The sequence below is a fragment of the Dehalococcoidia bacterium genome, assembly GCA_035310145.1.
Lineage (GTDB): Bacteria > Chloroflexota > Dehalococcoidia > CAUJGQ01 > CAUJGQ01 > CALFMN01.
In genome coordinates this window covers 1-56324 of the sequence record DATGEL010000120.1, presented here as the reverse complement: position 1 = coordinate 56324, position 56324 = coordinate 1, and the positions used below count along the sequence as shown (strand labels likewise).

57 protein-coding genes and 1 tRNA gene (1 of these 58 running past the window's edge) are annotated in these 56324 nt (G+C 68.5%); 22 read left to right on the top strand and 36 right to left on the bottom strand.

What is annotated here, in order from left to right; all coding sequences use genetic code 11:
- Nucleotides 1–326 carry the 5' portion of an FAD-binding oxidoreductase gene (locus VKV26_22295; protein ID HLZ72647.1) on the bottom strand. 1216 nt of this gene lie to the left of the window's left edge, so the window shows 326 of its 1542 coding nt (coding positions 1–326); it begins with the start codon at nt 324–326; its stop codon lies beyond the left edge, outside the window.
- Between the two features lie 246 nt (nt 327–572).
- On the opposite strand from VKV26_22295, the gene VKV26_22290 reads away from it, so the two are divergent.
- The 4 genes from VKV26_22290 to VKV26_22275 all read left to right on the top strand — a co-directional run bounded on the left by VKV26_22290 (nt 573) and on the right by VKV26_22275 (nt 4608).
- Entirely contained in the window at nt 573–1586 is a 1014-nt protein-coding gene (locus VKV26_22290; GenBank protein HLZ72646.1) for a hypothetical protein, read from the top strand.
- Nucleotides 1587–1718: 132 nt separating this feature from the next.
- Nucleotides 1719–2264: a hypothetical protein gene (locus tag VKV26_22285; GenBank protein HLZ72645.1), complete on the top strand. Its 546-nt coding sequence runs from the start codon at nt 1719–1721 to the stop codon at nt 2262–2264.
- Nucleotides 2261–3076 carry a glycosyltransferase family A protein gene (locus tag VKV26_22280; protein HLZ72644.1) on the top strand — a complete coding sequence of 272 codons (816 nt, stop codon included), beginning with the start codon at nt 2261–2263 and terminating at the stop codon, nt 3074–3076. Before VKV26_22285 ends, VKV26_22280 begins: the two co-directional genes overlap by 4 nt.
- Nucleotides 3077–3189: 113 nt before the next feature.
- Complete coding sequence (locus tag VKV26_22275; protein HLZ72643.1) at nt 3190–4608, top strand: heterodisulfide reductase-related iron-sulfur binding cluster; 1419 nt, start codon at nt 3190–3192, stop codon at nt 4606–4608.
- 6 nt (nt 4609–4614) lie between these two features.
- Here the strand turns inward: VKV26_22275 and VKV26_22270 are convergent, their stop codons facing one another.
- Nucleotides 4615–5382: a phosphatase PAP2 family protein gene (locus VKV26_22270; protein ID HLZ72642.1), complete on the bottom strand. Its 768-nt coding sequence runs from the start codon at nt 5380–5382 to the stop codon at nt 4615–4617.
- Between the two features lie 374 nt (nt 5383–5756).
- Here VKV26_22270 and VKV26_22265 point away from each other — a divergent pair, with 374 nt between their 5' ends.
- Entirely contained in the window at nt 5757–7205 is a 1449-nt protein-coding gene (locus VKV26_22265; protein HLZ72641.1) for an FAD-linked oxidase C-terminal domain-containing protein, read from the top strand.
- Nucleotides 7206–7302: 97 nt separating this feature from the next.
- The gene (locus tag VKV26_22260) at nt 7303–8067 is read left to right on the top strand and encodes a glucose 1-dehydrogenase (GenBank protein ID HLZ72640.1); all 765 of its coding nucleotides are present in this window, start codon (nt 7303–7305) and stop codon (nt 8065–8067) included.
- 9 nt (nt 8068–8076) lie between these two features.
- On the opposite strand, the gene VKV26_22255 is transcribed toward VKV26_22260, so the two are convergent.
- A complete protein-coding gene (locus tag VKV26_22255; protein HLZ72639.1) occupies nt 8077–8874 on the bottom strand; it encodes an enoyl-CoA hydratase-related protein in 798 nt (265 codons plus the stop codon).
- Nucleotides 8875–9042: 168 nt separating this feature from the next.
- Here VKV26_22255 and VKV26_22250 point away from each other — a divergent pair, with 168 nt between their 5' ends.
- Entirely contained in the window at nt 9043–9705 is a 663-nt protein-coding gene (locus VKV26_22250; GenBank protein ID HLZ72638.1) for a thioredoxin family protein, read from the top strand.
- Here the strand turns inward: VKV26_22250 and VKV26_22245 are convergent.
- Entirely contained in the window at nt 9671–10384 is a 714-nt protein-coding gene (locus tag VKV26_22245; GenBank protein ID HLZ72637.1) for a TetR/AcrR family transcriptional regulator, read from the bottom strand. The two genes, VKV26_22250 and VKV26_22245, sit on opposite strands and share 35 nt — an antisense overlap.
- A gap of 155 nt (nt 10385–10539) precedes the next feature.
- On the opposite strand from VKV26_22245, the gene VKV26_22240 reads away from it, so the two are divergent.
- Complete coding sequence (locus tag VKV26_22240; GenBank protein HLZ72636.1) at nt 10540–10977, top strand: nuclear transport factor 2 family protein; 438 nt, start codon at nt 10540–10542, stop codon at nt 10975–10977.
- Nucleotides 10978–10985: 8 nt separating this feature from the next.
- Here VKV26_22240 and VKV26_22235 read toward each other — a convergent pair whose 3' ends face one another.
- Together VKV26_22235 and VKV26_22230 are read right to left on the bottom strand one after the other, a co-directional pair.
- Nucleotides 10986–12059, bottom strand: coding sequence for an ABC transporter permease (locus VKV26_22235; protein ID HLZ72635.1), 1074 nt, complete (start codon nt 12057–12059; stop codon nt 10986–10988).
- A 12-nt stretch (nt 12060–12071) separates the two neighbouring features.
- Complete coding sequence (locus tag VKV26_22230) at nt 12072–13052, bottom strand: ABC transporter ATP-binding protein (protein ID HLZ72634.1); 981 nt, start codon at nt 13050–13052, stop codon at nt 12072–12074.
- 264 nt (nt 13053–13316) lie between these two features.
- Here VKV26_22230 and VKV26_22225 point away from each other — a divergent pair, with 264 nt between their 5' ends.
- Together VKV26_22225 and VKV26_22220 are read left to right on the top strand one after the other, a co-directional pair.
- Nucleotides 13317–14312, top strand: a complete 996-nt coding sequence (locus VKV26_22225) for a COX15/CtaA family protein (GenBank protein HLZ72633.1) — start codon at nt 13317–13319, stop codon at nt 14310–14312.
- Nucleotides 14309–15307 (top strand): heme o synthase, encoded by a 999-nt coding sequence (locus VKV26_22220; GenBank protein HLZ72632.1) that lies wholly within the window; start codon nt 14309–14311, stop codon nt 15305–15307. Before VKV26_22225 ends, VKV26_22220 begins: the two co-directional genes overlap by 4 nt.
- Nucleotides 15308–15479: 172 nt before the next feature.
- Here the strand turns inward: VKV26_22220 and rplT are convergent, their stop codons facing one another.
- From rplT to VKV26_22155, 13 genes are all read right to left on the bottom strand, one after another.
- Nucleotides 15480–15839 (bottom strand): 50S ribosomal protein L20, encoded by a 360-nt coding sequence (gene rplT, locus VKV26_22215; protein HLZ72631.1) that lies wholly within the window; start codon nt 15837–15839, stop codon nt 15480–15482.
- Between the two features lie 76 nt (nt 15840–15915).
- A complete protein-coding gene (rpmI, locus tag VKV26_22210; GenBank protein HLZ72630.1) occupies nt 15916–16119 on the bottom strand; it encodes a 50S ribosomal protein L35 in 204 nt (67 codons plus the stop codon).
- A gap of 59 nt (nt 16120–16178) precedes the next feature.
- Nucleotides 16179–16820 (bottom strand): translation initiation factor IF-3, encoded by a 642-nt coding sequence (infC, locus tag VKV26_22205; protein ID HLZ72629.1) that lies wholly within the window; start codon nt 16818–16820, stop codon nt 16179–16181.
- 57 nt (nt 16821–16877) lie between these two features.
- On the bottom strand, nt 16878–17453 hold the full coding sequence (locus tag VKV26_22200; protein HLZ72628.1) for a hypothetical protein: 576 nt from the start codon (nt 17451–17453) through the stop codon (nt 16878–16880).
- A complete protein-coding gene (gene thrS / locus VKV26_22195; GenBank protein ID HLZ72627.1) occupies nt 17450–19213 on the bottom strand; it encodes a threonine--tRNA ligase in 1764 nt (587 codons plus the stop codon). Before thrS ends, VKV26_22200 begins: the two co-directional genes overlap by 4 nt.
- A 350-nt stretch (nt 19214–19563) precedes the next feature.
- Nucleotides 19564–19637 (bottom strand) — tRNA-Val (locus tag VKV26_22190).
- Nucleotides 19638–19716: 79 nt separating this feature from the next.
- Nucleotides 19717–20373 carry an undecaprenyl-diphosphatase gene (locus VKV26_22185; GenBank protein HLZ72626.1) on the bottom strand — a complete coding sequence of 219 codons (657 nt, stop codon included), beginning with the start codon at nt 20371–20373 and terminating at the stop codon, nt 19717–19719.
- Nucleotides 20374–20877: 504 nt separating this feature from the next.
- On the bottom strand, nt 20878–21783 hold the full coding sequence (locus VKV26_22180; protein HLZ72625.1) for an ABC transporter permease: 906 nt from the start codon (nt 21781–21783) through the stop codon (nt 20878–20880).
- 9 nt (nt 21784–21792) lie between these two features.
- Nucleotides 21793–22740, bottom strand: coding sequence for an ABC transporter permease (locus tag VKV26_22175; protein ID HLZ72624.1), 948 nt, complete (start codon nt 22738–22740; stop codon nt 21793–21795).
- Nucleotides 22741–22791: 51 nt separating this feature from the next.
- The gene (locus tag VKV26_22170) at nt 22792–24531 is read right to left on the bottom strand and encodes an ABC transporter substrate-binding protein (GenBank protein HLZ72623.1); all 1740 of its coding nucleotides are present in this window, start codon (nt 24529–24531) and stop codon (nt 22792–22794) included.
- A gap of 191 nt (nt 24532–24722) precedes the next feature.
- Nucleotides 24723–25166, bottom strand: a complete 444-nt coding sequence (gene dut, locus VKV26_22165; protein HLZ72622.1) for a dUTP diphosphatase — start codon at nt 25164–25166, stop codon at nt 24723–24725.
- Nucleotides 25163–26056, bottom strand: a complete 894-nt coding sequence (locus tag VKV26_22160; GenBank protein ID HLZ72621.1) for an alpha/beta hydrolase — start codon at nt 26054–26056, stop codon at nt 25163–25165. Before VKV26_22160 ends, dut begins: the two co-directional genes overlap by 4 nt.
- A gap of 58 nt (nt 26057–26114) precedes the next feature.
- A complete protein-coding gene (locus tag VKV26_22155; protein ID HLZ72620.1) occupies nt 26115–26498 on the bottom strand; it encodes a DUF309 domain-containing protein in 384 nt (127 codons plus the stop codon).
- A 186-nt stretch (nt 26499–26684) separates the two neighbouring features.
- Here VKV26_22155 and VKV26_22150 point away from each other — a divergent pair, with 186 nt between their 5' ends.
- Together VKV26_22150 and cax are read left to right on the top strand one after the other, a co-directional pair.
- Complete coding sequence (locus tag VKV26_22150; GenBank protein ID HLZ72619.1) at nt 26685–28157, top strand: CoA-binding protein; 1473 nt, start codon at nt 26685–26687, stop codon at nt 28155–28157.
- Nucleotides 28158–28160: 3 nt separating this feature from the next.
- Nucleotides 28161–29240 (top strand): calcium/proton exchanger, encoded by a 1080-nt coding sequence (cax, locus tag VKV26_22145; GenBank protein HLZ72618.1) that lies wholly within the window; start codon nt 28161–28163, stop codon nt 29238–29240.
- Between the two features lie 10 nt (nt 29241–29250).
- On the opposite strand, the gene VKV26_22140 is transcribed toward cax, so the two are convergent.
- The 4 genes from VKV26_22140 to VKV26_22125 form a co-directional block, all read right to left on the bottom strand.
- Nucleotides 29251–29676, bottom strand: a complete 426-nt coding sequence (locus tag VKV26_22140) for a PPOX class F420-dependent oxidoreductase (GenBank protein HLZ72617.1) — start codon at nt 29674–29676, stop codon at nt 29251–29253.
- A gap of 34 nt (nt 29677–29710) precedes the next feature.
- The gene (locus VKV26_22135; protein ID HLZ72616.1) at nt 29711–32221 is read right to left on the bottom strand and encodes a pyruvate, phosphate dikinase; all 2511 of its coding nucleotides are present in this window, start codon (nt 32219–32221) and stop codon (nt 29711–29713) included.
- Nucleotides 32222–32570: 349 nt separating this feature from the next.
- A complete protein-coding gene (locus VKV26_22130) occupies nt 32571–32831 on the bottom strand; it encodes a hypothetical protein (protein ID HLZ72615.1) in 261 nt (86 codons plus the stop codon).
- 30 nt (nt 32832–32861) lie between these two features.
- Nucleotides 32862–33263, bottom strand: coding sequence for an FtrB family double-selenoprotein (locus tag VKV26_22125; GenBank protein HLZ72614.1), 402 nt, complete (start codon nt 33261–33263; stop codon nt 32862–32864).
- A 264-nt stretch (nt 33264–33527) separates the two neighbouring features.
- Here VKV26_22125 and VKV26_22120 point away from each other — a divergent pair, with 264 nt between their 5' ends.
- Nucleotides 33528–33971 carry a ferredoxin-thioredoxin reductase catalytic domain-containing protein gene (locus VKV26_22120; GenBank protein ID HLZ72613.1) on the top strand — a complete coding sequence of 148 codons (444 nt, stop codon included), beginning with the start codon at nt 33528–33530 and terminating at the stop codon, nt 33969–33971.
- A 15-nt stretch (nt 33972–33986) separates the two neighbouring features.
- On the opposite strand, the gene VKV26_22115 is transcribed toward VKV26_22120, so the two are convergent.
- Nucleotides 33987–34934 carry an NAD(P)-dependent oxidoreductase gene (locus tag VKV26_22115; protein ID HLZ72612.1) on the bottom strand — a complete coding sequence of 316 codons (948 nt, stop codon included), beginning with the start codon at nt 34932–34934 and terminating at the stop codon, nt 33987–33989.
- A 196-nt stretch (nt 34935–35130) separates the two neighbouring features.
- On the opposite strand from VKV26_22115, the gene VKV26_22110 reads away from it, so the two are divergent.
- Complete coding sequence (locus VKV26_22110) at nt 35131–36633, top strand: 4-hydroxyphenylacetate 3-hydroxylase N-terminal domain-containing protein (GenBank protein ID HLZ72611.1); 1503 nt, start codon at nt 35131–35133, stop codon at nt 36631–36633.
- Between the two features lie 86 nt (nt 36634–36719).
- On the opposite strand, the gene VKV26_22105 is transcribed toward VKV26_22110, so the two are convergent.
- The 10 genes from VKV26_22105 to VKV26_22060 form a co-directional block, all read right to left on the bottom strand.
- Complete coding sequence (locus tag VKV26_22105) at nt 36720–37112, bottom strand: cupredoxin domain-containing protein (protein ID HLZ72610.1); 393 nt, start codon at nt 37110–37112, stop codon at nt 36720–36722.
- Between the two features lie 94 nt (nt 37113–37206).
- On the bottom strand, nt 37207–38139 hold the full coding sequence (locus VKV26_22100) for a hypothetical protein (GenBank protein ID HLZ72609.1): 933 nt from the start codon (nt 38137–38139) through the stop codon (nt 37207–37209).
- Between the two features lie 320 nt (nt 38140–38459).
- Nucleotides 38460–38825, bottom strand: a complete 366-nt coding sequence (locus VKV26_22095; GenBank protein ID HLZ72608.1) for a VOC family protein — start codon at nt 38823–38825, stop codon at nt 38460–38462.
- A gap of 317 nt (nt 38826–39142) precedes the next feature.
- Nucleotides 39143–39508 carry a nitroreductase family deazaflavin-dependent oxidoreductase gene (locus VKV26_22090; GenBank protein HLZ72607.1) on the bottom strand — a complete coding sequence of 122 codons (366 nt, stop codon included), beginning with the start codon at nt 39506–39508 and terminating at the stop codon, nt 39143–39145.
- A 168-nt stretch (nt 39509–39676) separates the two neighbouring features.
- Entirely contained in the window at nt 39677–40126 is a 450-nt protein-coding gene (locus tag VKV26_22085; protein ID HLZ72606.1) for a hypothetical protein, read from the bottom strand.
- Between the two features lie 21 nt (nt 40127–40147).
- The gene (locus VKV26_22080) at nt 40148–40609 is read right to left on the bottom strand and encodes a twin-arginine translocation signal domain-containing protein (protein ID HLZ72605.1); all 462 of its coding nucleotides are present in this window, start codon (nt 40607–40609) and stop codon (nt 40148–40150) included.
- 313 nt (nt 40610–40922) lie between these two features.
- Nucleotides 40923–41501, bottom strand: coding sequence for a hypothetical protein (locus tag VKV26_22075; GenBank protein ID HLZ72604.1), 579 nt, complete (start codon nt 41499–41501; stop codon nt 40923–40925).
- 226 nt (nt 41502–41727) lie between these two features.
- Entirely contained in the window at nt 41728–44190 is a 2463-nt protein-coding gene (locus VKV26_22070; protein ID HLZ72603.1) for an AAA family ATPase, read from the bottom strand.
- Between the two features lie 99 nt (nt 44191–44289).
- Nucleotides 44290–44649 (bottom strand): helix-turn-helix transcriptional regulator, encoded by a 360-nt coding sequence (locus VKV26_22065; GenBank protein ID HLZ72602.1) that lies wholly within the window; start codon nt 44647–44649, stop codon nt 44290–44292.
- 120 nt (nt 44650–44769) lie between these two features.
- Nucleotides 44770–45780, bottom strand: coding sequence for a J domain-containing protein (locus VKV26_22060; protein ID HLZ72601.1), 1011 nt, complete (start codon nt 45778–45780; stop codon nt 44770–44772).
- 338 nt (nt 45781–46118) lie between these two features.
- On the opposite strand from VKV26_22060, the gene VKV26_22055 reads away from it, so the two are divergent.
- Nucleotides 46119–46712: an Hsp20/alpha crystallin family protein gene (locus VKV26_22055; GenBank protein HLZ72600.1), complete on the top strand. Its 594-nt coding sequence runs from the start codon at nt 46119–46121 to the stop codon at nt 46710–46712.
- Nucleotides 46713–46793: 81 nt separating this feature from the next.
- Here the strand turns inward: VKV26_22055 and VKV26_22050 are convergent, their stop codons facing one another.
- Nucleotides 46794–47417, bottom strand: a complete 624-nt coding sequence (locus tag VKV26_22050; protein ID HLZ72599.1) for a cyclase family protein — start codon at nt 47415–47417, stop codon at nt 46794–46796.
- A 238-nt stretch (nt 47418–47655) separates the two neighbouring features.
- On the opposite strand from VKV26_22050, the gene VKV26_22045 reads away from it, so the two are divergent.
- The 7 genes from VKV26_22045 to VKV26_22015 all read left to right on the top strand — a co-directional run bounded on the left by VKV26_22045 (nt 47656) and on the right by VKV26_22015 (nt 55198).
- A complete protein-coding gene (locus tag VKV26_22045; GenBank protein ID HLZ72598.1) occupies nt 47656–48663 on the top strand; it encodes a MoxR family ATPase in 1008 nt (335 codons plus the stop codon).
- 84 nt (nt 48664–48747) lie between these two features.
- Complete coding sequence (locus VKV26_22040) at nt 48748–49677, top strand: DUF58 domain-containing protein (GenBank protein ID HLZ72597.1); 930 nt, start codon at nt 48748–48750, stop codon at nt 49675–49677.
- Nucleotides 49674–50645: a hypothetical protein gene (locus VKV26_22035; protein HLZ72596.1), complete on the top strand. Its 972-nt coding sequence runs from the start codon at nt 49674–49676 to the stop codon at nt 50643–50645. The genes VKV26_22040 and VKV26_22035 overlap by 4 nt, the downstream gene beginning before the upstream one ends.
- Nucleotides 50646–50666: 21 nt before the next feature.
- On the top strand, nt 50667–51626 hold the full coding sequence (locus VKV26_22030) for a VWA domain-containing protein (GenBank protein ID HLZ72595.1): 960 nt from the start codon (nt 50667–50669) through the stop codon (nt 51624–51626).
- Nucleotides 51627–51640: 14 nt separating this feature from the next.
- A complete protein-coding gene (locus VKV26_22025) occupies nt 51641–52744 on the top strand; it encodes a VWA domain-containing protein (GenBank protein HLZ72594.1) in 1104 nt (367 codons plus the stop codon).
- A complete protein-coding gene (locus VKV26_22020; protein HLZ72593.1) occupies nt 52744–53751 on the top strand; it encodes a tetratricopeptide repeat protein in 1008 nt (335 codons plus the stop codon). The genes VKV26_22025 and VKV26_22020 overlap by 1 nt, the downstream gene beginning before the upstream one ends.
- Before the next feature lie 10 nt (nt 53752–53761).
- Nucleotides 53762–55198 (top strand): Mur ligase family protein, encoded by a 1437-nt coding sequence (locus VKV26_22015; GenBank protein ID HLZ72592.1) that lies wholly within the window; start codon nt 53762–53764, stop codon nt 55196–55198.
- Between the two features lie 83 nt (nt 55199–55281).
- Here VKV26_22015 and VKV26_22010 read toward each other — a convergent pair whose 3' ends face one another.
- Complete coding sequence (locus VKV26_22010; protein ID HLZ72591.1) at nt 55282–55917, bottom strand: hypothetical protein; 636 nt, start codon at nt 55915–55917, stop codon at nt 55282–55284.
- Nucleotides 55918–56324 lie beyond the last annotated feature (407 nt).

Here is a 56324-nt window from a genome sequence, read left to right as displayed (position 1 = left end):
GCAAGCACGCGCATGATCGCCGCCACCTGCTGCGTGCTTTGCGGCCGCACAACGGCCAGCGGCGCCTCGCCGTCCGGCACGGACGCCGGCACGCCGCGCGTGCGCTGCAAGAAGTCGCGCGCAAAAGCGGCGAGAGCTTCCGGCTGCGTGAGCACGCGCTCACCGCCGATCGCCGCGCGCAGCGCCGCCAGCAGCCGCTCGCGATCCTCGACTGTTGCGGCGCCTGCGACTCGAGCCGGCGAGGACGGTACGGCGGGCGTCTGGTCGCCGGCGAGCAGGTTGTCGCGGCCGTCGCGTACGGGCATGGCGTTAGTATAGTGGGACAAGCGACGGTTCCACCGACTTCCGATGGAGATCCATCCGCCCGACGCCAATCCGGTGATCGCCGCTTGCTTGCGTGGTCCGCCGGACAATCGGCATGGTCGCCGACCGCGCTCGGACAAGATATGCGCAGTGCCGACGAGCAAGGCCCCGGACGAGCGTCTGCCCGTACCCCCCGGCCCGCAGCCGTCCCTGCGGCGCGCCTCACCTCACAGGCAGCCAGCCGGGCGGCGCGAGCCACGATCGACACGGTGCGCGAGGCAGTACGCCGCCTGCCCAGCCCGTTCGGACCGGCAGCGCCCAGTGTTCGGGCGCCAAAGGTCGCCGCGCCTGCACCGTTGCGGCAACCGCAACCGCCCCCGTCCGCCGCACCCACGTCTGACGAAGCGGCCGAGATCGCCGCGAGCGGTCTCTTTGATCCCGCCTATTACCGTAGGCAGCTCGCGAAGGCCGAAGGCGAGGACGCCGCCGCCGGTGGGTCTGCCGGCCGGCTGCGCGTGGCTTTCGCCGATCTCGTGTCACCGGAGACCGACTCGCGGGACGCCCTGCTGCAACACTTCGTTGCGGGCGGCGGCAGCGGCGGCCTCGCGCCGCATCCGCTGTTCGAGTCCGCCGCGTACTTGCGCGCCAACCCCGACGTGGCAGCGGCCGGTATGAATCCGCTTACCCACTATCTGCGCTATGGCTTTCGTGAGGGCCGCGGCCCGGGTCGCCTCTTTAATCCCCGTTTCTACCTCGATGCGCACCCCGATCTGCCCCGCGACAGTAACCCTCTGCAGCACTATGTGCAGCGCGGCCTGGCCGAGGGCCGCCGTGGCTGGAGCGACGCTGATGCCGAAGCGCTGCTGTCTGCCGTGACTCTCAATCCAGGAACGGCACGCTGCCTCGCCTATCGCGGGCGCCCTCGCGACGACGCCAACGCCGCGGACCTCCCCTGGCAAGGGCTCCGGTTTGGACTGTTCGCCAGCAGCGACGGGAATTACTTCTGCACTGCGCTGCGCGATCTGCTGGCGGACGGACTCTCGCGTTGCGGGATCGCGCCGCTGCTGTTGGACGAGCGATCGCAACCACCGCCCGATCTCAGCGCGTATCTGGTCGTCGCTCCAGACGAGTTCTTCACGCTGGGTCAGGGCGTGTCCATGGCCGAGGCGTTTCCGTTCACGCGCACGGTGCTGTTCAACGTGGCGCCGCTCGATGCGCTTGGGTTCGCTCGCAGCCTCACCTGGTTCAGCCGTGCCGCCGCCGTGCTCGACTGCAGCTTCTAGACGGCGGAAACGCTGCAAACGCTTGGCATCGACGCCCACTTTCTGCCGGCGGGGTATCTGCCGCGGTTTGCCCCATACGCGCCGAAGTCGGCGCTGCCCGACATCCTCGCCGTCAGAGGCTTGCCGCCCGCGGTGCGGCACGCCGCCCCGGCTGCAGATGACCGCTTCAGCGATCGACCGCTCGATCTGTTGTTTGTCGGTGCGCCTACCGAACGCCGCCGCCGATTCTTCGCGCAGAGCGGCCTCGTCCTCAGCCGATTCACCTGCTGCCTGCATCTGCCGGAAGGGGGACTGCAGCGAGCGGGCGTCCCGACGGCCCTGAATCCAGCGGCGGCAATCGGGCTCGCGCAACGTTCGAAGATTTTGCTGCATGTGCACGAATCAGACGTGCCGACTTTTCCATGGCAGCACATAGTCCATCTCGGCATCTGGCAGCGGGCCCTGGTGGTGACGGAACCGTGTGCGCCCGTGCCGGGCCTGCGGGCTGGCGAGCACTATCTCGCCTGCCGGCTGTCCGAGTTGCCCGACCTGTTAACCTGGCTGCTGTCGACGGGACCGGGCGCCGCCCAAGCCGAGGCGATTCGCCGGCGCGCGTTCGCCGCGCTCGTCCGCGAATACGACCTCACCGCCTGGCTGCGCTCGCTGCTGCCGGCGGTGCTGAACGCGGTGGCGCCATGAGCTGGAGAGAGGACGGTCCGCCAGCGAATGCGGGTGGGTCCGCGATCACCGTGTACGAAACCGGTGACGTGCGGCGCGGCGACGTAGGTGTCGTGGTACCGCTGTACGATCACGAACGCTTCATCGTCGCGACGCTGGACTCCGTGCTTGCACAGGATCCCGCGGAGCTGCAGCTTGTAATCGTCGATGACGGCGGACCGGGTCCGGCATGCGCAACGGCGCTGGAGTGGCTGGAACGGCATGGGAGCGGATTCGCCGGCGCTCGCCTGCTTCAGCACCGCCGCAATCTGGGAGGCGCGGCGGCCCGCAATACGGCGGTGAACTGTACTGCGTCCGAATTCGTGTTCATGCTCGACTCGGATAACATCCTCCTGCCATCCTGTGTGTCGCGCTGTCTTGCCGCGCTTCGCGACTCCGACGCGGCGTTTGCCTACCCGATGCTGGAGATCTTCGGCGAAGAGGTGGGCGTGATGAATCTTGGACTTTGGGAGCCTGAACGACTGGCCCACGGCAACTACATCGACACACTGGCGCTGATCCGCCGCCAAGCGTGGCTGAGCGTGGGCGGGGCCACCTCGATGAGCGTCCCCGGCTGGAACGACTACGAGCTGTGGTGCAAGTTCGTCGAGCACGGTTACTGGGGTGTGCAGGTGCCGCAGATCCTTGCGCGGTACCGCGTGCACCGTGGCTCGAACCTGCGTGCCATCACGAATCGCCCGGAAAACCTGTCGCGGCTCATCGCTGAGATGAAGCGCTTGCATCCCTGGTTGAAGCTTTCCGCACCGGAGGCAGCCGCGACGAACGCAGAGTAAGGTCGGAGCCGCGGTGGTCGCGATCCGGCGCTGCGCGCGCCGAGCGGTGGCATGCGCGGAGCATTCGGGGCGACGTACAATCGCCATGACCCCGGTCCGCGTGCGAGCAGAAGATGGCGCTTCTCCAGGCGACGATCAGAGACGAAACTCCGGCGGCCGCATCGCTGCCCGAAGGACGCGCTCGCGCGGGAGAGAGCGCGCCGCTGCCTTTGCAGGATGCGGCGTCGGCGGCGCTGCTGCACGGCCAGTACGACAACATGCTGAGCTGCATCCGTTGTGGCCTCTGCCTCAGCGTTTGCCCGACGTATCAGATCAGCTTCGCCGAGGAGGAAGGCCCGCGCGGCCGGATCGCCATGGCACGCGCTGTCGCCGAAGGCCACCTGCCGCTGACCGCAGACACCGTCGAGCACTCGCAGACCTGCCTGCTCTGCGACGCCTGCACCGCGATCTGCCCGGCCGGCGTGCGCATGGAGCCGCTGGGCACGATGATGCGCGAGGTCTTCCTGCGCAACCGTCCGCACGGCCGGCGCGAGCGATTGCTGCGCTGGCTCGTCTTCCAGAAGCTGTTCGCCGACATGGACCGCTTCCGCCGCGCCTGCCGCCTGGGCCGCATCTACCAGCGCAGCGGCGCCCGCTGGCTGCTGCGCAAGAGCCGCCTGCTGGCGCTCTTCCGCCTCGCCATGCTCGAGTGGCTGCTGCCGCAGATGCCGGGCCGGTTTCTCGTGCCGCGCGGCCAGCGCTGGCGGCCGGCAGGCGGCGAACCGAATCGCCGGGTGGGACTGTTCGCCGGCTGCATCATGAGCACGGCCTACGCCGAGACCGACCGCGCCACGGCGCGCATGCTGGCTCGCTCAGGCGCCGAGGTTGTGGCCGTGGCCGGGCAGGGCTGCTGCGGCGCCCTGCACGTGCACAACGGCGAGGTCGAGGGCGCCCGTGCGCTGGCGCGGCGCAACATCGAGGCCTTCGAGCGCATTCCGGACGCCGCGATCGTCGTCAACGCCGCGGGCTGCGGCTCGACGCTGAAGGGCTACGGCCACCTGCTGCACGACGATTCCGCCTATGCCGAGCGGGCCAGCGCCTTCGCCGCACGCGTGCGCGACGTGAACGAGGAGCTGGCGGCCGCGAACCTGCCCGCCGCCAGCGCCGCCGCGGACCTGACGGTGACTCTGCAGGAGCCCTGCCACCTGGCGCACGCGCAGCGCATCCGCGAGGCGCCGCGACGTTTGCTGAAAGCCCTCCACGGGCTGACGCTCGTAGAGATGAGCGAGCCCGCGCTCTGCTGCGGCAGCGCCGGCATTTACAACGTGCTGCAGCGCGAGCGTGCGGACGCGTTGCAGGCGCGCAAGATCGAGAATGTGCGTGCCAGCGGCGCCCCCGTCGTGGTCACTTCGAATCCGGGCTGTCAGTTGCAGCTCGAATCGGGGTTGACACGGACCGGGCTGGACGTGCGCGTGCGCCACATCGTGGACCTGCTCGACGAAGCCTACGGTGGCGCCGCGGCGGGCGATGTGTTCGAAGAGCCGGGGCGCTGACGAACACTATCGACCGTCTACAGGCGCAGCGGTGATCGCGTGGCTGTGCCAGCGGCTGAGCCACAGGCCGACCAGCGCTGCCAGCACGCCGGTGATCGAGTCGAGGTGGTAGTGGTTGCCCGTGGCCGCGACGGCGAAGGCCATCGCGATCGGCAGCGCGGCGCCGGCCAGCGGCCCGATCAGGCGCGGCCCCCGCCAGCAGAGGCACAGCCCCATCAGCAACGCCCAGCCGACGTGGATGCTGGGCAGCGCTCCGTACACATCGAAGCCGGCCTTCGGCTCAACCGCGTTGTACAGGCGCGAGGCGGCGAGGTTCGTGAAGCCGAGGTCGGGCACCAGGTGCGGCGGCGCCACCGGATAGTATTCGCAGGCCAGGGCGATCAGGCCGGAAATCAGCATCGCGTCGCGCATCAGCACGAACAGCGGCCGCTGGCGGCTGTACAGCCAGACCGCGATCAGCACGATCAACGGCAGGTGCAGGAAGAGATAGATGCCGTTGGCAGCCAGGCCGACGAGACGGTCGGTGTGCGCCAGGCGATAGAGCGCGTGCTCGTTGAACAGGTGCAGCGCCCGCTCCAGATCGACCAGCCGCCGCGCGTGCTCGATCGCCAGCCGCCGCCGCTCGTCGGCAGAGAACAGCCGTCCAAGAATGGCAGAGTTGAGAACGTAGGCGCCGCCGGCCGCGATCACGGCGAGCTGTACGGGCAGATCGCGCCGCCAGCGCGGCGATCGTCCACGGCTGAAAGGGCGAGGGCTCGGGCGGTGTGGCGTCATGCAGGCACCTGCCGCGGGCAGATCCGCGGAACCCGCTCAGCCAGACGATGCGTGTGCAGACGAAACCGCGTCAACCCCGGTTCGCTTGCGCGGCCTCCAGTCCGGCTCCCCAGATCAGCCGCGCCGGCCAACTCGCGGTCTCGGCGCTGCTGCCAGCGGCCGCACGGCTGCGCTTTCGCCTGTGGCAGCGCGAGGGGTGGGGTTCGTCTTGCCACCGGGCACGCTCGCCGCGGCGTTCCCGCCGGGTTTGCGGCCCTGCCCGAGGCTGCACCTTCTTGCCGTCCTCGCCGCGGTACCATGGTCCTGCTGGGTCGGCCGGCGCGGCCGGTTGACTGTTGACTCAGGACCCGTGGGGAACGGACGGGAGCAACGCGATGCTCGATGAAGCGATTCTGAAGGAGCTGCGCGCCATCGTCGGGCCGGCGCAGGTCCATGACCAGCCCGGCCAGCTCGTCGCCTACTCGATCGACGGGACCTTCGCGCAGAACCCGCCCGATGCGGCAGTGACGCCGGCCACGACAGAAGAGGTGGCGCAGATCGTAAAGCTGGCCGCCCGCGAAGGGTTGCCGCTGCTGCCGCGCGGCGCCGGGACGAGCCTGGCCGGCGGTGCCATCCCAATCGGCGGCGGCATCTTGCTTTCGCTGGCGCGGATGAACCGCATCCTCGAGATCGACACGGCCAACGCCGTCGCTACCGTGCAGCCGGGCGTCGTCACAGCCGAACTGCAGGCCGCGGTGGAAGAGCTCGGGCTGTTCTATCCGCCGGACCCGGCCAGCCTCAACCAGTCCACGCTCGGCGGCAACGTGGCCTGCAACGCCGGCGGCCCGCGCTGTCTCAAGTACGGCGTGACCAAGGACTACGTGCTCGGGCTGACCGTGGTGCTGGCCGACAGCAGCGTGCTCAAGCTGGGTGGAAAGCTGGTCAAGAACGTGACCGGTTACCAGCTCATTCAGCTCTTTGTCGGCTCGGAGGGCACGCTGGGCGTGATCACGGAGATCGTGCTGCGCCTGCGTCCGCTGCCGCGCCGGCGCTGCACCGCCGCGGCCTACTTCGACACCCTGGAGCACGCTTCAGAGGCGGTGGCCGCGATCATCGCCGCCGGCATTCTGCCCGTGACGCTGGAGATGATGGACAAGACCACGATCAACGTCGTGGAAGACTACCTGCAACTCGGACTGCCGCGCGAGGCCGAAGCGATGCTGCTGCTCGAACAGGACGGCAGCGACGAAGCGGTGGCGCGGGCGGAGGTCGAACGCATGGCGGAGATTTGCGGCTGCCACGGCGCCGTTTCCGTCTCCGTCGCGGCGGACGCGGCGGAGCGCGACGCGCTGTGGAGGGCGCGGCGCGCCGTCTCCGGGGCGCTGGGCCGGGTGCGGCCGAACAAGCTGGGCGAGGACATCGCCGTACCCCGCAGTGAGGTGCCGGAGATGGTGCGGCAGGTACGTCGCATCTCCGAACAGGCAGGACTGCCGATCGCGGTCTTCGGCCACGCGGGCGACGGCAACCTGCACCCCAACATCCTCTTCGACCGGCGGATCGAGGGCGAGATGGAGCGCGTCGAGCAGGCGGCAGCGGCGATTTTCCGCGCGGCGTTGTCCCTGGGCGGCACGCTCTCCGGCGAGCACGGCATCGGCTCGCTCAAGAAAGAGTTCTTGGAAGAGGACCTGGGGCCGCTGGCCGTGGGATTGATGCGCGGCATCAAGCAGGTGTTCGATCCGCATGGTGTGTTCAGTCCGCACAAGGTCTTCCCGGAGGGCGGCGGCGCGGCCCGAGCGGACTTCCTGCGCGCCCTGCCCTCGCTCGACGGCTGGACGCCTGGCTAGGGGAAACGCCGCCGGCGCCCGCCGTCGCGCGTAACGCGGCCGGCACGAGCGGCTACGATGTCTGCAGTACCGAATCAGGCTGACGGAGGGAGCGAGAATGCGGCTCGAAGGCAAGGTCGCGCTGGTTACCGGCGGCGCCACGGGCATCGGCCGGGGCATCTGTGAGCGCTTCGCCAAAGAAGGCGCGGATGTGGTGGTCGACTACGTCGGCAGCGGCGATCAGGCGGACACCCTGGTCCAGGAAGTGCAGCAGGCCGGCCGCCGCGGCGTGGCGATCGCCGCCGACATCTCGCAGGCAGACGACGTGACCAACCTGTTCGCGCAGGCGATCGCCCAGATGGGGCGGATCGACATTCTCGTCAACAACGCGGGCATCGAGAAGCGCATCCCCTTTTTGGAGACGCCGATCGAAGAGTACGACAAGATCATGGCCGTCAATCTGCGCGGCGCCTTTCTCTGCGCCCAGGCGGCAGCTCGCGACATGGTGACGCGCAATCAGGGCCGGATCATCAACATCTCCTCGATTCACGAGGATCTGCCGTTTCCGGGCTACACGCCGTACTGCGCCTCGAAGGGCGGTATGCGCATGTTCATGCGCAACATTGCCGTCGAGCTGGCGCCGCAGGGCATCACCGTGAACAATATCGCGCCCGGCGCGATCGCGACGCCCATCAACACGGCCACGTTGCAAGACCCGAATCTGGTGCGTCAGCTCGACGAGATCATTCCCGCCGGCCATCTGGGCACGCCCGAAGACGTGGCGGCCGTTGCCGTCTTTCTGGCCTCAGACGAGGCCGCCTACGTCACCGGCAGCACCTACTTCGTCGACGGCGGCATGATTCGCTTCGCCAGACCACTGTGACGGCCGGCTTCAGCGGCCGCTGAAGCTCGGCGCTCGGTGCTCGATGAAGGCGCTGACCGCCTCCAGGTGGTCCTGCGAGAGCATGCTGGCGCCCTCATAGGCGAGCGACGTCTCGAAGGCAGCGTTGGCGATCAGCTTGAGGGTCTTGTTGACGGAGAGCTTGGTCCACTGCACGGCCAGCGGCGGCAGCGCGGCCAGCGTGCGGGCGAAGGCCAGCCCTTCGGCCTCGAGCTGCTCCGCCGGCACGGCCTTGTTGATCAAGCCCATCGCCGCCGCCTCGCGCCCCTCGATCAGTTCGCCCGTCATCAGAAACTGCTTGGCGCGGTGGGGACCGAGCAGCAGCGGCCAGAGCAGCGCGCCGCCGTCGCCGGCCACGAGGCCGACGTTGACGTGCCGGTCGCCGATCTTGGCGCCTTCCGCCGCGAAGACGATGTCGCAGCAGAGCGCGAGCGTGGCGCCGAGGCCAACCGCGTGGCCGTTGATCAACGCGATCAGCGGCTGCGGCAGGTCGAGTATGCGGTCGACGATCTGCTTCCCCTCGCGCATGGTGTGCGCGATGTCGCGCTGGCGCCAGGTGGCGCGCATGTTATGCACGTCGCCGCCGGCCGAAAAGGCACGCCCCGCGCCCGTGAGCAAGACCACGCGCGTCTCCTCATCGGCGGCGACGTCGACCCAGATGTGCGCCAGCTCCGAGTGAATCGGCGGCGCGATCGCGTTCAGGCTTTCGGGATTGTTGATCGTGATCTTGAGAATGCCGGCCTCCGGCCGCTCGCAGACCAGGTGCTTGTACGCGCCGTAGTCCTGCATCTTGCCTGTCCTCCTGCCGGCCAGGTGCGGCCGAGCCGCAACGCCAGACGGGGCTCACGTTTGCATCGGCGCAAGCGTACCGCAGCCGGCGCAAAAGTGCGCCCGATGGTGTATAAGGTGTATAAAATGAAGCGACTCGGCAGACGTCAGCCGGCGAAGGAGAGCCCGATGGTCGCGCAGCAGCAACGGCAGGCCTATCAGGACGCGGTGAGCGCCGAGCGCTTCGCCGCCGCGAAGACGTATGAGCAATACGTCGGCAGCATCCGGAACAACCGCGAGAAGTTCGCGGACAACTTCGCCGGGACGCACGTGGCGGACGGTCTCGCAAGGCGCCTGCAGGCGCTGGCGGCGCGCCCGGACGGCCCGGCGCAGCTGCTGGTGCTCGGCGAGGACTGGTGCCCCGACGTCTACCGCGGTGTGCCCGTGGCCAGGCGCATCGCCGATGCGGCGGGGCTCGAGCTGCGCGTGCTCGAACGCGATCAGAACCTCGACGCGGCCGAGCCGTTCAAGCTGGGCGGCGAATTCCTCTCGATCCCGGTCTACGTCTTCTACACGAAGGATCATCGCTACATCGCGCACTGGATCGAGCGGCCCAAGCTGGCGAACGAGCAGATGCGCGAGGCGCTCTCCCCGATCTTCGGCCCGTCCGGCACGCGCCAGCTCACCGAGAAGCTGGGGCGGCCACCCACTGAGCAGGAGAAGGCGGCCGCGATCGCCGAGCGCGAGCGCAACTACGACGAGTTTCAGCGCAGCAGCCCCTTCTGGGCCGGCTGGCGCGACGCCACGGTGCAGGAAGTCACGGAGCTGCTGGAGGCGGCGCTCGGCGCGTAGACAACGCATCGGCCACCGCACCGCCGCCGGCAGCCAAAGCTCGTTGGGCCGCGAATTGGCCCGGCGCCGAGATCTGCCACCCGGCAGCCTGCACAGGACCGAGAACGAACAGCGCCGCGAGCCAGCCGCTCATCTGGTCGGGCGAGTAGGGGGTGCTCGCTTCCAGCCACCAGGCGATGGTGCCGAGGAACGCCGTGACGGAGAAGGCGATACCAACGGCCTCGGGAATGCCGGTGGCCGAGCGGCCGCCCTCCCCGAGCCGCCAGCGCTCCTTCAGGACCGATTCGACATAGCCTCGCACCTGCGCTTCGAAAGCGTGGCTGCCCCGAGTCGCCATCAGCGCGCGATAGAGAGCGCCGTGCTCCGCCACGTGCTCGAAGATGCGCCGCATCGCGCGGAAGATCTCGTTGAGGAATACTTCGGGAGCGCCGCTTGGGCTGGTTGGACCGATGCTGCGCGCGAGTCCGTCCAGCATGTCCGCAATGAGTCTCTCCAGCAGCTCTTCCTTGTCCCGGTAATGCCGGTAAAACGTGGCGCGATTGATCATCGCCCGCTCGGCAAGGTCGTTCACGCTGATCGCGGCGTCCCCCTTTTCCACGATAAGTTCGATCATTGCCGCGCGTATGGCGCGCTCGGTGCGCCGGACACGCAGATCGCCGCGGCCCTCGTTCTGCGACATTTGCGCCTCGTTGCTGCCTATGCGCCATCGTGACGGCATTGTTCATCGACTTCGCGGGGATTGGCCGCCTACGCTCGATATGCAGCACAGTGTCGCATACGCGGCGCGGTGTTGCTACCGGGCGGAACCACGACGCCTTGATGGAGGAGCCGAGCATGGGAGCCGATGAAAACATCACGATCGTGTTGGAAACCTTCCGCGCCGTCGAGCGGCGCGACCGCCAGCGCCTGAACGAGCTGTATCATCCCGAGGTCGAGTTCCGCTGGCCGCCGTCGCTCGTCAGCACGCTTGGCAGCGAGCGGGTGGAGCTGTGGGACGAGCTGCAGCCGACGGCCGCCGAGCGCGAGATGGATCCGCGGGTGGTTGCGGCGGCAGGGGACGAGGTTGTGGTGCTCTGGCACTGGCGAGCGGCGAGCCCAAGCGGCGCGTACGTTGCCGAGCCGGTGCTCGGCCTCTACCGCGTTCGCGACGGCAAATTTGCCCGTGCCCAGAAGTTCTTCTTCGACGCGGCAGCGGTTGCCGCCTTCATCGCGCGGGTCAAGCGGGAGCGGGCGGGCGCGCCGGGCGAGGCGACGTCGACCGCGCCGGTGTAGCCCGGCCGTCACTCCCAGCGGAACAGCCGCACGGAGACGGCAAAGCTGGCCACCAGCCAGCCGGCGAGCACGGCAGCGTCCACCCACAGCGGATTCAGTGCCGCCACGTGGACGGTGGACTGACGCAGCGCGTCGCCGAGGTAGGTGAGCGGCAGGGCGCGGGCCACCGGCTGCAAAAAGGCGGGGCCGGCGTCGATCTCGAAGAAGATGCCGGAGAGAAACAGCATCGGCAACGCGATGAACTGCACGAGAGGCATCGCCGACTCGGCCGAACCGGCGAAGGCGCCGACCACGAAGCCCATCGCCACGAAGGCCAGCGTGCCGAGTACGATGAAGAACAGCAGTGCGGGCAGGTCGCGCGTGAAGTCGACGTGGAAGAAGAGCTTGCCCACGCCGATCAGGATCACCGCCTGGATCACGGAGATCAGCACGCGCTGCGCCACCTGGCTGGCAACGAGGGTGCCACGGCGCAGCGGTGTGGCGCCGAGCCGGCGCAGCAGCTTCGATTCGCGCTGTGTCACCAGCGTCACCGCCGAGTACAGACCAAGCTGCATCAGCGACATGGCGAGGATGCTGGGCACGAGGTAATCGATGTAGCGCGAGTTCTGCGCGCTTGTAGAGCGCGCCTCCAGCGTGACACGCGCCGGCGTTCCCGCCAGTTGCCGGTCGAAGCCGTCCACCACCTGCCGCAACACCGGTAGCACCACGCTCTGCGCCGCGGTGCTGCCAGGGTCGGCGTAAACCTGCACCGCGGCCGGCTGGCCGGGCTGATCAAGCGCGTCCGGCACGATCACCACGGCCGCGCGGTCGCCGTGGCCGAGCCGCTTCAGCTCGGTCTGCTCATCGCCGTGGTGGATCTTGAAGATCGGGACCTGCTGCAGCGCTTGCACGAGCCGATCCGCGTTTGGGCCCGCCTGCTGCTCGACCACTCCCAGCGCGTAGTGCGGCGTGCCCTGGTTGCCGAAGATCAGGCCGAAGACCGCGATGAAGAGCACGGGGATCGCGAAGGAGAAGATCACGGCGGAGGGTTCTCGCACGAAGGAGCGCAGGTAGGCGCGCGTCAGCTCGATGAAGGTCGCCATGACTGGTCCGTCCTAATCGCGGAAACGCCGCCCGGTCAGCTTCAAGAACACGTCTTCCAGCGTGGCGCCGCGCACCGAAAGCCCTTCGATCGGCACGCCCCGCCGCGCCGCCCAGGCGAGCAGGCCGGCCATCGTTGCCGGCACATCGCTGCTGTAGAGCGTCCAGTCGGTGTCGTCCGCGTGGGCGCCGCTCACGGCCGGCAGCGCCGCCAGCTCGCCCTGGCCGCCACCGTCCGCGTGAAACAGCACCGCGCTCTCGTCGAACGTGTCGCGAATCAACTCACGCGGTGAGCCCAGCGCCACGATGCCGCCGCGCTCGATGATCGCCACGCGATCGCAGAGGCGCTCGGCTTCTTCCAGGTAGTGCGTGGTGACCAACACCGTCACGCCGCGTGCCTGCAGGCGGCGTACGACTTCCCAGAGGTTGATGCGCGCCTGCGGATCGAGGCCGTTCGTCGGTTCATCAAGGAAGACCAGCTCAGGGTTGTTGACCAGCGCCAGCGCCACCGAGAGCCGCTGCTGCTGCCCGCCGGAGAGCTGCTTCACCAGCTTGCCGGCGCTCTCCTCCAGGCCGAAGTCGGCAAGAAGCCGTTCAGGCGACAGCGAGCGGCGGTAGAAGCGAGCGAAGAGGCGCAACAGCTCCTGCACCTTCAGCCGCGGGAAAAGCGATGGCGTCTGCAACTGCACGCCGATGCGTTGCTTGATCGTCTCGCGATCGCGGCGCACGTCGAGCCCAAGCACGCTCACGCGGCCGGCATCGGCCTCGCGCAACCCTTCGAGAATCTCGACGGTGGTGGTCTTGCCCGCGCCGTTGGGGCCGAGCAGGCCGAAGATTTCGCCCTGTCGCACGCCGAAGCTGATGCCGTCGACGGCGGTCACAGCGCCATAGCGCTTCACCAGCCCGTCGACCGTGACAATCGCCTGCCGGTCAGACGGTGTCGCGTCCGGGAGATCGGGCGCGCGGGCGCGCGGTTGTTCCATGCGAGCGGACATGGCAAGCGGCCCCTGGCTGCGCGGACGGCCGCGCGAACGCAGCTCACGCCGAGCATACGAACTCTGTGAAAGAATGCGCAAGCAGCCTGCCGGTGCAGTGTGCCTAGGAGGAGCCTATGCTATGGTGAGTTGGCTCTGACGGGCGATCGCTGCGCGCGGCGCGAACGGGTGGAAGAGACGGCGCGGGAGCCGCGCACAGCGCCGAAACCGGGCCGAAGCACGCGGTCACGCCGCCCCACGCAGGCCGCTGTTCGAGGACTCACCTTGACCAGGTTCCAACGTTTGGCCCTGGCGACGGCGGTCGCCACCTATCTGCTGGTCGTGATCGGCGGCACGGTGCGCGTCACGAATTCGGGCCTCTCCTGCCCGGATTGGCCGGCCTGCCACGGCCGCCTCGTGCCCACGGCCGACGGTCACGTGCTGATCGAGTACTTCCACCGCCTGTTCGCCAGCCTGGTCAGCGTGCTGATCCTGGCGACGGCCGCGGTCGCGTGGCGCTGGCACCGCCGCGATCGCGCCGCCGTGACGCTGGCGAGCGCGGCGATCGGCGTGCTGATCGTGCAGATCTTGCTCGGCGGCGCCACCGTCACGCAAAAGCTCTCGCCGGAAATCGTCACGGCGCACCTCGCCACGGCGATGCTGCTGCTGGCCACGGTGACGCTGACCGCGGCCACGGCGCTGGCGCGGGGAAGACCGTTCGCCCGGGCGGGCAGCGTGCCGCTCGCGCGAGCACGCGCCTTCCGTGCTGCGGCGGTTGCCGCGGCGGCGGGCATGTATGTGCTGCTGCTCAGCGGCGGCTACACCGCCAGCTCCGGCGCCGGCACATCGTGTTCGGGCTGGCCGCTCTGCAACGGCCAGGTCATTCCCGGCGGCAGCCGCTTCGTTCACATTCACTTCTTCCATCGCTTCGTCGTCGTGCTGGTGACCGTTGCCTTCGCGCTGCTGGTTTGGGCGGCATTGCGCTGGCTGCGCGGCAATCCGGCCGCGCAGCGCATGGTGCGCGACAGCTTCGGCCTGTTCCTGCTTCAAATCTTCATCGGCGCGCTGAACGCGTGGACGAAGCTGCTGACACCCATCCGTGTGCTTCACCTTGCCGTCGGTGCGGCGCTGTGGACGGCGCTCGTGCTGATCGCGTGGACCGGCTTCGCCCTGACGCGGCAGGAGATGACCACCACCGTCGAGACGCCCGCCGCCGGGATCGCTGCCGGGCCGGAGCGCCGCGCGCCGCGGCCGGGTCGCTCGCAGGAGGCGGCGGGATGAGCCTCGGCCTGCGCGCGGGCGAATCCGCGACCAGACCAGTGCCCCTGCCCCGGCAGCACGGCGCCGCGCCGCTTCCCGTTATCGACGCGTCGCAGCCGCGCCTGCGCCGCCTGCTGGCGACGCTGCATGCCTACATCGCCCTGACTAAGCCGCGCATCATCGAGCTGCTGCTGGTGACGACGATCCCGGCCATGCTGCTCGCGGCGAAGGGCTGGCCGGGCTGGCGGCTGATCTTGGCGACCACGTTGGGGGGCTACCTGGCCGCCGGCGGCGCCGGTGCAATCAACTGTTATCTCGACCGCGATGTCGACGAGCTGATGGTGCGCACGCGCCGCCGGCCGCTGGTCACGGGCGAGATCTCCGCGCGTCGCGCGCTCGTGTTCGGCATCACGCTCGGCGTGGCCGCCTTCTTCGAGATGTGGCTGTGGGTCAACCTGCCCAGCGCCGTACTCTCGATGGCCGCGCTTGGCTTCTATGTCTTCGTCTACACGCTCTGGTTGAAGCGCAGCACGCCGCAGAACATCGTGATCGGCGGCGCTGCCGGGGCGATGCCGCCGGTGATCGGCTGGGCGGCGGTGACGGGCCAACTCGCCTGGGCGCCGGTGGTGCTGTTCCTGATCGTCTTCGTCTGGACGCCGCCGCACTTCTGGGCGCTGGCGCTGCGCTTCCAGGACGACTATGAGCGGGCGCACATTCCCATGCTGCCGGTGGTGCGCGGCGAGCGCGAGACGCTGCGGCAGATCGTGATGTACTCGGCCGTGCTGGTGCTGCTCTCGTTCCTGCTGTTGCCAACCGGCGCCGTCGGCGCGGTGTACACGGTCTCGGCGGCGTCGTTGGGCGCGGGCTTCCTGCTGCTCGCCTGGCGCCTGCACCAGCAGCCCGGCCAGGGCGCCGCGATCGGCCTTTTCCGCTACTCGATCAGCTACCTGACGCTGCTGTTCATGGCGATGGCGGCGGACCAGGTGGCGCAGAACCTGTTTGGGCGCTTCTGGTAGCTCCGGCCACGGGCTGGCGCCATCCCTGTTGCAGGGGTGAGGTGCGCCGCGGACTCATTCCGCAGGATGACGCGGCGGCACGCCGATCGACGCGTTGTTGGCCGCGGCCGCTGCGGACGAACGGCGCCTTCCATGGTTTAGGCGAATCGCCATCCAGCGAAGCAACCGGTCATCAGGCCCGCGCCGATTCGCCCGCCGTTTCGACGAGCCTGGCGAAGGCCGCGTCGTCGCGAACGGCCAGGTCGGCCAGGATCTTGCGATCGACGGCGATACCGGCCGCCTTCAGGCCGTGCATCAGCCGGCTGTACGTCGTGCCATGCAGCCGCGCGGCGGCGTTGATACGCATAATCCAGAGCGCGCGGAAGTCGCCCTTGCGGTCCTTGCGGTCGCGGTAGGCGTACTGCAGGGCGTGCAGCACCGACTCGTTGGCGCGGCGGAAGAGGCGATGACGCTGCCCCTTGTGGCCCTTCGCCAGGTCCAGGAGCTTCTTGTGCCGGGCGTGCCCCGCCACGCCGCGCTTCACTCGACTCACGCTGTCCTACCTTCGTTCGCTCAGGCGATGCGCTTACGGGTTCGCCCGCTCACGCCGTGGCGCGCGGGCCAGTTCGCTACATCCGTCCGTAGGGCAGCACGCGCTTCATCTTGGCGCGCATGCCGCCGGTGACCTCGAACTGCTTGTCGTCCTTGTGCAGGGCGCGCTTGCTCTTGAACGCCTTGAGGTGGCGCTTGTTGCCGGCCATGCGCAGGATTTTGCCCGTGGCCGTGATCTTGAAGCGGCGCTTGGCGCCTTTGTGCGTCTTCAGCTTGGGCACGCAAACCACTCCCGCGGCTGCACTGGTGCGCGCCGCTGCTGCAACCGACTCTTGTTCCGCTACTCGCTCGTCGGCGCGACGACGGCGGGCTCGGCGGGCGCCGCCGGCGCCGACTCCACCGGGCGCGCCGCGGCAGCCGGCGGCCGCTGCGGTTTCTCCGGCTTGGCGGCGCCGGGCGTCAGGATCATCGTCATCTGGCGCCCTTCCATGCCCACGGGCTTCTCGATGCTGGCGATCGTCTTCAACCTGCCGTACACCTGTTCCAGCAGGTCGCGCCCGATCTGCGGATGCGTAATCTCGCGCCCGCGGAAGCGCACCGAGATCTTAACTTTGTCGCCCTCTTTGAGCAGCTTCTCGGCCGTGCGCAGCTTGAAGTCCACGTCGTGCTCGGCGATCTTCGGCTCCATGCGAATCTCGCGCAGCAGCACGTTCTTCTGGTGCTTGCGGGCCTCGCGCTCTTTCTTGGCCTGCTCGTACTTGAACTTGCCGTAGTCCAGCAGCCGGCAGACGGGCGGCACGGCGGACGGCGCGACTTCGACGAGATCCAGTCCGGCCTCCCGCGCCATCTCCAGCGCCTTGAACAGCGGCACCGCGCCGAGCTGCTCGCCGTTCTCTCCGATCAGGCGAACCTCACGCGCTCGAATCCGGTCGTTGATGCGGTATTCGCGGCTGATACGCGCTCCCCTTTTCTGACATAACAAACTGGGGGCCAGCCTGGCCCCTCGGAGCTTCAGTATGACAGGCGCCGCGCCACGCCGTCAACGGACTTTTTGCCCTTCGTCGCCGGCGCCGGCGGAAAGCCATCGCTGCAGCCCGTAGGCCGTGCCGTAGCGGTACGCCCGCAGTCCGGCCGCCGCCGCCGCCTCGTAGCCGGCAAGCGTTGCCTCGACCACCGCGCACGCCTCGACGGGGACGCCGGCGTCCCCCGCCGTCAGCTCGTAGAGCGCGGCGTCACGTGTGAGGAGGCCGTGCGGCGCCGCTTCGACGATCAGGTCGAAGCGCCCCGCAAGGTCATACTCGCCCCGCCAGCAGTCGAGAATCACGCTGGGTCCGCCGTGGACGAGCACGAGTTGGTAGCGCTCGCGAAGCCGGGGCAGCGCGCCCCAGATATCCAGATTGCGGCAGTACTTGCGCGCGATGCGCGCCTGCAACTCGGGCAGCTCGCTCTGCCGCAGCTCGTAGGCGCGCACGGCGGTGCGCCAGAAGCGCCCCTCGTCGCGCGCGTCCAGCATCTTGGCATCAACCGCGTCGGCGATCGTCTCCGCCAGGTAGTTGGGGCTCCGCAGGAAGACGACGCCGATCGCGGCCAGGGCCAGTACCCGCGGCTCGGTCATACGCGGCGCGATGTGATCTCTCCGCGCAGCCTCGCGATGATCTCGCTGACCGGCAGCGGGCCGAGGTCTTCACCGCTGCGCAGCCGCACCGCCGCTGCTTCGGCCTGAATCTCCTTGTCGCCGACGACCAGCATGTACGGGATCTTCAGCATCTGCGCGTGGCGGATCTTGGCGTTCATGCGCTCCGAGCGATCGTCCACGTCGGCGCGCACGCCCGCATCGCGTAGCCGCTGCTGCAGCGCCCGGGCGTATTCGAGATGCCGATCGGCGATGGGAATGATCTGAGACTGCACGGGCGCCAGCCAGGTCGGGAAGTTGCCCGCTGTGTGCTCGATCAGCACGCCGAGGAAGCGCTCCGTGGAACCCATCACGGCCCGGTGCAGCATCACCGGCGTGTGCTCCGCGCCGTCCTCGCCGATGTATTTGCAGCCGAGCCGCGCCGGCTGGATGAAGTCCACCTGGATCGTTGAAAGCTGCCACTCGCGGCCAAGGGCGTCGCGCGCCATGAAGTCGGCCTTGGGCCCGTAGAACGCGGCCTCTCCCTCCACCGGCTGATAGGCGATGCCGCCGCTGTCCAGGGCCCGGCGCAGCGCTGCCTCGGCCTGCTGCCACCGCTCATCGTCCTGGATGAACTTGCCCCCGCTGCGGTCGCGCAGGGACAGCTGCACGTAGTTGTCGGTGAGGCCGAAGGCGGCCATCACCTCCCTGACCACGGCGAGGCAGCGAGCGAACTCCTCCTGAATCTGCTCCGGCGTGCAGAAGATGTGGCAGTCGTCCTGCGTCAGCGAGCGCACGCGCGTCAGGCCGGAGAGCACGCCCGCCAGCTCGTAGCGGTAGAGCGTGGCGAACTCGGCGTAGCGGAGCGGCAGCTCGCGGTAGCTGTGCAGCTGCGTGTTGTAAAGCGTCATATGGGAGGGACAGTTCATCGGCTTCAGCATGTAGATGTCGCCGTCGTCGTCCATGGGCGGCCACATCACCTCGCGATAGTGCTCCAGGTGGCCCGACTTCCGGAACAGTTCGGCGCGGGCGACGTGCGCCGTCCAGACGTGCTGAAAGCCGTGGCGCGTCTGCACCTCCCGCACGAACGACTCCATCTCGTGGCGCACGATCTCGCCGTGCGGCAGAAAGAGGGGAATGCCGGAGCCGACGTCCTCGCTGAAGGTGAACAGGCCCAGCTCGCGGCCGAGGCGGCGATGGTCGCGCTTGCGTGCCTCTTCCAGCACGGCGAGGTGGGCATCCAGCTCCGCCTGCGTGGGGAAGCAAACGCCGTAGACGCGCTGCAGCATCGGCCGCGCGGCGTCGCCGCGCCAGTAAGCTCCTGCCACGCTCATCAGCCTGAAGGCGCCGACCTTGCCCGTGCTGGCGACGTGCGGCCCGGCGCAGAGATCCGTGAAGGAGTCGTGTGTGAACAAACCGACCTGCTCGTCGGCAATGCCCTCGATGATCTCCAGCTTGAAGGGCTGATCTTTGAAGCGCTCGTCCGCCTCGGCCTTCGAAATCTCGGACGCGACGAACGGCAAGTCCTGCCGCATCTGCTCGCGCATGTTCGCTTCGAGCACGGCCAGATCGTCGGGCGTGAGCGGACGTGGCAGGTCGAAGTCGTAGTAGAAGCCGTTTTCGATGGGCGGGCCGATGGCGATGCGCGCGTCCGGGAACATATCCAGGACGGCCTTCGCCATCATGTGCGCCGCCGAGTGGCGCATGCGGTAGAGCGCTTCGTCCATTCCGCGGATGGCGCCGTGTTCGAGTTCTGCCGACATGGTGAAACCCTCCCCTGAATCACAACAGGCCCGACGGTCGCCGCGCACCGCACAAAGCACGGTGCGTCGGGACGTGGGGCCTGCGGTCACGTGGTTCCACCCGACTTCGAGCCGCCGCCGGGGACGGACGCACGGCTCCTCGTTGCAGGGCCGCTAACGGGGCCAGCGGGTCCGGCTGGCGGCGCCCGCATGCTCAGCACAGGGCAGCCGCTTCGCCGGCCGGCTCACGGGTGGTATCGTCGCGCGGCGCCCGTGCGAGAGCTTACAGCCGGTGACTCTCGTCTCTGGGCGGGCGCCGGTCGCGGGACATATCCCGGTCATCGCCGTTCGCTATGCGGTTTTTGGGCCGGTGGGCGACACTGGACTCGAACCAGTGACCTCTGCGATGTCAACGCAGCGCTCTAACCAGCTGAGCTAGCCGCCCGCAGATCATGAGGATAGCGAGCCGCCTGCCGCCCCGTCAAATCCCGGAACGTGGCGAGGGGCCGCATCCCCGGATGCCCTTACCGCGGCGTCGGGCGCATTCCGCCCGCCGCGACCTGCCAGCGACCGGCGCCCGCCCGGTCGAGCACCGCGGTGGTGAGGCGATGCGCCGGCCGCAACAGAGGTGCAACCGCCAGGTCGAGCGGCGTGCGCGCCAGCCAGACCAGCCATGCCGTGGCGGCGCCGATCAACGCCCCGCCGATCACGTCGAAGGGGTAGTGCACGCCGATGTAAACGCGCGCCAGCGCCAGCACCGCCGCCAGCGCGAGCAGCAGCCAGCCCAGGCGCCGCGCCCAGCGATCGACCGCCAGCCAGACCGAAGCGGCAAGCGCGAAACCGCCGGCCGCGTGGTCGGAAGGGAAGGATGCGTCCGCCGCGTGCGGCACGAGCAGTGTGACGGAGTGGTGCGCGAACGGTCGCGGCCGGAACCAGATATGGCTGATGACCTGGTTGACGCCGAGCGCCAGCAGCGCCGCGAGCAGCGCGTAGATCACGATCCGCTGTCGGGCCGCGCTGGCGCCATCGCTTTCCGCCGGCGTGATCCAGAGTGTGCCGACGAGCACGAGCAGGGCATACTCCAGGCTGCTCGCGCAGAGCTTCATCAGGCTGTCGAGTGCGTGCACGTGACCGGCGAGGCCGTTCACCAGTTCAAAGAGACGCCAATCGATCGTCTGCATCGCTTCAATCTACGCACACGCCCGGCGCCAAGGTCCAGAGCGCGCGGCCGTGCCGTTCGCCTGCGGCGCTCGCGCCGCTGGACAGGCGATGCGGGCCGGTAGCCGGCGCAGGCCAGACCGGCAGGCTGCCGCCGGCAACGGCTTGTTGGGGTCCGCGGCAGATGGCTGGAGCGGCGGCCGCAACGGGCGCCTGGATCAGCAGCAGTCGTCCTTGTAGCCGCAGCGCCGGCAGACGGCCGCCTTGGAGCCGCCGATCGCCGACATTAGCGTGCCGCAGCGTGGGCAGGTCTGCAAGGGAGGGTTCATGCTGCGAGCGTAGCACGGCGGGCCGGTGGTGCAATCAGTGTTCCGTCAATCATCGGCGGGACGAACGAGCGGCGCGGTCCGCGCGCGGCGCTCCGCAATGGCGCACGGCGAACGATAGGGCGTTCGGCGAGGCTCTGGTCCATCGAACGCTGCACGCTCCGCCTGCCATGCGGCCAGGGCAGCGCCGGGGGCAGCGCGTCAGCGCGAGCCGCGCAGGCGCGGGTCGAGGATGTCGCGCAGGGCATCGCCCAGCAGGTTGAAGCCCAGCACCGTCAGGCTGATGGCGATGCCGGGGAAGAGGGCCGACCAGGTGTTGATCGGAAAACTGTTGCGGGCGGCGGAGATGTCCGCTCCCCACGAAGGATTCGGCGGCGTGATGCCAAGGCCCAGGAAGGAGAGCGAGGCCTCGGCCAGGATAGCAGTGCCCAGCAGCGTGGTAGCGATCACGATCGTCAGGGGCAGTACATTGGGCACCAGGTGCCGTCCCACGATGCGCGCGCCCGATGCGCCCGTGGCGCGCGCGGCCTCCACATAGGCGTTGCGCGCTTCGGACAGCACCGCGCCGCGCACGACCCGCGCCACGCCGGGCACGATCCCGATCGCGATCACGAGGATCACGTTGACGATCGACGGTCCCAGCACGCGGATCACGATCAGCAGCAGGATAAGCTGGGGAAAGGCGATCGCCGTATCCACGCTGCGCTGAATCACCGCATCCACCAGCCCCCCGGCGTACCCGGAGATGGTGCCGATGATCATGCCCACCAGCGTGCCGAGGATCACCGAGAAGAAGCCGACCTCCAGCGAAATGCGCGCCCCGTGCACCACCCGGCTGAAGATGTCTCGCCCGAACTTGTCCGTGCCGAAGAGATGCGCTGCGCTTGGCGCCTTGATCGGCACGCCCGCGAACTTGTCGATCGGATAGGGCGCGATCGCCGGCGCGAGGATGCCGACGACGATCAGCACGAGGATCAGCACGCCGCCGAACACACCCAGCGGATTGGCGCGCGCGACCTGCAGGTAGCGGGCAAGTCGGCGATCGCCGGCGCTCTCAGGCAGGCCGAGGATGGCGCCGGTGCCCGGATGCGTCCCCTCTCGATTCACGCCTCACCCTCATGCGTAGCGAATACGCGGATCGAGCACCGCGTAGGAGATATCCACGACCAGGTTGATCAGCACCACCACGGCGGCCGTGTACATGACCAGGCCCTGCGCCACCGGGAAATCCTTTTGCAGCAAAGACATGAAGATGTACTGGCCGATGCCGCGCAGGGCAAAGATCTGCTCGATGATCACCGAGCCGCCGAGCAGCCCGGCCGTGAGCAGGCCCAGCACGGTGATCACCGGCACCAGCGAGTTCTTCAGCACGTGCCCGAAGACGACGGCCTGCTCGCGCAGGCCCTTGGCGCGTGCCGTCCGCACGTAATCCTGGCGCAGCACCTCCAGCATCGAGGAGCGGGTGAGCCGCATGATCGCCGCGATCGGCCCCAGCGCCAGCACCAGTGAGGCTGGCAGAAACTGGCGTAGATTCTCGGCCGGATCGCTGAAGAGCGCGATCTGCCTGCCCAGCGGCGGCGCGTAGCCCCACCACTGCGCCGGCAGGATCAGCACGAGCGTCGCCACCCAGAACGCGGGCACTGAGAGCCCAAAAATCGCCAGCAGCCTCGCGATGTAGTCCGTAAGCGAATTGCGTTTGATCGCCGAAACCATGCCCAGGGGGATGCCGATCACCACCACCCAGAACACGGTCAACACCATCAGTTCAAGGCTGATGGGGAAGCGCTGGCGGAACTCGTGCGTGACCGAGGTCTGGCTGAGCACGGAGCTGCCGAGGTCGCCGTGGAGCAGCTTGCCGACCCAGTCGAAGTACTGCACGATCATCGGCCGGTCGAGTCCAAGCTGCTTGTGAACCGCGGCGATCTTCTCCGGCGTGGCGTTGATGCCCTGCTGCAGCAACGCCGGATCGCCGGGCGAGACACGCAGCAGCACGAAGACGACGACGGAGATCGCCCAGACGATCAGCGCCGCCATCAGAAGCCGCCGCAAAATGTAGCGCTGCATGCCCCTCAACCCTCGTTGGGACGGCCGGAGATCCGCTGTCCGGCCAGCAGGCTAGCTCGCCAGCGAGATGTTCTTGGTGTAGTAGTAGCCGAGCGATCCGATGCCGTGCGGATAGTTCACCACGTTGCCGCCGACGACGATGTTGACGTAGCTGCCGTAGAAGTTCCAGAACGGCGGGTCTTTGGAGATGATCAGCCGCTGTGCATCCTGGTACGCGGCCTTGCGCGCGGTTTCGTCGATCGTGCCCGCCGCCTTCTTCACGGCCGCATCGACTTCGGGGTCGGAGAAGCCGGTGTCGTAGTGGCTGTTGCCGGTGATGCCGCCGGTGGTGAACCAGTGCAGGGCGAAGTCCGGATTGGCGTACTCCTGGTTGAGCGAGAGGCTGGCGCTGAGCTTGTTGGTGAAATAGCCGGCGACCCAGGTGCCGGCGTCCTGCGGTTCCGGCTGCGCGGTGATGCCCGCTGCGGCGAGCTGGCGCACGAAGATGTTCACGTAGTCGGCCACGTTGCTGCTGGTCGGGTGCTGGAACTTGAAGGTCAGGTTCGGCTGCCCCGCGGCCTGCAGGATCTGCTTGGCGTCCTGGATGCTGAAGGGCATCAGCTTCTTCAGCTCGTCGTCCGGCAGCGTGTAGCCTTTCATCGCATAGCTGAGCGGCCCGATCTGCTTGCCGAGGCCCTTGGCGATCAACTGGATGTATTCGTCCGGGTTGATCGCGCGGCGCACCGCCTTGCGGATGCGCGGGTCGTCCCACGGCTTTTGCGTGACGTTCATCCAGAACGAGTTGAAGCCGAAACCCGGATCCTCGTAGCGCTGGCTGCCTTTGAGGCTGCCGGCGATCGCCTTCGCTTCTTCCACGTCGGTAGCGCCGTAGACGTCGATCTGCTTGGACGTGAACGCCGTACGGTAGGTCGCCTGATCGGCGAAGGAGTTGCCGGTGATCTGGTTCAGCAACGGCAGGCCCGGCTCCCAGTAGGTGTGGTTGCGGACGACGATCGCCTTGCCGCCCTCTTCCAAACTCTGGAGCATGAACGGCCCGCTGCCGACCGCGGTTTTCTTCAGGTCAGGGCTGAGCAACCACTCCTTCGGCACCACGGCGGAATAGAGGTTGTTGCCCACGTTGTTCAGCACCCAGGCGTACGGCGCCTTGGTGACCACCTTGAAGGTGGTCTTGTCGACCGCTTCGAAGTGATCGACCCAGTCGTGAATCCACGAATAGCCGTTCGAGGCGGCCTTCGGGTCGGCCACGCGCTCAAACGAGGCCTTGGCGTCTTCCGCGTCCATCGGCCGCACGGGCACGTTCTGTTTGTTCTCCGCGATCATCGCGTTCGGGCGCAGCTTGAACGTGACCGAGAGATTATCCGGCGCCGATTCCCAGGCGGTCGCCAGCTCCGGCAGGATGCCGATGTCGGGCGCAATCGTGGAGGTGCGCACCAGGTAGTTGTAGATGATCGGCACCAGGCCGGAGCCGCCGTACACGGAGTTGTGCGGGTCCACTCCGGCCCACGGTCCGGTGAAGCCGGTGCGGTACTCGCCGCCCTGCTTGCCGCCCGGGGCCGGCTTGAAGGAGCCTGCGGCGGGCGAGGCCGCGGCGCTGCCGCCGCCTGGCGCGGGGGTGCCACCCGAAGGTGCGGGCGCGGCGCTCGTGGCCGTGGTTGCGGCCTTCTTGTTGTTGTTGGAGCTGCCGCAGGCGATTGCAAAGGCGAGCCCCGCGCTGCTCAGCGCCGCTCCGCGCATCGCCGCCCGCCGGCTTGCCCGCCGCCGCAGAACGCCAAGCAGTTCGCCACTTGCCATCGCCACGCCTCCCTCGCCCTCGTGGTTGCCGTCGGCGCACCGCGGACTCCAGGTCCGAAGTTGATTCGACCGGGCGCGCTCTGGCTGGCATATTACCATCGTGCGGCGCGATGTCCAGAAGCGGCGGCATGCCGATGTGGCCGGGCACGAAGCACCTCGCAGGGCGAGCGGCTCGAAGCCGTCGCCAGAGGTCAGCGCCCGGTCGAGCCATAACCGCCGGCGCCACGCTCCGTCGCGGAGAGCTGGGCGACCTGCTGCCATTCGACCTCAGCGACACGAGCGACCACGAGCTGCGCGATGCGGTCGTCATGCTGCACGCGGTGCGGCGGCCGCCGGCCAACGGTATACATCGTCACGAAGATCTCGCCGCGGTAATCTGGGTCGCCGGTGCCGAGCACGGCAAGCACACCCTGCGCCGAGAGACCGGAGCGTGGCCGGCACTGCACGTCCCAACCGAGCGGCGCCTCGAGTGCGATGCCCGTCGGTACACGCACCGGATCCCCGCCCACATCGATGAAGCCGCCACCTGGCAGACAGGCGTACACGTCATAGCCCGTGGCGCCCGCGGTCGCGCGCTGCGGCGCCCGTGCCCCGTCCCTCAGGCAAACGAAGCGGATGGCAATCTGCTCGCTCATCTGCGCTGACTCTGGGCGGCGCGGCCGGCCTTCGCCTGGTCCGTACGGGCGATGAAGCCATCGATCGCGTCCAGCACGATCGCGGGCTGCTCGAAGGGCGCAAAATGCCCCGTCTCCGGTACGGTCAGCCGATCGACGTTGGCAAGCAGGCTCGCGGCGCGCTCGACCTTCGTGCGTGGAAACGCCTCGCTCTCCGCACCGGCGACGAGCAGCGCGGGACAACTCACCCGCGGCAGCACCAGCTCGCCGGGCAGGCGGCGCGGACCCCAGCGGTACATCTCGGCCTCGTCCGCGCCGTCGCACTTGAGCGTGACCGAACCGTCCGGCTCGTCGCGCACGCCGAACTTGACATAGTGCTCGAGGAACTCACGCTGCCAGCGGTTGAACGGCGGGCGTGAAGCGTAGCTGTGCAGCATCGCCGCGCGCGACGGCCAGTTCATGCGCCGTTTGCGGGCGCCGACGCTGAGGCCGTTGTCGCTGGGCGCGGGCTGCGGCGTGTCTTCGAAGAAGAGGATCGGGTCGATGAGCACCGCGCGCTCGATCAGCTCCGGCTCCTCGGCGGCGGCCAGCGCGATCATCGTGCCGCCGGCCGAATGGCCGATAGCGAGCACGCCGCGCAGCTCCAGGGCGCGCATGACGCCGATCAGATCGTTCTGGAAGTCGGGCCAGCCGTAGGAGCCGGGCTTGTCGCTGTCGCCGTGGCCGCGGGCGTCGAGGCCGAAGCAGTGGAAGCGCGGGCGCAGCCTGCGCACGTACGGCTCCCAGATGTGCGCGTGGAAGCCGGTGGGATGCAACAGCAGCGCCGACGGCCCATCGCCACCCCAGTCCACGTAATGCAGCCGCACGCCGGCGACGTTCACAAAGCCGTCGCGGAAGGCCGGATCGCTCACACCCAATCTCCCTCCGCCTGGTTGCGGCGGGTGAGGCCGCTTGCCGGCAGCCGCGCACTCAGACGACAAGCTGTGCTCGCGGAAACGGCAGCCGCAAGACCTCGCGCATCGCCGCGGGGCCGAGCCGCGCCAGCTCGCGCCGCCAATCGGCCACGGCGTCGAGCAGGGCCGCGACGTCCAGGCCGAGGCGCGCCGGCCGGAACGGCTCCAGTTTCGCCGACCCCTCGCCCAGCAGCCGCACGGCGCCGGGCCAGTTCAGCCGCTGCACATGCACGAAGCCCGCCGCGACCTGGATGAAGCCGTGCAGGAACTCGCGAAGCGGTCCCTGCTCCGCGCCCCAGAAGTCTTCGAGCGTCTCGTGGCACTCCCAGAACTCGCCGGCATTGAACTGCTCGATCGCCCGGCGCATGGCCGCGGCCAGGTCGCCATGCGGCTGATTCATCGCGGCGCCAGTGTAGCATCCCGCCTGGCCTCGCCCCCTGGCCCCCTCTCCATGAAATGGATAGGGGGAAGGAGGGAAGCTATGAAAAACCGGTCTGAATTGCCTCTCGCGATCGGCGGACGGGATAATGCAGTTGCAAGCAGTTGTTGGCGGCGCCCGCCGGCCGGGCGCGTGGAGCAAGACAGTATGGCGGGACACGGTTCGGGGGACGACGGCGGCGTCCACCCGCTTGAGGCGATCTTCCATCCGCGCGGCATCGCCGTGGCAGGGGTCTCGATCAGCGGCAGCGGCTTCGGCGGCAACATGTTCATCCAGGCGCTGAAACAGCAGGGCTTCGCCGGCGGCATCTATCCGGTCAATCCGAAGGCGACGGCGGACACGGTGATCGACGGCGAGCGCGCCTATCCGAACCTCGCCGCGATTCCCGGCCCGGTGGACTACGTGATCTCCAGCGTGCCGGCCCGCGCCGTTCTCGACCTGCTGGAAGACGCGCGGCGCAAGGGCGTGCGCACGATCCACTTCTTCACCGCCGGCTTCCGAGAAACGGGTGACGCCGAGCGGGCAGAACTCGAAGAGGAAGTGCTGCGCCGCGCCCGCGCGGCCGGCATCCGCCTGATCGGGCCGAACTGCATGGGCATTTACGCGCCGGCAGAGGGTATCACCTTCCAACACGGCTTCCCGCGCGGGGCCGGCGAGATCGGCGTGCTTTCGCAGAGCGGGTTGAACGCGACCGAGATCATCACCTACGGCGCGCCGCGCGGGCTGCGCTTCAGCAAAGTGATCAGCTTCGGCAACGCCACCGACCTGAACGAGTCGGACTTCCTCGACTACCTCGCTCACGACCCGCAGACTTCGGTGATCGCCGGCTACATCGAAGGCGTACGCGACGGCCGCCGCTTCCTGCGCACGGCGCAGGAGGCGAGCACCCGCAAACGGCTGACGATCCTCAAGGGCGGCCTCACCGACGCCGGCGGCCGCGCCACCAGCTCGCACACCGGCAGCCTGGCCGGCTCGGCGCAGGTCTGGCAGGCGCTCCAACGCCAGGCCGGCTTCGTGCTGGTCGAGACGCTGGAAGAGCTCGTCGACTGCACGGTGATGTTCCGCTTCGTACGGGAGCTGCCGGGGCGGCGCGTGGCGATCGTGGGCGGCGGCGGCGGCACCAGCGTGCTCGCGGCCGACGCCTGCAGCCGCGCCGGCCTGCAGGTGCCGACACTGGCCGCGGAGACGCGGCGGTTGCTCGCCGAGTTCACGCCGGACGCGGGCACCAGCGTGCGCAACCCCGTGGACACGATGGCGATGTGGCGCAACGAAGGGCTGGGCAGGACGCTGGAGATCGTGGCGAACGACCCGCAGATCGATATGCTGCTGCTGCACACGCAGACCGACTGGGCCAACCGCCCGGGCAACGTGCCGATTACGCCCGAACAGTTCGTGATGAACACGGTCGAGACCGCCGCTGCCACCGCCGCGCTCAGCGGCAAGCCGATCGTGGTGGCCCTGCGCACGCCGCTCTCGGTGGACGGCATGGGCAACCGGCTGATGATGCAGTCAAAGCTGGCGGAGCGCGGCCTGGCCAGCTATCCAAGCGTGCACCGTGCCGCCGCCGCGCTCGCCCGCCTGGCGGGCTGGCAGGAGTGGCGTACGGCGAACCGCGCCTGAGGCGTGGCAGCGGAGACCGCCGCCCGGCTTTCGCCACGCACGGCGGGCTTTGCGCTCACCGCCGCGCTGGGGCTGCTGTCGCTCGTGCTGGACGCGGCGGGCGCGGCGCCGACGCTGATCGTGGTGCTCTGCGCGGCAGCGATCGGCGGCCTCGCCTGGATCGTCGGGCTGGCGACGGAGCAGCTCGGCGCCGCCACCGGGCCGAAAGTCAGCGGCGTGCTCAACGTCGCCTTCGGCAACGCCGCCGAAATCGTGATCACGATCTTCGCCCTGCGCGCGGGGTTGCTGACGCTGGTCAAGGCCTCGATCACCGGCTCGATCCTCAGCAACCTGCTGCTGGTGCTGGGGCTGAGCATGCTCAGCGGCGGGCTGCGCCACGGCGTGCAACGCTTCTCGCAGACGGTGGCCGGCCTCAACGCGGCGATGCTGACGCTGGCCGTGATCGGCCTGATCGTGCCGGCGGTGTTCGCGCAGTCGCTGCCCGAGCAAAACGCGCACGCCGTCGAGCACCTCAGTATCGGTATCGGCATCGTGCTGATGCTGACCTACTTTCTCAGCCTGATCTTCTTCTTTCAGACACCCGAGGCCGGCGGTGAGACGAGCGCCAGGGCTGAGCCGCTGGAGTGGGGGATCAAGCACTCGATCGGCGTGCTGGCCGTGGTGGCCACGGCGCTGACGGTGCTGAGCGAGCTGCTGGTCAGCGCGCTGGAGCCTTCGCTGCACACCTGGGGGATCAGCGAGGCGTTCGCCGGCCTGATCCTGGTGCCGCTGATCGGCAACGCCTCGGAAAGCCTGGTCTCGGTGCAGCTCGCTCTGCGCAACGACATGGAATTCAGCATGGTCGTCTCGCTGGGCGCCAGCCTGCAGGTGGCGCTGTTCGTGGCGCCACTGCTGATCTTCGTCAGCTACCTCTTCTCCGCGCCGCTCGACCTCGTCTTCACGCCGCTGGAGATCATCACCGTGGCGCTCGGCACGGTGATCGTGACGATCATCGCCAACGACGGCCGCTCGAACTGGCTGGAGGGCGCCCAGCTGATCGCCGTCTACGTGATTGTGGCGCTGGCCTTCTGGTTCTATCCGTAGCTGGCTGGATTCAGCCGCGACGTGCCCACGGCCCGTTGCCGGTGATGCGCTCCGGCGTGATGCGCAGCACGTAGCCGGGCGGCGGGTTGTCCATCGGCGGGAACTTCGTGCCCGGGCCGATGTAGAGCTGCGCCAGCCGCTGCAGCAGCGCCGGCGCGCCGCCTTCCTGCACACGCGCCCGGCCGTAGACGACGAGGTATTCGGTCAGCCCGTTTGGCGCCGTGTTCTTCGACTCGAACGAGAGCACGACGCGATCGTGGCCTCGCACGTTCGTGACTTTTTGCCGGACGCCCAGGTGACCGGTCAGCAGCTCATCGCCCTCGATCCCCACCCAGACGAGCGTGACCTGCGGGCTGCCGTCGGCGTTCAACGTCACGAGATGGCCCAGCGCCCCGGACTCGATCAGGGCGCGGGCGCTGTCGGGAATCGCGGCCATGCCTCTCTCCGTGCCGCTTGCGGCAACGCCCCTGCTACTTCGTGCGCGACTCGGCGGCGCCAAGCGCGGCCTGCGCGGCGGCGAGGCGCGCCACCGGCACGCGATAGGGCGAACAGGAGACGTAGCTCACGTTTGCCTTATGGAAGAAGTGGATGCTGTCCGGGTCGCCGCCGTGCTCGCCGCAGACGCCAATCTCGAATTGTGGCTTTGCTTTGCGTCCAGCCTCGGTCGCGATCTCCACCAGCCGGCCCACGCCCTCCGGATCGACGGTGACGAAGGGACTGACCTCTATCAGGCCCAGCTCGCCGTATGCCGTCAGGAACGACTCCTCGGCGTCGTCGCGCGAGAGGCCGAAGGTCATCTGCGTCAGGTCGTTCGTGCCGAAGCTGAAGAAGTCAGACGCTTCGACCAGCGTATCGGCCACGAGCGCCGCACGGGGCGTCTCTACCATGATGCCGATCGGCCAGCCGCCGGCCTCTGGCTGCAGCCGCGCACGCAGGAATTCCAGCTCGCTGAGCGTGGCGATCAGCGGCAGCATGATGCGCGGCTGGGGGTTCAGCCCTTCCTCGCGCAGCTTCGTCGCCGCGCGCACGATCGCCCGCGTCTGCGCCACGTAAAGCGCCGGGTGGGTGATGCCCATGCGGCAGCCGCGGTGGCCGAGCATCGGGTTCTGCTCGGGCCGCACGCCCATCTCCTCGCTGAGGAATTCGTGCAGCGGCGCATCCAGCAGGCGCACGGTCACGGGCAGGCCGTCCATCGCGCGCAGGATGCCGACGAAGTCTTCGTACTGGAACTCTTCGACCCGCTTGAGCGCCGCGTTGAAGGTGTCGGCGCCCTCTTGCGAGGCGAGCAGTTGCTGCACCCAGGGCAGTCGCTCCGGGTCAAAGAACATGTGCTCGGTGCGGCAGAGGCCGATGCCCCTGGCGCCCATGGACCGGGCGTTGGCCGCGTCGTGCGGCGTGTCGGCGTTCGCTTCAACACCAAGCTTTGCCTGCTCGTCGGCCCAGGCAAGCAACGTGCGCAGCTCTTCGTTGCCTTCGAGCTGTGCAGGGATCGTCGGCAGGCGGCCGAGATAGACCTCGCCGCTGGCGCCGTCGATCGAGATCTCTACGCCCTCGTTCAACTTCAAATCTTCGAGGCCGCCGGCGCCGACCACGGCCGGCTTGCCCATGCCGCGGGTGACGACGGCGGCGTGGCTGCTGCGTCCGCCGCGGCCGGTGAGCACCCCCTGCGCGGCGATGATGCCGGCGATGTCGTCCGGCGAGGTCTCGTCGCGCACGAGGATGACCGGGCCATCCTTCGCCATCTGCTCGGCGCGCTTGGCCGTCAGCGCCACGCGGCCGGACGCCGCCCCCGGCGAGGCGGCGAGGCCCGTCAGCACCGGCTTCGCCGCCCGGCGCGCCGCCGGCTCGAACTGCGGCAAGAGCAGGCGCACGAGCTCATCCGTGCTCACGCGCCCAAGCGCCGTCTCGCGGTCGATCGTGCCGCGGTTGGCAAGGTCGACGGCGATGCGCACCGCCGCCGCCGGCGTGCGCTTTCCATTACGCGTTTGCAGCACGTAGAGCTTGCCGCGCTCGACGGTGAACTCGACGTCCTGCATGTCCTTGTAGTGGTTCTCCAGCAGATGCACGGTGTTGATCAGTTGTTCGTGCACGGCCGGCATCTGCTGCTCGAGCCAGGCCAGGTCGTGCGGGGTACGGGCGCCGGAAACGACGTCCTCGCCCTGCGCCTGCTCCAGATATTCGCCGTAGATCTGCGGCTCGCCGGTGTTGGGGTCGCGGGTGAAGAGCACGCCGGTGCCGGAGCGTTCGTCGGCATTGCCGAAGACCATCTGCACGATGTTGACGGCCGTGCCGAGGTCGTGGCTGATGCCTTCGTGCTCCCGATACGTGCGAGCCTTCTCGCCGTTCCAGCTCTTCCAGACGGCTTCGATCGCGTCGTCGATCTGGCCGCGGGCGCTGGCCGGCGGCGGCCCGGAGTGCGCGGCAATGATCGCGCGGTACTGCTCGCCCACGCGGCGCAGCGTGTCGTCGCGCAGCAAATGGTCGCTCTGCACGCGGTCCTGCTTCTTCGCCTCGCTCAGCACCGTCTCGAACTCGTCCGCCGGGATCTCGCGCACGACCTTGCCGTAGAGCTGCAGGAAGCGGCGGTAGGCGTCGAGGGCGAAGTGCTGCGAGCCGAACGCGTTGCCGAGGCTCTCGATGCCCTGCTCGCCTTCGAGGCCGACGTTGAGCAGCGTCTCCATCATGCCGGGCATCGAGAACTTGGCGCCGGAGCGTACGGAGACGAGCAGCGGCGGGGCGCCGCCAAAGCGCAGGCCGGCGGCGTCCTGCAGCCAGGCGATCGCGGCTGCCAGTTCGCTCTCAAATTCGGTGCGATTGAGCGTGCCGGCGTAGTAGTCGCGGCAGGCCTGGGTGGTGATCGTGAAGCCGGCGGGCACGGGCAGGCCGATGTTGGTCATCTCGGCCAGTCCGGCGCCCTTGCCGCCCAGCTCGTCGCGCATCGCGGCGCTGCCCTCGGCGAACTTGTAGATGTACCTGGTCATCGCGTCTGCCTTCTTCCCGTTTCTTGGCGTGGCGAAGGGAGGAACGGCGCCCCGGAAGTGCCGTCGCTGCGCCGGAACGCCCCCCGCAATTCAAGAGTAGAGCCGGCTCATTCCTCAGCCAACCACCAGATCGAGCCATCCGCGAGAAGCCGGCCCGACTTTCCGCCGCGGTGCAGCCACTGCCGGTGCGGCTCGCAGAGCGGCACGCGCAAGAACTCGGCCGTCCTCTCGGCAACGCTGGCGCGGCGCACAGCGGTTCGTTCCAGCGCCGGTTCGCCGCACAGTCGGCACGGGTCAATCTGCATGCCGCGAGCTGCCTCGGCGTCGCTGGGCTGCGTGCGCCGTGTCGCTACACCGGAATGAGTTCAGGGCGTTCGGAGGCGATGCGCACGATCTCCTCTGCCTCGTCGAGGACGTCCTCGTGATACCAGTCGTCGTGTGGCGACATCTGATGACAGGCGAAGCACATCGTCTCGCGCCACTGCTTGCCGCAGCCCGGACAGAGCGCGTGCGTGTCGAACGTGTTCCAGACCGTCTGGCAGCCCGGCCGGCACTGCCAGCGCGACCACGGTTGCGGCCGCCAGGCGCAGACCGGGCAGAAGATGCTCATCGCCGTCACCTCACGGATTCGCCGGCTCGCTCAGCCGTCGCTGCTGCGCCCGCGGGCGCGCTCGGCCCGCTGCGACTTGGACTCGCGCTGCGCCTCCGAGTCATGCGCAGCCGGGAACAGGCTCTCGCCGTGCTCCACGACCTGGTCCAGGGTGCTGCCGAACTCTTCGCCGGCTTCGTACTTTCGAGCGAACTCGCTCGAGACGAAGAACATTCAGATGCAGAACCCGTCGCGGGCGATGTCCTCGTGGTGTCTGTCGCACGGACAGATCTTCAGGCGATCCTCGTCGGGATCGCCTGAAATGGTCATTCATGGACAGTAACGCTTGCCGTTCAGCAGCTCGTTCTTGGCCAGCCCGCGCTGCACAAGCTCCACGGTGACGGCATCGGGCATGAACACGTACGGCCCGCGCTCGACGTATTTCTCGGACATACGCTTTGCGCCGGCGTACGCCTTCGCGACCTTCTCCGCCGGCAGATCGGCGAGCTGCGGGTCCGACTCGAACGGCTCAAGGCCCAGGTCTTCGGCCATGCAATGCCTCCTGCCGGCCTCGGCGCTGCCACGCTGCCGGTCTTAGCCTCAGGATACCCCGAACGCCGAGTTGCTGCGTCGTGCATCGGCGACGACTTGAGTCGCCGCGGGACGATGCCCGACGATGCGGATACAGGCTTCGACTGATGGAATGGACGGTGAGTCATGGAGCAGCCGAAACAGGCGTCGATCGACAAGATGTGGACCTACGCTGAGAAGTATGCCGAGAAGTCGGGTACCTATCTGCACCCGCAGCGCGAGATCACCGAGGGCGTGGTGCTGGGCCTCGCCTCGCACATCGACCGCTTCGGCCGGCCGATCTGTCCGTGCAACTTCTACCCGGAGAAGGATGCAAACGGTAGCTGGCCGCCGGGCCTCTACCTGCCGCGCGACGAAGAGGCGAAGCGCCGCACCTGGATCTGCGCCTGCGACGAAATGCAGATCTACAAGTACTGCCACTGCCTGCTGTTCGTGACCGAAGAGGGGCTGCCGATCACCGAGTACCTGCCGGAAGGCCACGAGGGCCGCGAGATTTACGGCGACGTGGCGGATCCGACGCCGGAGAAGGGCCGGGCGCTGGCTCGCGTGCTGGAGAAGCGCGGCGCGTGAACCGCGGCGCCGGCATCATTCCGGGTGGTTGCGCAGCCACTCGACATAATCGGCGATGGCGCTGTGTACGTCATAGGCCGACTCAAAGCCCGTGTCGGCCCGCAGCCTGCCGATCTCCATATAGGCGTGCGGCCGAGGCTGCGGGCCGTGCCCGGCCGGAATCGCCAGGTTCGTGCCCGGAACCGCCGCGTTCACGGAGTCTACCAGGTCGCCGTTGCGCGTGGCGCGGCCGGCGCCCACGTTGTAGACGCGGTGATTGAGGAGGGGCGCCTGCTGGACCATCTGGATGGCGCGGGCGCAATCCTTCACGTAGCAGCCGTCGAACTCGTCCTCGGCGTAGGGCACGCCGCCGCGCCCGCCGGCCAGGTCCGGCTGCCTGCCGTGCACGGCGGCGTGCGTGAGGCGGCTCGGCAGATTGGCCATCGAGTGGTAGAGCGGGCCATAAATGCCGGCGATGCGCAGGGCAACGACGTCCATGCCGGTCAGCGTGCCGTAGTGCAGACCAAGCACCGCGAACGTCTTCTTGAAGGCCTCGGTCGAATTCGTGGACTCCAGGCGCAGCGGCGCCTCCTCGGAGAACGGGCCGGACGGCAGGCCGGCGTACACGGCGACTGAGCTGGCCAGTGAGACGCGGCGTACCCCCGCCCGCCGCGCCGCGTCCAGCACGTTCAGCAGCCCCTGCAGGTTGACGCGGAACTCGTCGGAGACCTCGACGCCGCGCAGCGCCGGCACCGCGAGATGCACCACACCGTCGATGGGATATCGGCTGAACAGCGCTTGCACCGCCTCCTGGTCGGCCACGTCGAGGCTTTCGACGAAGACCCGCTTGCCGAGCTCGTCGTGCAGGAACTGCGGCTCGCGGCTCACGCGGTAGCGGGTAAGCACGAGCCGCTCGCCCGCATCGAGCAGGCAGCGCGCCGTGTGCAGGCCGATGAAGCCCATGCCACCGGTGATCAAGATCATGGGATGCGTGCACCTTCCCCGGCGGCGCCTCCGCCCGGCCGATCCGCTCCGTGCAACCCAGTTGGCCGACCGATAACGTTTCGTGAGTTGTCGTTTCGGGAGGCTGCATTGATTCTGCCGGGCAGATCGCCCTTACTCTAAGCGAGGCATCGCGGCGCCGGCAATCGCGGCCGCGCGGCGTGGAGGAGCGCAGCAGATGGTCCTCGAGACAAAGCAGTTCCACGGCGCCATGACCGGCGCCCGCTTCATCGAGAGCCTGCGCGACGGCCGCGAGGTCTGGCTCGACGGGCAGAAGGTCGCGGACGTGCCCTCGCACCCGGCCTTCAAGGACTTCGTCGCCAACCTGGCGCGCATCTACGACCTGCAGACCAGTGCGGAGCTGCGCGAGCGAATGACCTACGTCTCGCCGGATTCGGGCAATCGCGTCAGCCTCTCCTGGCTGGTGCCGGAATCGCGCGCGGACCTGCAGCGCAAGCGCCGCAACAGCGAGATCTGGAGCCAGCAGACCTGGGGCCAGCTCGGGCGCAGCCCCGACATCCTGGCGCCGTACATCACCTCGCTGGCCGTGCGCCGCGACGCGTTGGGCAGCGTCAAGAACCCGCACTGCGACTTCGGAGAAAACGCCGTCAACTACGCGCGCTACTGCCGCGAGAACGACCTCTTCCTCACGCACGCGCTCGGCGATCCGCAGGTCGATCGCAGCGAGCAGCCGCAGAACGAGCAGCGCCAGGCGCCGGAGAGCGAGGAGATCTCCCTGCACGTGGTGCGCGAGACGCCCGAGGGCGTGATCGTGCGCGGCGGCAAGCAGCTCGCCACTGCGGCGGCCGTCAGCAACGAGACCTACGTCTCGCTTTCACAGACCTTCATGCGGCGCAACGACCCGCGCTTCGTGCTCGCCTTCTCCATTCCCAGCAACTCGCCCGGCCTCAAGATCCTTTGTCGCGAGCCGATCTCGCGCTGGCTCGGCTCGTGGGGGCATCCCTTCCAGAACCTGGACGAGCAGGACTGCATGCTCTTCTTCGAAGACGTGCTCGTGCCCTGGGACCGGCTGTTCATGTTGTATGAGTCGACGCCCATGGTGCAGTCCGCGGCCTTCGCCGGCCTGAACTCGTTTGGCTATGCCAACGTCTGCCGCGTCCAGGTGCGCATGCGCCTGTTCACCGCGGTCGCCACGCTGATCGCCCAGGCGATCGGTGTCTACGAGTACCGCGAGGTGGCGGCCAAGCTGGGCGAGATGGCGACCTACTGCGCGATGTGGGACATCGCGATCGACGGCATGGAGAACCGCGCCTATCAAAACGCGGAGGGCGAGTGGGTGCTGGGCCCAGGGCCGGGTATGACCGTTTGGTTCGCGCAGACCTCGTCGCGCATGGCCGAGCTGCTCAAGCAGATCGCCGGTTCGGGCATGATTATGCAGCCCAGCGAGAACGACCTGGCGAACGCCGAGCTGCGGCCCTACTTGAACCAGTACATGCGCGGCAAGGGCGTGGACGTGGCCTACAAGTCGCGTCTGTTCCGCATCGCGCACGAGCTGGTCGCCTCGTCGTTCGGCATGCGCCAGGAGATCTACGAGTACTGGCACGGCGGCGACCCGAACCGCAACCGCATCAACCTGCTGCGCGCCTACGACCAAGCCGAGTTGATGGACCGCATCAAGGAACTGTGCGCCCAGCCCTTGCCGCACGGCGAGCTATCGTAGCCGCGGCAAGGGGCGCGCGGTGCGGCTAAGCGCCGGCCGCCGCCCGGCCGCGTTCCTGAGCGAGGGCGGCGGCCGGCGCGGACACGTCACTGCGTGCCGTCGCCGACGATGATCGTTTCGGTCATCGTGGGATGGATGCGGCAGAACAAGGTATAGGTTCCGGGTGTATCGAACTCAAACGAGGCGGTGTCGCCCGACTGTAACGGCCCGAAGTCGAAGAGCGAGCCGGCATCGTCGTCGCCTGGCGCTCCCGACGTGACGGTGTGGACCGAGTCACCGGTGTTGGTCCAGGTGACCGTGGCGCCGGCGTTGACCGTGAGCACGCCGGGTGTGAAGGCGAAATCGACGATGCTGACGCCGCCGTTGCCCGAGTCGTCGGCGCGGGCGTGGCGCGCGGGGGCGCTCCAGGCCAGCGCCAGCGTCAGCGCGGCCAGGGCCAGCAATGCGACCGGCCGGTAATGGTGGAACAACCGGGACATGAAACGCTCCTGTGGCGGGCGCGCGGCCCGGACCTGCTTGCGCCGTGCAGGCCGCGCGCCCGTTCGTCATTGGCCGGGGTGAGGCACGCCTCACTCAGTTGAAGTTCTCGACCCGCACCGGACAGTTGACGATCGTGTTGGACTGCATGATCGGGAAGCCGGAAGCAACGACGTCCGCCGCCGAGCGCAAGGTGTTCGCCACGTAGCCCGCGGGCACGGTGACGAAGTTCACCCGCCAGAAGGCGCTGTACCCCTGGTCGGTCGGGACCGAGTCGATGATGTTGTTCTGGCCCGCCACCGCCTGGGGGTTGCCCTGGGCGTCAAAGCCGTTGACCAACGCATAGATCGGCAGGCTCGCATCCGGATTGAGGCCAAAGTCCGGGTAGAAGACCGGTTGGCCGTCGTACCAGCCCTGGGTGAGCTGCTTGCCGTCCTCCAGCGTCGTGTCCTGCGGCACGAGCGGGCAGTTCACGAACATGTTCGCGGGCGCGACGCCGAAGCCGGCCGCGGTGATCTCGTCAAGCGACTTTGCCGTGTCGGCGGCGTAGGATGCGGGCACACTCACGAAATTGATCTGCCACAGGTCGCTGTAGCCCGGCTGACCCTGCAGCAGGTCGACGATGTTGTGCTGGCCCTTCACCGCGTTCGGTGTGCCGTCGGCGTTCATGCCGGTGATGAAGAGGTAGATCGGCGCGGCGGCGAGCACATTGCCGCCTGCGAGCTTGGTGTTGGTGCCGAAGTCGTAGTACTTCACGGCGTTGCCGCGGTACCAGCCGGGAACAAGGCTCTTCGCCGCTGCGGCCTGCGCCGGGCTTGCGCTGCTTGCCGTCTTGCCTGTTGGCGCGACGGCGGTGGCCCTGGAAGCACCACGGAATGCCTGCGCGGCGGAAACGGGCGCGGCGGTAAGCAGCGCGCCGCCGGCGGCCGCGATAAGGCCAAGACCGAGCGCGGAGCGCCGGGTGAGGCGGCGGCCTTCCGGCGCGGTCGCGAAGGGCGGCGGTTGGTTGAGGTGTCGGGGTGTCTTCATGGTCCTCTCTTGGTCGCGAACCAGCGACCGGCAAGGGCCGCCGGCTCGCGGAAGCTGATGGCGAGGCGCGCCCTGTCACGCGGGCTCGAAGCCGGCCCGCTGCACGGCGCGCCCCGCGGCTGCAGAAGCGGAACGTCGCGACGGTTCCTGTTGAGCTACGCTGGGAGGTAAGTTGCGGATGCAACTACATGTGAAGTGCGTCACGCGCCGGGAGAGCTCGCGCGTTCAAGATCCGCGCGAGGAGAGAGCCCGCGCAGCCGCCGCACAGTGAGATACAGCAGCGGCCGCGCGCTGCAGCGTGCCGACCGAGGGTTCGACCCCTACGGCCTCGTGAGCAGCTCCCAGCTATGCCGGTTGGCGTCGCGGAAGTAGACGCCGCGACCGCCGCGCCGCGTATTGATCTGGCCGTTGTCCTGCGCCGACGGCTCGGCGCCGTAGGCGACGCCCTTGACCTTCAGCCGGCCGAAGATGGCGTCGAAGTCCTCTTCGCTAACGTGGAAGGCGTAGTGGTGGGGCTCAAAACGCTCGGCGTTGTCGAAGTCGAGCGTGAGCGTGTCGTTGACTTGCACAGGCGCGAAGTGGCCGGCGGCGCCCTTGTACTCCAGTCCGAAGATCTCGGCGAACCAGTTGGCCGAGGCGACCTTGTCGTGCGCCGGCACGATCGTGTGGTTGAGCGTGATGTTCATGACCTGCCTCCGCCGCACTCATCCTGCGAAACGGCAACGCGTCCGCAGAACCGCTGCTTTCACCACCATACGCGGGCTGTCAATCCGCTGGAGCCTCCGGCAGATGGGACAGTATGACCGATCGAAGGGGTGGCACAATCCGGAACGCGCGCGGGCGCCGTTCCGCCCGCGGTTGGCGCGAGGGGAACCGAGGCCAGCGGTTAGGAGCTTAGCCTCGCGTCGGCGACCGGAACGCCACCATCGGCTGCGGTGTCGCTTGCGCAATGGGCTTTGCCGGGGAGACGGGCTACCAGCCAGGCGGCGAGCGGATGACGCCGCTAATAGCCACGCAGGATCGCCTGTACCTCGGCGGTAGTGAGAAAGCGTTGCACCGGCGTGAAGTGCCTGCGGCCGATCCTGATCGCCAGGGCGGGGTTCGCCAGCAGATTGCGATACCGCCCGACCCGCCCGCCCCAGCCAGCAGCCACGATGTACTCATCGGTCCGTCTCTTGTGGCACACGAACTCCAAGACGGTCTGGTGTGCACGCCCTGTGCGCCGGCCGCGATGCGTTAGCAACAGAAAGCGGTGGCCGAGCAGCCAGCCCAACTGGAGGCGATAGTGGGTGCTGGGCAGCCGCAACGCCCAGCGCAGCGCTCGTGGCGGTCGCGAGGTAAGCCAGCCTGCATGTGGTGCGGCCGCCATTGCACGGCTTCCGGGCGATCGCGCCTCGCGGGGTGTATCGATCGTCCCACCGCGAACGCCGCCGGTCAAAAGCGCGGCGCCCTGGCAGCTCCAACGTGATAGCCAACCCCCTCTCCAGAACACTGGAGAGGGGGCAGGGGGAGAGGCCACGCCGGCCGCGCGCCTGCGTCAGTGGAAGAAGCGGCCGTTGCGCTCGTGGCCAATGAGCGAAAACTCGTTGGTCGAGGCGCCGGTGGCCATGAAGCTAAAGCTTGGCTGGCCGCCGGATGCCGCCTCGGAGCAGGAGAGCGAGACGACGGCCGACGTGTTGAGCAGGAACTGCCCGTCGAAGCCGGCGGCCGCGTTGCTGACGTGAACCGCCTCCCCACGTCCGCTCCAGACTATATCGAACGAGACTTTCGCGGGAATGTCGTCCGGTCCGAACGGGCCGACGCCGGTGATGTTGCCCTGGCGGACGAGCGCATTGACGATGTTGAAGTAGTCCGAGACCGCGAAGTTGCTGAGCTGCATCTCGGCGGTGCCGGCGCCGAGTTGCACAGCAACGGCGCTGTCGGTAATCGGCACCGTCCAGAACAAGCCATTGGCGCTGATGCCCGGATTGAAGTCGTGGGTCTGCACGGACCCTTTGAAGATGTCGATTCAGAGGAAGGCGAACGTGCCCTGGCGGTGTCTGCCGTCGGCGCCGATGAACTCCCCGGTCATGAAGCGGTTGTCGATGTCATAGGTGAGCGTCGCGTCGGGCGCGCCGCCGCCGGTGATCCCCACGCCGTGGCCGCTCACGTGCGAGATTCCCACAAAGCCGTTGAAGTCGGTGATTGTCGAAGGCTCAGGAAACGGCGTGGTCTCGGTATCTGGTGGCGGGAAAACGTGGAACACGACGTTGGGCGCGAAGGCGAGCGGCTTGATGCCGCCGAGAATGGGGTTGGGCGTGCCCGTGCCGGGTGGGTCGGCGTGCGCGACGCGCGGCCAGATCAGCTCTGCTCCCAGAGCCTGGCCGGTGGCGCCGGCCGTCATGCCCAGGAACTGCCGCCGCGAGAGCCCGTGCCGGTGTACGTGCGGCTGGTGTGTCAGGAGCGTAAGCCTCGGGTCAGCGAACGACATACCGACCTCCTACTAAACACCGTCCTGTCGAGACATGAATCCAGATGTTGCTGGAGCGGATGACTCCCTTCTACTTCAGTCCGCAACGATGGATAGTGGATGCGTCATTATGATCGCTCCGCACTCGTCTTGCAACCGTTTAGCTTCTGCGGCCGTGATCTTGCCAACGATCGGCAGGGTGGAATCTACCGCGGCGTCGCCAACACGTCGCGCACGCTCCCGCGCGGCGTGGCTGGAAGCACGGAATCCCCATCGGCCCCGATCTACCCGGCCCCCGATCGCTCGGCCTGTTGGGGGGTGAGACCGAGGCCGGCTACTGCCGGCGCCGGCTCGCGGCATCGCGCCAGAGCAGCGCCATGTCCTGGCCCATGGCGCGGAAGAGCCCGTGTCCCGCCGAGGCGAGCACGGCCACCCCGCCGGTCACGATCGCGGCGTCCACGCTTTCACGGCCCTGCCTGGCCCAGTACACGTCCTGCAGGTTCAGCCAGAGAGCGAACTCGTCCATCGTCAACGCCGCGCTTGTGCCAAACAGGATCGCCAGCGGCCGCCGCACCGCCTGTCGTTGCGGCCGGAAGCCGATGGCGACGTGCCCGCCGAAGAGCAGTCCGACGATGCCGAAGACCAGGTGGTGCAGATGTACGCCGCCGCCGGCCGAGAAGTTGCGCAGAAAGCGCTGGAAGCGATGGGCGTGGATGCTGTGCGTGATGAAGCGTACGATCACGAATGCCGTGAGAAAGCTCGCGGCGATCAGGAAGCGTTCCTCGCGGCCGCGGCGTACGATGTGCGCTTCGTAGAGATGGGCGAGCCATTGCGGTGTGCCCGGCCGCGCCGCGGCGGGCGCCGCCGGATCCAGCGATGCTTCGAGCTCGACCGGCTCTTTTTGCTCAATCATCAGAGACCCCCTCTGCCGGAGTCGCGGCGCCTTTGCCATCGCCGCGCCCGCGCGCCAATCATGCCGCGCTCGCCGCGCCTGCCGCTAGCCCGCGCAGGCGCCTGCCCGCAACCAATCGGAGGAAGCGGAAATCCGGGAGCGGAGCGCTCACGCGGTGAGGCCGCCGGACGAAGAACCCCCTCTCCAGCCGTGCTGGAGAGGGGGCAGAGGGTGAGGCCAGCCTCGTCTACGCCACGTGGGCCGGCTCGGCTTCGCGCGGAGCCGTCCGGGCGGGTGAGAAGGTGTACTCGCCCGCCTCGTTCGCGTCCACGTCGACTTCGCTGCCGGGCGCGATCTCGCTGCTCAGCACGCGCTTCGCCAGCGGGTTCTCGATCCGCCGCTGCACCACGCGCCGCAGCGGCCTCGCGCCGAAGTTCGGGTCGTAGCCCTCCTTCACCAGTGCCTTGCGCGCCGCCTCGCTCAGGTGCACGGTGATGCCGCGCTCCGTCAGCCGGCCGAGCAGGTCGTCCACCAGCAGCGTCACGATCTGCTCCAGCTCGGGCTCCGTCAGCGGCTCGAAGACGATGATCTCGTCGATCCGGTTGAGGAACTCGGGCCGGAACGTCTCGCGCAGCGCCCGCTGCGCCGCCGACTCCAGCCGCTGGCGCTCTGAGTGCGATTGGGTGCGGCCGGTGAGGAAGCCCAGGCTCTGGCGCTGCATCTCGGCCGTGCCCAGGTTGCTGGTCATGATGATCACGGTGTTGCGGAAGTCCACGGTGCGCCCGTGGCCGTCCGTCAGCCGGCCGTCGTCCAGCACCTGCAGCAGCGTGTTGAACACGTCGGGGTGCGCCTTCTCGATCTCGTCGAAGAGGATCACCCGGTACGGCCGCCGGCGCACGGCCTCGGTCAGGCCGCCGCCCTCGTCGTAGCCGACGTAGCCGGGAGGCGCCCCGATCAGGCGGGAGACGGTGTGCCGCTCCTGGAACTCCGACATATCGACACGGATCAGCGCGTCCACGTCGTCGAAGAGGAATTCGGCCAGCGCCTTCGCCAGCTCCGTCTTGCCGACGCCGGTGGGTCCGAGGAAGATGAAGCTGCCGATCGGCCGGCGCGGGTCCTTCAGCCCGGCGCGGGCACGGCGGATCGCGTCGCTCAGCACGCCGATCGCGGCGTCCTGGCCAATCACGCGGTCGTGCAGCCGCTCCTCCATCTGCAGCAGCTTGTCCGCTTCGCCTTCGAGCATACGGCTGACCGGAATGCCGGTGATGCTGCCGACCAGCGCGGCGATGTCGGCCTCGTCCACCACGTCTTTGCGCGGCCGCTCCGCCTCCCAGCGCTCCTTGGCGGCGCGGTAGTCTACCTGCAGCTTGAGCAGGTCGCTCTTGATCCGGGCCGCGGCCTCGTAGTCCTCGCGCTGCGCGGCCGACTCGGTTTCGCGGTTCAGCTCGTTGAGCTGCTGCTGCATCTGCTGCAGCTCCGGCGAGAGGCTTTCCGCGTCGATCACGTGCTTGCTGGCCGCCTCGTCGATCAGGTCGATCGCCTTATCGGGAAGGAAGCGCTCGGTGATGTAGCGGTCGGAGAGCTGCGCCGCCGCCTCAAGGGCCGCATCGCTGATCTGCACCTTGTGGTGCTCTTCGTAGCGCGGGCGCAGACCCTTGAGGATCTCGATCGTCTCCTCGACGCTCGGCTCGTCTACGTAGACCGGGGCGAAGCGGCGCTCTAACGCCGGGTCGCGCTCGATGTACTGGCGGTACTCGTCCAGCGTCGTGGCGCCGATCGCACGCAGCTCGCCGCGGGCCAGCGCCGGCTTCATCATGTTGCTGGCGTCGATCGAGCCCTCGGCCGCGCCGGCGCCGACGACGGTGTGCAGCTCGTCGATGAACAGCACCACTTCGCCCTCGGCCTGCCGTACCTCGTTCATCACGGCCTGCAGCCGCTCCTCGAACTCACCGCGGAAGCGCGAGCCGGCGACCAGCGCGCCCATGTCCAGCGCCAGCAGGCGCCGGTCGCGCAGGTTTTCGGGCACGTCGCCGACGACGATCTTCTGCGCCAGCCCCTCGACGATCGCCGTCTTGCCGACGCCGGCCTCGCCGATGATCACCGGGTTGTTCTTGGTGCGCCGGTTGAGGATCTGCATCACGCGGCGGATCTCGGTGTCGCGGCCGATCACCGGGTCGAGCTTGCCGTCGCGGGCGAGCTGCGTCAGGTCGGTGCTGTACTTGTTCAGCGCCTGGTAGCTGTTCTCTGCGCGCGGGCTGTCGACGCGGCGCTTGCCGCGAATCTCCTGCAACGCATGGTAGATGCGCTCCTTATCGACGTTGAAGGCTTTGAGCACGCGGCTGGACTCGCCCTCGCGCTCGTCGGCGATCGCGATCAGCAGGTGCTCGACGCCGATGTATTCGTCCTTCAGCCGGTTGGCCTCGGCATCGGCAGTTTCGAGCATGCGCACGAGGCGCGGCGTCACGTAGGGCTGCACCACGGGATACGCGGATTTCGGTGACTGGTTGAGGTGCGTCTCCAGCCGCTCGCGCAGCACGGGCAGCGGCACGTTCAGTCGTTCGAGGATCGCCTGCGCCAGTCCGCCCTCACGCTGCACGAGGGCGAGCAACACGTGCTCGACGTCCCACTGGGTGTGGCGTTGCTGGCGCATCATCTCCTGCGAGGCGCCCAGAACCTCCTGGGCCTGCTCGGTAAATCGGTCTTGTCTCATCATGGGGAATCGGTTCCTCGCTGGCAGTCCGGCCACTGCCGGCTGCGACTGGGATACTATGGGAGCGTGGGCAGCGCGCCCGCCGGGTTAGCCTGCGGTCTACGCCCGGCCCGCTCGTGCCGCGGGGAGCTGCGCCTGCCAGTGATTGGCACGGCACTGCTCCACTTCGGCGCGGAGCGCTTCGAGCTCGCGCTCGGCATCCAGCAGGTGCTGGTTCATGCGCATGATCACTTCCACGCCGGCCAGGTTGACGCCGAGGTCGCTGATCAGACGCTGAATCTGCCGCAGGCGGCTGATGTCGGAAGGCGAGTAGAGGCGGATGTTGCCGCGCGAGCGCGACGGTTCGATCAGCCCGACCCGCTCGTAATAGCGCAGGGTTTGCTGATGCATGCCGACCATGCGGGCGGCGATGCTGATCACATAACAGGGATCGTCTTCCCGGATTGCATCCTCGTTCACCGGGATTCCTCCTTCCTTCACACCGTCTCGGCGCCTGCCTTGCGCCGCGTGCGTGAAGGCGCTGGGGCGTGCCTTTTGGCCGGCCTCGGTCATGTGTGGCTCGGCCGGATGAATGTGTGGCTACGCGGTGCGCGCCGCGGCGGGCTGACGCAGCTCGCGTAACTCTTCGAAGAGCTGCCGCTCACGGGCGCTCAGCTCGCTCGGCAGCACCACGCGCACCTTGACGTACAGATCGCCGTGCCCGCTCTGGCCGAGCTTCGGCATGCCCTTGCCGGAGAGGCGGATGCTCTTGCCGTTCTGTGTGCCGGCGGGGATCTTTAGCGCCACGCGACCCGTCATGGTGGCCACGGTCACCTCCCCGCCCAACAGCGCGTCGTAAAGCGGCACGGGCGTCTCCTCGATCAGGTCGTCGCCGTTGCGCTCGAAGCGCTCGTTGGGCAGCACCGTGATCTTCAGGTAGAGGTCGCCCTTGGGCGCGCCGCCCGTGCCCGGCTGGCCCTCGCCCGCGATGCGCACGCGCGAGCCGGTCTTGACGCCGGCCGGAATCTTGACTTCGATGCGGCGCGGCTTGCTGACGCTGCCGGCACCCTCGCAGACGGCGCAGATCGCGTTGCCGGCGAGGCCGGTGCCGTTGCAGCCGACACACGGTTCGGTGATCTGAATCGAGAGCGTGCGCACGGTGCCGGTGTAGGCTTCCTCCAGCGACACGTCCATCGCGTGCTCGAGGTGCTCGCCCTTGCGCGCCGCGGGCTTGCGGCTGCCGCCGCGGAAGATGTTGCCGAAGATGTCGCCCAGCCCGCCTTCGTTGTCAAGGTCGGGCATCTTGAAGCCGCCGCCGCGCGAGGCGGTGCGGAAGAAATCGCCGGCGCTCTGCGCCTTGCGCTGCTGCTCCTCGATCTGGTCGGCGTACTCCCACTTGTCGCCGTACTTGTCGTACTTGCGGCGCTTCTCGGCGTCGAGCAGTACCTCCTGCGCCGCGTTGATCTCTTTGAACTTCGCCTCGGCGGTCTTGTCGCCGGGGTTCACGTCCGGGTGGTATTTACGCGCGAGCTTGCGGTAGGCCTGGCGCACCTCCTTCTCGGAGGCGTCACGCTTCACGCCCAGCACGTCGTAGTAGTTCTTGCCTGCCATCCCTGCGACTTCCTGACGCGGCGGCAGCTTTGCGGGCCGCCGGCCGCCTCGGCATGAGCCGAATTGAGTATCGCCACAAGCGACAACCTGATAATACCACACTCAGCCCTATTGACAATACCGTACGCCGGATGCAGGCTGGAGAGGCAAACCGGCGGTACGCGCGGCCGCCGGCAGCGCGGGCCAGGGCGGCTAGCGGTCTCCTGGTTTCCCTGCCGCCAGCCCGTTGCAGAAGCAAGATCAACCGAGGCCAGACCGGCAACGGGCCGCCTCGTCCTTTGAGGCGCCGCGCGCGCGACGGCTTCCAGCAGCCGGCCGGCCAACGAGGGAACAAGGTCATGACGATGCAGAGATGGGATCCGTACGGCGACATGCAGTCGCTGCGCATGGCGATGGACCGGCTCTTCGAAGACGCCTGGGTGCGCCCAGGCTGGGTCGGCGGCCGCGAGCACAGCAGCGGCATGCCGATGCCGATCGACATCACCGAGCACGACGAAAACCTGATCGTGAAGGCGTCGATGCCCGGCGTGAAGCCGGAAGACATCAACATCACCGTGCAGGGCAATCAACTTGTGATCCAGGGCGAGATGCACAGCGAGGAAGAGCACGGCCAGGGTCAGAAGGGCACCGTGCATCACCAGGAGCACCGCTACGGCCGCTACGTGCGCAGCATGACGCTGCCCTCGCGCGTAGACGCCGAGAAGGCCGAGGCGTCGTTCGAGAACGGCATGTTGAAGCTGACGCTGCCCAAGGAGGAGGCGTCCCGCACCCGCCAGATTCCGGTGAAGGGCGGCAAAGGCCAGCCGATCGAGGTAGCCTCGAAGCCGGCGATCGAGGGCGGCGGCCACCCACGGCCCGGCGGCGGTCAGACGCCGACGAGCGGCAACGGCTCGCGGACCGAGCAGCCCCGGACGACGGGCAATCGGACCTAGGCAGCCGCCGAGCGATTCTGCCTGCCCTCTCGCCGCAGCGCGGCGAGAGGGCATCTGGCTGCACGCGCCGCGGGAGCCCGTTCAGCGGTAGCGCAACAAGACCCGCGCCGGCGCTCCGTCTGCCCCTGCCAGCTTCAGCGGCAGGCAGAACAGCTCGCATGGCCCTGCCGGCGCGGCGCTCAGGTCGAGACCTTCGAGGATGATGACGCCGGCGCCGAGCAGCAGGCGATGCACGGGCAGCGGGCGGGCCTGCGCGATCGAGAGCCGGTCGATGCCGACGAGACGGACGCCGCGCTCGATCAGCCGCGAGGCATCCTGCCCGCTCAGCCCGGCATCGGGCAACATGCCGCCCTCCCACGCCCCACCGTCGTAGGTGCGCAACAGCAGTCGCTTGCAGCCGCGCGGCAACTCGTTCAGCACGTCGGCAGAGAATTCCGCACGGTCCCCAGCCTGTTCGGCAAGGTCGAGGACGAAGGCCGTCCCGCACAGCAGATCAAGCGACAGCGCGTCTACGCCCGCGCCGCCGGCAAAGCAGTGGGCCGGCGCATCGACGTGGGTGCCGGTGTGCGTGCCCAGCGCGAGCGCGGTGACGGCAAAGTCGGCGCCTCCGCCCAGCTCGGTCCATGGCCGCAGCTCCACCGGCGGGTCGCCCGCATAGACGGCCATGCCGGGCGCGATCGGCCGCGTCACGTCAAGCCAGCGCATGTTCGCTTCCAATCGTGCGCCAGTCCTGCAGTCGCCGCTTCGGACAGCCTGCCGGCCACCCGGTGCCCGCCGTCCAGCAGGCGTGGAGCGGGCTGCCGCAGCCGGAGCATACCGCCGGCGGCCGTCAACGACCAATCGTCCCTTATGTTTGATCGCCGCTTCGGCGTATGATGGAGCAACTTCGCCGCCCGAGGCGCGGCGGACCGCGATGGTGATGCGTGGGGACGGTGGGGGTGCAATGGTTCAGGACACGGCGCGGGACCGCGATGCGGCCAACCTGAACGAGCGGGTGCGTGAGCACAGCCGCTTCCTGACCGAGGTGCGGGCGGAGGTCGGCAAGGTGATCGTCGGGCAGGAGGCGCTGATCAGCCGCCTGCTGATCGGCCTGCTCACCAGCAACCACATTTTGATCGAGGGCGTGCCCGGCCTGGCGAAGACGCTGGCCGTGAAGACGCTCTCCGACGCGTTGCAGCTCAGCTTCGTGCGTGTGCAGTTCACGCCGGACATGCTGCCGGCCGACCTGACCGGTACGACGATCTACAACCAGCACACGGCCGAGTTCACCGTGCGCCAGGGGCCCGTCTTCGCCAATATCGTGCTGGCCGACGAGATCAATCGCTCGCCGGCCAAGGTGCAGTCGGCGCTGCTGGAATCGATGCAGGAGCGGCAGGTGAGCATCGGCGGCGAGACGTTTCCGCTGCCCGAGCCGTTTATGGTGCTGGCGACGCAGAACCCGATCGAACAGGAAGGCACCTACCCGCTGCCCGAGGCGCAACTTGACCGCTTCATGCTGAAGGCCGTGATCACCTACCCCAGCCGGCTGGAGGAGCGCGTGATCCTCGACCGTGGCATCAGTGGACACGTAGCCGACGTGCGCCGCATTGTCTCGCCCGAGGCGATCCTCACCGCGCGCGAAACCGTGCGCGACGTGTACATCGACGATCGGCTGAAGGATTACCTGATCCAGATCGTGTCGGCCACGCGCCGGCCCAAGGCGTTCCGCATGGAGTCGCTGGCGCCGTTCATCGCCTTCGGCGCCTCGCCGCGCGCCACGATCTTCCTGGCGCAGGCGGCGCAGGCGCACAGCTTCGTGGATGGCCGCAGCTACGTGACGCCCGACGATATCAAGGCGATCGCGCCCGATGTGCTGCGGCACCGCATGGTCATCACCTACGAGGCCGAGGCCGAGGAGATTACCACGGACGAGATCATCGCCCGCGTGCTCGCCGGCGTCGAGGTTCCGTAGTACGCATGGCGCACGGCGGCATGGCGTGCCGGGGCCGTCCTGCACCCGGCGCCCGCCGCCGGCTGTCCGTTCCGGGGTGGAGTGGTGGCGGACGAACCAACAACCGGCGCGAGCGGCGCCCTGCGGCCCGAGCTGCTGAAAAAAGTGCGGCGGATCGAGATCCGCTCGCGCCGGCTGGTCAACAGCCTGTTTTTGGGCGAGTACCATGCCGTCTTCCGCGGCCGCGGCATCGAGTTCTCCGAAGTGCGCGAGTACGTGCCCGGCGATGAGGTGCGCAGCATCGACTGGAACGTGACGGCGCGGCTCAACGCACCCTTCGTCAAGAAGTTCGTCGAAGAGCGCGAGCTGACGGTGTTGCTGCTGGTCGACGTCAGCGCCTCCGGCGCCTTCGGCACCGTGCCGCAGACCAAGCGCGAGGTCGCGGCCGAGATCGCCGCCCTGCTGGCGCTCTCGGCGATCAACAACCAGGACCGCGTCGGTCTGGTCGCGTTCAGCGATCGGGTGGAAAAATACGTGGCGCCGGCCAAGGGCCAGCGCCACGTCCTGCGGCTGGTGCGCGAGCTGCTGACGCTGGAGCCGGCGGGCCGCGGCACACGCCTCGCCACGGTGCTCGATTACGCCAGCACGATGCTAAGCCGGCGGGCCGTCGTCTTCGTGATCTCCGACTTTGTCGATGTCGGTGACTATCAGACAGCCTTGCGGGTGCTTGCCCGTCGCCACGACCTGGTGGCGATCGCGCTGACCGATCCACGCGAGCTGGAGCTGCCCGACGTCGGCATCGTCGAGCTTGAGGACGCGGAAAGCGGGCAGACCGTAGTCGTGGATACCTCAGATGCGAAGGTACGGGCGGCCTACCGCGATCAGGCCGACCAGGCGCGGCGCGAGCGCGCCCGTCTCTTCCGCCAGAACGGTGTCGATGCGATCGAGATCGGCACCGGCAGTTCCTACATCGAGCCGCTGATGGCGTTCTTCCGTGCCCGCTCTGGCGCGCCGCGAAGGCGGGCCGCGGGATGAGCAAAGCGTCGGCCGCACTGGCGGTCATGCTGGCGCTGCTTGCCGCGTGCGTGAGCGGGCGCTCGCTGCGAGCCCAGGATCTTACGCCCGTGGTCACCGTCACGCTCGATCGCAGCCGGGTTACCGTGGGCGATCCGATCGGGCTCACGGTCGTGGTGCGCCATGCGCCGGATGTGCAGATCCGCACCACCTCGATCGACGACCAGCTCGGTGATCTGGAGCCGCTTAGCTCTGAGCCGCCCCAGGATCGCGCGGTGAACGGGGCGCAGGAGCTGCGCCTACAGTACCGCGTCGCCGCCTATCACACGGGCGTGGTGAACCTGCCGCAGCTCACCTTCACGTATACATTGCCCGACGGCAGCAGCGGCCAGGTGCAGTCGAAGGGCCCGCAGCCGATCACGGTACAGAGCGTGCTGCCGGCCGGCGCCACGCCGACCGAGATCCAGGGCCTGAAGCCGCAGGTGTCCCTGCCCATTCCGGCGTCGCAACAGTTGATCTGGCTGGCCGGCATCGCCGGCATCGCTGCCGCGTTGGCGCTGGTTGCGGCCGGCGGCGTTTGGCTCTGGCGCCGGCACGGCCGCGTCGCACCGTTGCCGGCGCCGTCACAGGCCGCGCTGGCCCGCAGGGAACTGGACCGCATCATGGCGCTCGGTCTCGTGCCGAAGGGTGAGCTGGCCGATCACTACCGGCTGATCGCCGTCTGCATCCGCCGTTACCTGACCGAGCGTTTCGGCTTTCCCGCCGTGGCGCTCACCAGCGGTGAGTTGAGCGGGCGCATGGAAACGTTCGGAGTCGAGCGCTGGCCGGCGCGGCTGATCTCCGGCCTGCTGAGCGAGTGCGACGCCGTGGCCTACGCCCGCTACGTTCCCGCGCCGCCGCGCATCGAGGCAGACACCGCGATGGCATATGAGATCATCGACGCAACCGAAGGGCTGACGGCCGCGCGGCAGCCCGCCGAGGCCGTGTAAGCGCGCGGGAGGAACGGCGCGGTGTTCGATTCGGCGTACCGCCTCGACAGCCCGTGGATGCTGGGGCTGCTTGCACTGGTGGCGGCCGCGTGGTTGATCTCGCGTCGCTCCCGGCGGCGCGGCGGCGCCCTGATCATTTCCAGCGTCAGCAGCCTGCGCCCGGTGCGGCCCTCGTGGCGCATCCGCTACCGCTGGACGCTCACGTTGCTGCGCATTGTCGCCGCCGTCCTGCTGGTGCTGGCGCTCGCCCGGCCCCAGGTCGGCCGCGCCAGCGCCAAGATTCCCACGCGCGGCATCGACATCGTGATCGCCCTCGATCTGTCGGGCTCGATGCTCGACCCCGGATTGAGTTCCGGCAGCAAGCTCGATGGCGCGAAGCAGGCGATCAAGCAGTTCGTCGCACAGCGCAAGAACGACCGCGTGGGCCTCGTCGTCTTCGAGAGCGAGAGCCGTGTCGTCAGCCCGCTCACGAATGACTACCACGCGCTGGAGCAGCAGATCGACCAGGTGAAGAACGGCCTCTTGCCGGACGGCACGGCGATCGGCCTGGGCGTGGCCGACGCGATCAATCTGCTGCGCGGCTCGACGTCGAAGAGCAAGGTGATCATCCTGGCCACCGACGGCGAGAACAACCAGCATCGGCTGGAGCCCGAACAGGCGGTCGACTTTGCCAGGTCGCTCAACATGAAGCTGTACACGATCGGCATGCTGGCGCAGAACGAGACGCCGGCCACCACGCAGGTCGATGAGCGAGCGATGCAGCAGTGGGCCAAGTCGACGGGCGGCTTCTACGGGCGCGCGCAGACCGAGAGTCAACTCCAGCACATCTTTCAAACGATCAGCAGGCTGGAGACCTCACAACTCGAGCGGAACCATTACACCAGCTACGACGAACTCTTCGGCGTCTTCCTCCTGCCGGCGCTGGGTCTGCTAGTGCTGGAGGCAGGACTGGGCGCCACGCTGTTTCGTCGGGTTCCATAAGGACGCGGAGAGCCATGCTGTATCTCGGATTCGGGGCGCCGCAGCTCCTGCCGCTGGTTCTGCTCGGGGCGGCGGCCGCGGCGCTGTACCTCTGGGTCGCGCGGCGGCAGCGGCGCGCCGAGCAGCAGTACCGCGGCAGCGGCCCGGCCGTGCTGCGCGCCGCCTCAGTGAGTCCGCGCCGCCGGCAGCTCAAGGCCGCGCTGCTGGTCGCGGCCGTCGCGCTGCTCGCATTGGCGCTGGCACGGCCGCAGGTCGGCACGCAGCGGACGCTGTTTGAGCGGCAGGGCACCGACGTGCTGATCGCGCTCGATGTTTCGTTGAGCATGAGCGCGACCGACGTGCAGCCCTCCCGCCTCGATCGCGCCAAAGGCGCGATCTCCGCCCTGATCGACCATCTGCAGGGCGATCGGGTCGGGGTCGTTACCTTCGCCGGCGACGCCGCCCTGCGCTCGCCGCTGACCCAGGACACCGAGGCCGCGGACGCCGTCGTGCAAAGCGTCACCTTCAAAGACGGCGGCTTGCAGGCGGGCACCAGTATCGGCGCCGCCTTGCGGCAGGCAAGCGACGGCTTCACCGACGATCGAACCCGGAGCAAGTCCGTCGTGCTCGTCAGCGACGGCGAAGACCTGGGCGACGACGCGGCCCAGGCGGCGCAGTTCGTGCAGAGCGAGGGCATCGCGCTCGACACGATCGGCGTGGGCCTGCCGCAGCCCGCGCAGGTGCTGGCGCCGAATCCGCGTACCGGGCAGCTCGAGCCGCGCAAGGATCCCGACACAGGCGGCGACCTGATGACGACGGCGGACCCGGAGGCGTTGCGGCAGCTCGCGGCGCAGAATCGTGGGCACTTCTATAATGGCAACACCGACGATTTTGCCGTGCAGATCGCGGATGAGATCGGCCGTCTCGAGAAGACGAAGTTCGCCAGTGGGGAGGGAGATGTGCCGATCGAGCGCTTCCAGCTCGTCGCGGCGCTTGGGCTCGGCCTGCTGCTGCTCGAGCTGCTGATCCCGGCCGCGCGCGGCCGCCGGCGGGCCCTGGCACTGCCCCTGCCCTGGCCACGCAGGCGCGCCGCGCCGGCGCCGCGGGCGCCCCTCGACGGCGCCGTGGGAGGCGACTGATGGCTGCGCGACGCATCGCTTCCACCCGGCCGCGCCCTTCCCGGCGACTCATGCTGCTCATCGCCGCGCCGTTGGCGCTGCTGAGCATGGCCTGCGCCAGGCCCTCGGCGCAGAAATTGAACGACGACGGGAATCAGGCGTACGCCCGCGGCGACTATCAGCCGGCGCTCGACGACTACCGCAAGGCACAGGTGGCGCGTCCGGACCTGCCGGCGCTCACCTACAACGCCAGCAACGCGCTCTTCCAGCAGGGCGATTTCACGCGCGCGATCGGCGAAGCCCAACGTTCCGCCAACGCCGCCGACCCGGCCATCGCCGCCAGGTCCTACTACAGCGCCGGCGAGAGCTACTTCCGGCAGGGCAAGCTGCACGACGCGCTGGATGCGTTCAAGCACGCCCTGCGCCTCGATCCGGGCGACCACGACGCCAAGTACAACGTCGAGGTGATCCAGGCCCAACTCGATAAGGAGGCGGCGAATCTCGCGCAGATCCAGCAGCAAGCGCAGCAGAACCAACAGAACCAGCAGAATCAGCAGAATCAGCAGGGCAATCAGAACGGCCAGCCGCAGGCCGGCCAGGGTCAGCCGCCAAGTCAGAGCGGACAGCCGTCGCAGGGCCAGCCCCAAGCGGGACAGGGCCAGCCCCAGCCGGGACAGGGCCAACCCGGCGCAGCTCAGCCCGGCCAGGGGCAGCCGAGCGGCCCCGGGCAGCCCAGCCAGTCCGGCCAGCCGGCGCAGGGGCAGCCGGGGGCGAACGGCCAGCCAGGCAGTCCGACCGGCCAGCCGGCGAGCGGCAACGGTCAGCCCGGCGCCGCCGGCACGGCCGGCGCCGCGCGGCAGCAGCAGGCGCGGGCCTTGCAAGGCGAGCTGCAGGCGGCGATTGCGCAGTACAACATCGCGCCCAGCATCGACCAGGCGCTGCAAATTCTCGACATTCTCGCGCAACAGGAGCAGCTTACCCAGGCGCAACAGGCCGGCCGCACACCGCCCGGCGTCACCGACAAGTAAGGCGCAGCCGGTGAATCGCCCAATTGCCGAACCCGAATTGCGTGCCTACACGGACGCCGTCACCTGGCTCGAAAGCTTCATCCGGCCGATTACGGGCACGGCGCCGCAGAAGACGCCTGAGCTATGGCGGGAAGAAGGGCCGCTCCGACTCGCCCGCATGGAGCGCCTGCTCACCGTCCTCGGCCGGCCCGATCGCCGCTTCGCCGCCCTGCACGTCACGGGTACGTCGGGCAAGGGCTCGGTCTGCACCTACCTCGGCGCCGTGCTGCACGCCGCCGGCCTGCGTACCGGCGTGCACGCCACGCCCTACCTGCAGGCGACGGTCGAGAAGTTGCAAATCGACGGCCGCTACGTGACACCCTCCGACTTCGCCACGCTGGTTGCATCCTTCCGCGAGCTGTTGCGGGCCGATCCAGCCGCCCTGTCCGATCTTCCCTATCCCGCGCTGTCCGTTGGGCTGACCTATCTCTACTTCGCGCGCCGGCGGGTCGACGCGGCGGTGATCGAGGTGAGCACGGGCGGCCGCTTCGACTGGACGAACACCCTGCAGCCGATCGTCTCGGTGGTCACGACGGTCGGCCCCGATCATCTGACGGCGCTCGGTCCCACGCTGGCGGACGTCGCCTATCACAAGGCCGGCATCATCAAGAACGGCACGCCCGCGGTCACCGGCGTTTCCGGCCCCGAGCTGGCGGTGGTGGAAGTTGAGGCGCGGCTGCGCGGCAGTCCGCTGCTGCGGCTTGGCCACGAGTTCGGCTACGAGGTCCGCCGCTGCACGGAGCAAGGCGTGCTGTTCGACTTCCGCGAGAATCGCCCCGGCGGGCGCCGTCTCGACGGCCTGGAGTCGGGGATGATCGGCCGATATCAGGCGTTCAATGCCGCGCTCAGCGTGGCGGCGCTCCTTGCGGCGGAGGAGACGCGCGAGCGCGTCTCTGACGAGGCGTTGCGAGCGGGTTTGTGTTCGGCGCGGTTGCCCGGCCGCATGGAGCTGATTCAGCGCCATCCCGACGTGCTGCTGGATGGCGCCCACAACCCGCAGAAGGCCGCGGCCCTTGCCGCCTCGCTCGCCGAGATATTCCCCGATCGACGCCTTGTGCTGGTGATCGGCGCGTTGACAACCAAGGACGCGACCGGCATCATCGCACCGTTTGTCGGCCAAGCCCGCCAGATCGTCGTCAGCGTCCCGCACGTGCTGGGCAAGACCGGCGCAGACCCGGAGCGCATCGCGGCGCTGGCGCGAGGGCTCGGCGTGCCGGCGCGCAGCGAGCCGGACCCGGGAGCCGCCGTGCGCATGGCACTCGCGGAGGCACGTCCCGACGATCTGATCTGCGTCACGGGTTCGCTGTACCTGGTGGGCGAGGTGAGACGCCTCTGGGTGCCCGACGAGGCGATTCTCGCCAGCGGCAGCAGCAACCCGCCCGCGGCGTCGCTGAGCGTCGCGCCGTAACCCAGGCCAGCGCGCGGCGGACCGGCGCAGCCACCTCGCTGCGCCGGTCCGCCGTGATCGAGCACGCCGCTCAGCCGCCGGCGTTATTGCGGCATTGGCTGCGCGCCGCCGAACGGCGAGGGACGGCCGGTGCTTTCGGTCGCCACGCCGACATGGCGGTGCTCGGCCTCAAAGGTCCAGCCCAGGGCGATGACGCTGCTGACCACGCCACCCCATAGCCAGGTATCGGCAGCGCTGTTCCCGGCGAGGCCGGCGATGAAGCCGATCACGCCCAGGCCGAAGCCGAGCAGGCCGCACAGCAACGCCAGCGTGGCCAGGCTGTTGCTGGCGCCGGCCGCGGCGCTGCGCACACGCTGCAGCTCATCCGTCATCGCCGTCAGCGAGAGGACCGCGCAGATGATGCCGCTGATCAGCCAGACGTTGCCGGTTGAGTTGTCGGCGAGCCTGGCGATAAAGCCGACCGTGCCAAGACCGAGGGCGCCGAGCATCAACAAGGTGCCGATGAGTGCGTCAAAGCGGCCCACCGGCTCGCTCGTACGCAGTTCATCGAGCAGCACAGCCCCGGAGATGACGCCGAAGATCAGCGCGGCCAGATACCAGGCACTGGACGCCGAGTTTGAGGCGATGCCAGAGATCCAGCCGACGAAGCCGAAGCAGATCGCGGCGATGGCGAACAGGCTGCCCAAAGCCAGATCGACGGTTGATGTAAGACGACGCATGATGACCAGACTCCAATTGCAAGAAACGTAACCAGTACGCGGGGCCGCATGCTCAGCCGCCTGCAGGGCCCGCTGGCGGCGCGTGCTCCCGATGACCGCCCTCCTTCATCGCTGCTTTCGACCTCCCTGGCTAACCGCGCGGGTCGGTTCCGTCCGCGTACGTTGCATTGGCTCTGCACCAATTATATCCCGCTTGACACAACAAAACGAGGGCAGAGGAGTACGCCGGCCGGCGGAAATGCTACTTCCGCCGGCCGGCGTACTCCTCTGCCCTCGGTCGCTGGCTATTTGATGCGCAGCACCCGTTTGAACAGCCGGTTGCGCAGCCGTGCCCAACTGCTCGCTAGGCGCGACTGCTCCTCCGGCGAGAGCTCCTTGTGGCCGTAGCGCATGCGGGCGAAGCTCTC

Coding starts and splice junctions, on each gene's coding strand:
- VKV26_22280 (HLZ72644.1), top strand. CDS start 2,261: ATGAGCTGGAGAGAGGACGGTCCGCCAGCGAATGCGGGTGGGTCCGCG.
- VKV26_22275 (HLZ72643.1), top strand. CDS start 3,190: ATGGCGCTTCTCCAGGCGACGATCAGAGACGAAACTCCGGCGGCCGCA.
- VKV26_22270 (HLZ72642.1), bottom strand. CDS start 5,382: ATGACGCCACACCGCCCGAGCCCTCGCCCTTTCAGCCGTGGACGATCG.
- VKV26_22265 (HLZ72641.1), top strand. CDS start 5,757: ATGCTCGATGAAGCGATTCTGAAGGAGCTGCGCGCCATCGTCGGGCCG.
- VKV26_22260 (HLZ72640.1), top strand. CDS start 7,303: ATGCGGCTCGAAGGCAAGGTCGCGCTGGTTACCGGCGGCGCCACGGGC.
- VKV26_22255 (HLZ72639.1), bottom strand. CDS start 8,874: ATGCAGGACTACGGCGCGTACAAGCACCTGGTCTGCGAGCGGCCGGAG.
- VKV26_22250 (HLZ72638.1), top strand. CDS start 9,043: ATGGTCGCGCAGCAGCAACGGCAGGCCTATCAGGACGCGGTGAGCGCC.
- VKV26_22245 (HLZ72637.1), bottom strand. CDS start 10,384: ATGTCGCAGAACGAGGGCCGCGGCGATCTGCGTGTCCGGCGCACCGAG.
- VKV26_22240 (HLZ72636.1), top strand. CDS start 10,540: ATGGGAGCCGATGAAAACATCACGATCGTGTTGGAAACCTTCCGCGCC.
- VKV26_22235 (HLZ72635.1), bottom strand. CDS start 12,059: ATGGCGACCTTCATCGAGCTGACGCGCGCCTACCTGCGCTCCTTCGTG.
- VKV26_22230 (HLZ72634.1), bottom strand. CDS start 13,052: ATGTCCGCTCGCATGGAACAACCGCGCGCCCGCGCGCCCGATCTCCCG.
- VKV26_22220 (HLZ72632.1), top strand. CDS start 14,309: ATGAGCCTCGGCCTGCGCGCGGGCGAATCCGCGACCAGACCAGTGCCC.
- VKV26_22200 (HLZ72628.1), bottom strand. CDS start 17,453: ATGACCGAGCCGCGGGTACTGGCCCTGGCCGCGATCGGCGTCGTCTTC.
- thrS (HLZ72627.1), bottom strand. CDS start 19,213: ATGTCGGCAGAACTCGAACACGGCGCCATCCGCGGAATGGACGAAGCG.
- VKV26_22185 (HLZ72626.1), bottom strand. CDS start 20,373: ATGCAGACGATCGATTGGCGTCTCTTTGAACTGGTGAACGGCCTCGCC.
- VKV26_22175 (HLZ72624.1), bottom strand. CDS start 22,740: ATGCAGCGCTACATTTTGCGGCGGCTTCTGATGGCGGCGCTGATCGTC.
- VKV26_22170 (HLZ72623.1), bottom strand. CDS start 24,531: ATGGCAAGTGGCGAACTGCTTGGCGTTCTGCGGCGGCGGGCAAGCCGG.
- dut (HLZ72622.1), bottom strand. CDS start 25,166: ATGAGCGAGCAGATTGCCATCCGCTTCGTTTGCCTGAGGGACGGGGCA.
- VKV26_22155 (HLZ72620.1), bottom strand. CDS start 26,498: ATGAATCAGCCGCATGGCGACCTGGCCGCGGCCATGCGCCGGGCGATC.
- VKV26_22150 (HLZ72619.1), top strand. CDS start 26,685: ATGGCGGGACACGGTTCGGGGGACGACGGCGGCGTCCACCCGCTTGAG.
- VKV26_22140 (HLZ72617.1), bottom strand. CDS start 29,676: ATGGCCGCGATTCCCGACAGCGCCCGCGCCCTGATCGAGTCCGGGGCG.
- VKV26_22135 (HLZ72616.1), bottom strand. CDS start 32,221: ATGACCAGGTACATCTACAAGTTCGCCGAGGGCAGCGCCGCGATGCGC.
- VKV26_22130 (HLZ72615.1), bottom strand. CDS start 32,831: ATGAGCATCTTCTGCCCGGTCTGCGCCTGGCGGCCGCAACCGTGGTCG.
- VKV26_22120 (HLZ72613.1), top strand. CDS start 33,528: ATGGAGCAGCCGAAACAGGCGTCGATCGACAAGATGTGGACCTACGCT.
- VKV26_22115 (HLZ72612.1), bottom strand. CDS start 34,934: ATGATCTTGATCACCGGTGGCATGGGCTTCATCGGCCTGCACACGGCG.
- VKV26_22110 (HLZ72611.1), top strand. CDS start 35,131: ATGGTCCTCGAGACAAAGCAGTTCCACGGCGCCATGACCGGCGCCCGC.
- VKV26_22105 (HLZ72610.1), bottom strand. CDS start 37,112: ATGTCCCGGTTGTTCCACCATTACCGGCCGGTCGCATTGCTGGCCCTG.
- VKV26_22100 (HLZ72609.1), bottom strand. CDS start 38,139: ATGAAGACACCCCGACACCTCAACCAACCGCCGCCCTTCGCGACCGCG.
- VKV26_22095 (HLZ72608.1), bottom strand. CDS start 38,825: ATGAACATCACGCTCAACCACACGATCGTGCCGGCGCACGACAAGGTC.
- VKV26_22090 (HLZ72607.1), bottom strand. CDS start 39,508: ATGGCGGCCGCACCACATGCAGGCTGGCTTACCTCGCGACCGCCACGA.
- VKV26_22080 (HLZ72605.1), bottom strand. CDS start 40,609: ATGTCGTTCGCTGACCCGAGGCTTACGCTCCTGACACACCAGCCGCAC.
- VKV26_22075 (HLZ72604.1), bottom strand. CDS start 41,501: ATGATTGAGCAAAAAGAGCCGGTCGAGCTCGAAGCATCGCTGGATCCG.
- VKV26_22070 (HLZ72603.1), bottom strand. CDS start 44,190: ATGAGACAAGACCGATTTACCGAGCAGGCCCAGGAGGTTCTGGGCGCC.
- VKV26_22060 (HLZ72601.1), bottom strand. CDS start 45,780: ATGGCAGGCAAGAACTACTACGACGTGCTGGGCGTGAAGCGTGACGCC.
- VKV26_22055 (HLZ72600.1), top strand. CDS start 46,119: ATGACGATGCAGAGATGGGATCCGTACGGCGACATGCAGTCGCTGCGC.
- VKV26_22050 (HLZ72599.1), bottom strand. CDS start 47,417: ATGCGCTGGCTTGACGTGACGCGGCCGATCGCGCCCGGCATGGCCGTC.
- VKV26_22045 (HLZ72598.1), top strand. CDS start 47,656: ATGGTTCAGGACACGGCGCGGGACCGCGATGCGGCCAACCTGAACGAG.
- VKV26_22035 (HLZ72596.1), top strand. CDS start 49,674: ATGAGCAAAGCGTCGGCCGCACTGGCGGTCATGCTGGCGCTGCTTGCC.
- VKV26_22025 (HLZ72594.1), top strand. CDS start 51,641: ATGCTGTATCTCGGATTCGGGGCGCCGCAGCTCCTGCCGCTGGTTCTG.
- VKV26_22020 (HLZ72593.1), top strand. CDS start 52,744: ATGGCTGCGCGACGCATCGCTTCCACCCGGCCGCGCCCTTCCCGGCGA.
- VKV26_22010 (HLZ72591.1), bottom strand. CDS start 55,917: ATGCGTCGTCTTACATCAACCGTCGATCTGGCTTTGGGCAGCCTGTTC.